Source organism: Paraburkholderia phosphatilytica (genome assembly GCF_003443895.1).
Taxonomy (GTDB): domain Bacteria; phylum Pseudomonadota; class Gammaproteobacteria; order Burkholderiales; family Burkholderiaceae; genus Paraburkholderia; species Paraburkholderia phosphatilytica.
The window spans coordinates 230,687-285,178 of record NZ_QQOA01000002.1 but is presented as its reverse complement, the minus strand read 5'-3'; the positions used below and the strand labels follow the sequence as shown (position 1 = coordinate 285,178).

Here is a 54,492-nt window from a genome sequence, read left to right as displayed (position 1 = left end):
ACGCGAACCGCGCATGGCAGCTCGGCGCGTGGCTGCATGAAATCGCGACCGCGCGCAATCTCGCGCTCGCGATCGACATCCGCACGTTCGGGCAGCCGCTCTTCTTCGCGCTGCTCGATGGCGCGACGCCCGACAACGTCGACTGGGTGCGCCGCAAGAGCAACACCGTCGCGCACTTTCGCCGCAGCTCGTATTCGATCGGCCTGCGGATGCAGCAGGCCGGCACGACGCTCGCTGACAAGAACGGCCTCGCGGTGGCCGAGTACGCTTCGCATGGCGGTGGTTTTCCGCTGACGGTGGAAGGTGCGGGTGTGATCGGCTCGATCACTGTGTCCGGTCTGCCGCAGCGCGCGGATCATGAACTCGTGGTCGAGGCGCTGTGCGCGCAGCTCGATCTCGACTACGGCAAGCTCGCGCTTGCAAAGGCCTGAGCCTATGCGTGTACCTGCCTATGTGTGGCTCGCGGTCGCGATCGTCGCGGAAGTCATTGCGACATCGGCGCTGAAAGCCTCGGAGGGTTTTTCCCGCGTGGTGCCCGCGGTCGTGGTGGTGGCGGGCTACGGGATCGCGTTCTACTGCCTGTCGCTCACGCTGAAGAGCATCCCGGTCGGCATTGTGTACGCGATCTGGTCCGGCGCGGGCATCGTGCTGATCACGCTCGTCGCGATCGCGCTGTACCGGCAGGTGCCGGATCTGCCCGCGCTCTGCGGGCTCGGGCTGATCGTGTCCGGTGTCGTGGTGCTCAACCTGTTCTCGAAGATGCAGGCGCACTGAGGCGCGGCGCGTTGCGACGCGCTTGTAGCGCGCAGCGCACGCCACGCCGTTACTTGCAGCGCACGATCATCGAGCGGTTCTTCACGTTCGCCGAGACAACGTTCGTCACGCTGCCGCCTGCGGCGCCGCCTTCGTCGTTGTCTTTCGACACGATGTCGTAACCGCTCGGGCCGCATGCCTTGCCAGCCTGCACGTAGCACGACGCCCAGCTCGAGCTCGCGTCGGCGCCGCTGCAGTTGAGCGCGAAGCCGGTCTGGCCATTCGGCAGATTGATCAGTTGCGTGGTGTTCGACGACGCGCATGCGCCGAGCGTGAGACTGAGCGCGACGGCGCCGGGCACCGCGAGCACACGCGCCGATGCGGCGAGCACACGCAGCGCGGTCTGGCTGACGGGAAAACCGGATGCGCGAAAGCGCGAGGCGGGGTACTTCATCGAAACTCCTGTCGAAGGTGGCCGGGCCATGCGGCGCGCGAGCCCGCACAAGGCTCATGTCGCGCCGTTACCCGAGATGATGCCGGTAAATATGAGGCAAAGCCGGCCGCGATAATGATGATGCGCACTGCGGATGACACACACCGTGCGCACGATCGCTGTGCAATGCGCGATGAAACTAGCGCGCGGCGGGATCGATATGGATGCCCGCATCGCCGACCGTGCGGCGGCTCGTATCGCCTTCCGCGGTTGCAGCGTCTTCCCAGATGCTGATGGCTTTCGAGATATCGATCTCGTGCTTTTCGGCGTAGCTGAACCAGCACTCCGCTGCACGCGGCTCCGGCACTTCAGTGCCGCGCATGAAATATTTTCCCATATTGCCGTCCCGCCTCCCGCAAAAGTCCGCAGACGCCCGTAGCAAGCCACATACCGGCGGCCAGCCGTTGGCGAGCCCGTTCGACATGCGGCCTGCATGAAAGTGCCGCTCATCGTTGCATGTCAGTGAAATGCAAGGACGGTGGCACATGCAGAACGGCGACTCTTTCGCCATGCTGCACGGAACTTCATGCGCTCGACGGTGCCAGAGTACGGGCTCACGCATTCGAGCCCATTGCCGATGAAGGCGAGTAGCATAGGCGGTCTGCAATGAACGGCCGCTGTCGGTGCGTCGCGTGGGCTTGACGCATGCTCGATGAACGACAGTGCATGGGCCGCTCACCGGTGCCCCATGCTTTCCGCTTTTCCGATGAGGCGATCATGCAAATTCGTTTTCCCGCGGATACGCCCCTGTACCGCGATTCCAATCTGACCGTGGTGTTCGCCGCGCTCGTGGATGGCGAGCCGGTGCCCTGCGCGATTTCCGTCGAAGCGCTCGAGGATCACTTCGGTGCGAGCCCCGAAGGCCGCGAAGCATGGATGCGCGCGTTCAACGCAGGACGCGACCGCATCGAAGCCGTGGCGCGCGAACATCTGCGCATCAGCAACGGCACGCCCGTGCTGCTGAAAAGCGGCCACTTCCCGCCGGGAAGCATGGTGAGCTGAGTGTTCAAAGCAATGCTTAGTGCAGTGCATAGAGCAGTGAACGGCTGAATGCGCAACTGAACGCGCCGCGTTCAATCTGCCCGCCAGCGTTCACGCATGCGCCTCGTGCAGCACCGCCTGCCGCGCTGCGTCCAGCGACCGGCGAATCCCTTCTTCGTATGACGTCTTCCTGATCGGCCCGATCAACGCCTGAAGCGCCGAATCGTCCAGCACGACGGGCTCGGTCTGCAGGTAGTGCATCTCCACCAGTTCCCGCAGCATCGGATCGAAGAGACCCGTCACGCGTAGCGCGGTCTTGCCGAGCACCATCATTTTTGGCGTGCGGCCGGCGAGTTCGTACGCCTGCCGCGCGACCTCGCGTTGCGTGATCGTGCCCGTTCCCGCGATGTGCAGCACACGCCCGAATGCCTCCGGCGTGCGCGTGAGCGTCTCGATCACCGGGCCGACGTCGGGGATGAACAGATATTCATGCGGTACGTCGATGGGGCCGATCATCATCGCGCGCTTGCCGCGCGCCGCGCTTTCGAAAATGCCATTGAGAAAGCTGCGCTCGATGCCGGGACCGTAGAAGTCGGGCAGGCGCAGCACGAGCGTCGACAGGCCGCTCTTGCCGTGCGCTTCGAGCACGAGATTTTCCTGTTCGAGCCGCATGCGCCCCTTGAACGTGTGCGGTTCGCGCGGATGCGCTTCGGTGACAGGCTGCATGCGCGGCCGTCCGTACGGATACACGGTGCCGACGAGAATCAGCTGTTTGACGCCGGCCGCCTTCAAACCCTCCAGCGTCTTGCGCATCAACTGCGGATGCAGCTCGAACTGGTGATAGGGCACGCCGACCAGGTAGATGGCGGTACAAAGCCCCCGCGCGGCCGCGGCGATCGACGCCGGATCGTCCGGGTTCCATGTTTCGATTGCCGCGCGCGGGTCGTGGCCGAACGCCGCTTCGAGCGGCGCCCGTGAGCGGCCGATCACCCGATAGTCGCGGTCCGCCGCACGCAGCGCGGCGGCAATGCTTTGTCCCACGGCGCCCGCGGCGCCGAACAGTCCGATCGTTCCAGTCTGGTTCATACGAATTCCTTGGCTAGTGAAAGGGTTCTGCAGGGCTTTGAACACCATGTTCAAACCACTGAACATTTACTGAACGATGTTCAGTGAACGGTGTTCAGTTTAATTTGACTTTTCAGTTTGTCAACCCGAAAATGCAAGCCATGGGAATCGCTGAGAGAAAGAACCGGGAAAAGCAGGCGTTGCGCGAACGCATCCTCGATGCCGCGCGGCGCATCGTCGTGCGCGAGGGCTTCGGCGCGCTGTCGATGCGCAAGATCGCCGATGCCATCGAGTATTCGCCGGCCACGCTATACCTGCACTTCGAGAGTCGCGACGAGATCGCCCGCACGCTGTGCGTCGAGGGCTATTCGCAACTGCTCGCCACCTTGATGCCGGTCGCATCGATCGCCGATCCAGCCGAGCGGCTGAGGGCGCTTGGGCGCGGATACGTCGCGTTTGGCGTCGCGCATCCGGAAACCTACCGGCTGATGTTCATGGAAGATCCGAGCTACACCGAATCGGCACTGACCGATGCGGCGGCATCGGACGAGTCCGGCGAAGCGGCGATGCGGCTGATGACCGATGCACTCGATGCACTGAAAGCGCAGCAGCGTCTGCCCGCCACGCTGGATAGTGCAGTTGGCGCGGAGGCGTTCTGGGCGACGATTCATGGCATCGTCGCGCTGAAGCTCACGTGCCCCGTGTTTCCGCGCGCGCCGCTCGAAACGCTCGTCGAAGCGGCGCTCGACGCATGGCTACCGCGCGTCGCGATGCCGGCCGCGCTGGCGGCGCAGGGCGCGGCGGAAGCGGTGGCCGCGGCGGCGGCCGGGACTGCTTCGCAGAAGCGCTCGCGGAGCCCGCGCGGCGCAGGCACTTGAGTGCAGTGGAGTGCACACGCGTGGTACCGTCTGGTTCCGACCAAACTTCCCACCAACGCTTCCCGCCATGTCCACGCCTGAAACCCCCGCCGTCAGCGACGACATCAACGCCTACGTCGCGAACCGGATCGGCTTCATCGAACTGGAGCGCCCGAAGGCGCTGAACGCGCTATCGACGTCGATGATCCGCGCGATGCATGCCGCGCTCGAGCGCTGGCGCGAGGACCCGGACGTGCTCGCCGTGGTCGTGCGCAGCCCGCATGCGCGGGCGTTCTGCGCGGGCGGCGACGTGCGCTTCCTGTACGAGTCCTGGCAGAGTGGCGACAAGGCGGCGATCGATACCTTCTTCATCGACGAGTACCGCCTCGATCACGCGATCTTCACGTATCCGAAGCCGTATATCGCGCTCACGCATGGCGTTGTGATGGGCGGCGGCATGGGCATTTCGCAGGGCGCGCATCGCACGGGCGGCGTGCGGATCGTCACTGGTTCGACGCGCATGGCGATGCCGGAAACACGCATCGGGCTCTTTCCGGACGTGGGCGTGAGCTGGTTTCTCGCCCGCACGCCGGGCGCGATCGGCCGCTATCTCGCCGTCACAGGCACCACGCTGCATGCCGCCGACGCGCTCTACGCGGGCCTCGCGGATGCGTATCTCGACGACGATGCCGTACCGTCGCTGCTCGCCACGCTGCGCTCGGAAGTGTTCGAGCTGGGCGCCGACGTCGTGAACTGTGTGCTGCGCGAATGCGACGCGCACAGCGAAAGCCCGGCGCCGGAAAAGTCGACGCTCGCTGCATCGCGCGAACGCATCGACCGGCATTTTGCGAAGCGGGATGTCGGGCAGATCCTGGCGTCGCTCGAAGCGGAGACGGACGGCGAAGACCGCGAGTGGGCCGAGCAGGCGATCGGGCTCCTGCGCGAGCGTTCGCCGCTTTCGATGGCGGTCTCGCTCGAAGTGGTGACGCGCGCGGAAGGGACGATGTCGGATTGCCTGCGGCGCGACCTGGATCTCACGCGTTCATCGTTCGGTCAGGGCGACGTGTTGGAAGGCGTGCGCGCGGCGCTCGTCGACAAGGACAACCGGCCGCGCTGGCGGACCGCACGGATCGAAGACGTGACGCCGGAGATGGTGGCGCGGATGTTCGAGAGCCCGTGGTCCGCGGTCGAGCATCCGCTCAGCGATCTGATCGGCTGAGGCTCAACTCGGCACGAAACGGCGTCGGCGCGCCAATACCCGCGAGCGCTAGCCCGAGCGTGAGCGAGCCAACTCAGCGCTCGTCCTCGTAACGCATGAACGCGCGCATGAACACCAGCGCGCCCCATCCCCACACCGCATTCGCCGCGAAGCCGACCGCGAGCCGCGGCGCCATGTTGCCGGTCGGCCAGATGCCGCGCAGCGGATCGACGACGAAGGTGCTCGCCGCCGTCAGCACGATGCCGCCGAACACGAACGCCTGCACCCACGGCGCCGGACGCTCCGGCGACACTCTCAACAGCCACGCCATCGCGATCGCCCACACGGCGCTCCAGATCGCGTTCGCGATGAACTCCGGCATGCCGAGCGGCATGAACGGCGCGGTGGAGAAACCGGTGGGATCGATGAGACCCGCGGCGTGCATCAGCGCGAGCGTCGATTCGTGGAAGAACAGCGAAGCGAGAAAACCAGATACGAACGGCAGGATGATCTTTTGCATGCATGGACCGCCAGAAGCACGGGCAGTGCTGCGGATGCGCCCGGGCCGGGTTATCGGAATCGCGCCATTATATCGGGCTCGCCGGCCGGGAGGCCGTACTGGTGCGGGTTCCGGCGGCCGTCCACCTTCACGAGCGCGAACGTATGCTGCAGCGTCGGGTAAAGCACGAAAGTGGAAAACCTAAGCTGAATTAAATCGTTCGCATCCGCAGAGCCCATCCCTAGACTGTTTTCCTCTCAATCGCCCTCGAAGAGGCAAGCAGGAGCAGCCTATGAATGTGTTCTGGTTCATCCCGACCCACGGCGACAGCCGCTATCTGGGCACCTCGGAAGGTGCGCGTGCAGCGGATCTCGCGTACTTCCAGCAGATCGCCGTCGCCGCCGATACGCTCGGCTACGAGGGCGTGCTGCTGCCGACGGGCCGGTCGTGCGAGGACGCGTGGGTGGTCGCATCGAGCCTGATCCCAGTCACGCAGCGGCTGAAGTTTCTCGTCGCGATCCGGCCGGGGCTGTCGTCGCCGGGACTGGCTGCGCGCATGGCGTCGACCTTCGACCGTCTGTCGGGCGGACGCCTGCTGATCAACGTGGTGACGGGCGGCGATTCCGCGGAGCTGGAAGGCGACGGCGTGTTCGTCGATCACGACACGCGCTACGAAATCACCGACGAGTTCCTGCACATCTGGCGCGAACTGCTGAGCGCCGCGCATTCGAACGACGCGGTCAATTTCGAGGGCAAGCATCTGCAGTCGAAGGGCGGCAAGCTGCTGTATCCGCCGGTGCAGGAGCCACATCCGCCGCTGTGGTTCGGCGGCTCGTCGCCGGCGGCGCACAACATCGCCGCGACGCATATCGATACGTATCTGACGTGGGGCGAGCCGCCCGAAGCGGTCGCGAAGAAGCTCGGCGACATCCGCAAACGCGCGGAAGACGCGGGCCGCAAGATCCGTTTCGGCATTCGCCTGCATGTAATCGTACGCGAGACCGAAGACGAAGCGTGGGCCGCCGCGGACAGGCTGATCAGCCGCCTCGACGACGAAACCGTGGCGCGCGCGCAGGCGTCGTTCGCGAAGATGGATTCGGAAGGGCAACGCCGGATGGCCGCGTTACACGGCGGCAAGCGCGGCGGACGCGAAACGCTCGAGATCTATCCGAACCTGTGGGCCGGCGTCGGCCTCGTGCGCGGCGGGGCAGGGACCGCACTCGTCGGGAATCCTGAACAAGTGGCCGCGCGCATGAAGGAGTATGCGGAGCTCGGCATCGAGACGTTCATTCTGTCGGGCTATCCGCACCTCGAGGAATCGTACCGCTTTGCCGAACTGGTGTTTCCGCTGCTGCCGAAGACGCACGGCGCGCGCACGCCGCGTGGCGCGAGCGGGCCGCTGTCGGGTCCGTTCGGCGAGATCGTCGGCAACAACTATCTGCCGAAGGTGAGCGCGAGCTGAGGCGCGCGCAGGTTTCTGCGAAGAAAGGAGTCACGGAATATGGCCGACATCATTGCCCATCCCGCCGCCGGGCCCGCGGCGAAGTCCGACGCAGCGGAGGCGCTGCGCCGCGTAGGCGTCGCGATCGCGCCGTGGCTTGCGCCGCTCGCGATCCTGCTCGCGTGGGAGTTCGCGGCGCGCAGCGGCGTGCTATCCACGCGCGTGCTGCCCGAACCGCTCGCGGTCGTGAAAGCCGCACGGTCGCTCGTGCAGTCCGGCGAAATGTGGGCCGACGTGAAGATCAGCGCGTGGCGCGCGCTGGCCGGCCTCGCGATAGGCGGAAGCGTGGGGCTCGTGCTCGGTCTCGCGACGGGGCTGTTCAGGCCGTTCGAAATCGCGCTGGATTCGACGGTGCAGATGATCCGCAACATCCCCGCGCTCGCGATGATTCCGCTCGTGATCCTGTGGTTCGGCATCGAGGAGCAGGCAAAGATTTTCCTCGTCGCGCTCGGTGTGTTTTTCCCGATCTACGTGAACACGTTTCACGGCATCCGGTCGGTGGATGCCAACCTGATCGAGATGGCGCGCAGCTATGGTGTGAAGGGCTTTCCGTTATATCGCGACGTGATCCTTCCGGGTGCGTTGCCGTCGATCCTCGTTGGCCTGCGTTTCGCGCTGGGGCTGATGTGGGTGATGCTGATCGTCGCGGAAACGATCTCCGCGCAATCGGGCATCGGCTACATGACGATGAACGCGCGGGAGTTCCTGCAGACCGACGTCGTGGTGGTCGGCATCCTGCTGTACGCGGCGCTCGGCAAGATCGCCGACGTGCTCGCGAAGTCCATCGAGCGCGTAACGCTGCGCTGGCATCCGGCCTATCAACGAGGAGCGAAGTGATGAGTGCGACCAGCCTGACGGCATCGTTCGGCAGTATTGCGGGCCGCGATCTCGATGTGGAACTCGCACAGCCGCGCACGCTCGATCACGACGCGCGCGAGGCCGCGCTGAGCGACGAAAGCGACGTTATGCACGCACGTCGCGAAGGCGTGGCCGTGGCGCCTGCGACTTTGCGCGAGCTTAGCGAAACCGATCACGCGGTGGAACTGCGTGGCGTCGTGAAGCAGTACGGCGAGCGGACCGTGCTGTCGAACTTCGATCTGTCCATCGAGCGTGGCAGCTTTGTCGCGATCGTTGGGCGCAGCGGCTGCGGGAAGTCGACGTTGCTGCGGCTCGTCGCGGGACTCGAAGCGCCGAGCGGCGGCGAACTCGTGAAGCGCGCGAAAGACGGCAGCGCACTCGATACGCGAATCATGTTTCAGGACTCGCGCCTGCTGCCGTGGAAGACGGTACAGCAGAACGTGATGCTTGGCCTCGGACGCGGCGCGCGCGACGAGGCGAGGGCGGTGCTTGCCGAAGTCGGGCTGCTCGAACGCGCGAACGACTGGCCTTCGCAGCTTTCCGGCGGCCAGCGGCAACGCGTGGCGTTGGCGCGTGCGCTCGTGCACCGTCCGCAACTGCTACTGCTCGACGAGCCGCTCGGTGCGCTCGACGCGCTCACGCGCATCGAGATGCATGCGCTGATCGAGCGGCTCTGGCGCGAGCATCGCTTCACCGCGCTGCTGGTCACGCACGACGTGCATGAAGCCGTCGCGCTGGGCGACCGGATCCTGCTCGTCGAAGACGGCCGCATCGCGCTCGACCAGCCGGTGCCGCTTGCGCGGCCGCGTGCGCGCGCTTCGGCGGGATTTGCCGCGCTCGAGGACGAGGTGCTGCAACGGGTGCTGAAAAGCACGCCCGACGACACGCATCGCGGCGCGGCGCGCGACGAGCGCTATGAGCGCGACGTGCGGCCGAGCGAAGTGCGCTGGGCCGTTTGATTTCCTTTTCTTTTGTTCAGTTCACACATCAGGTCGACTCCACGGAGCACAACGCTATGGCCATTACCGCAATCAACGTACGCAACCAGTTCAAAGGCAAGGTCAAGGAAATCATCCGCGGACCGGTGGTGTCCGAAGTCGACGTGGAGACTTCGTTCGGCATCGTCGTCACGTCCGTGATCACGACGCGTTCGATCGACGAGCTTGAGCTGAAGGTGGGCGCCGAGGTGGTGGCGCTGGTGAAGTCGACGGAGGTTTCGATTGCGAGGCTTTGAGACTGAGTGAGTCGCATCTCAAGCATGCGCAAACCGCGCCGATAACCTGAAAGACGAATATCACGCGTTCGCACAAGCAAGCGCGTGAACACGAAAATTCAGGGGTTCGGCATGATCGCGAAGTGGCTGTTCGGGGCGGTGCTCGCAGTGGCATCGAGCGTGGCGTTGGCCGGCAACTGGGTGTTCGTCGGCAATGCCGGGACGCAAGACTTTTACGTCGACACGACCTCAGTTCTACGGGATGGCAACAACGCCCGGATCTGGGCCGACTCGACCTACAACAACGCAACCGTGCTTCACGGCGACACGAAAGCCACCGCCTACATACTCGCCCACTTCTCTTTCGATTGCGCGATGCGTGTCGGGCATCTCATTGCGCTGACAACCTACGACATGGATCGGCACGTCATTCACGCGACGACGTTCGATGAAGGGCACACGGTGGATTTCGCGCCGGATACGATCGGCGATGCGATTATGCGCAGGGCTTGTTATCGGTGACGCGAGGAAAGGGTAGAACGGGTAGTACTGACAACTACGCTGAGAACTGCAGAGGGATTTGCTACAGCGAGAAGTAAGTTGGGGTGGCTGATGGGACTCGAACCCACGACGACAGGAATCACAATCCTGGACTCTACCAACTGAGCTACAGCCACCACTGACCAACTTGTTTGGCTCACCGAGAAATGGCTCACCGATCAAGAAGCGAGATTATACAAACGACTTTTGCGTTTGCCTAGCCCCTTATTCAAACATTTCGCTCGGCTCGCGCAGATGACGACGCGCTTCATCGAAGATCGCGAGATCGGCGCGCGCGAGCGCCTTGTTGTCCGAAAGCACACGGCGCCAGCCACGCGCGCCTGACACACCGCGATACAGCCCCAGCGCATGTCGCACGATCGCGCCCAGATACGTGCCGCGCGCGAGTTCGGCCGCGCAGTACGCGATCAGCTTTTCCTCGACCTGTTCGCGCGTAAGCGGCGTTTCGGTGGAGCCGTAGAAACGCGCATCGATGTCCGCGAGCAGATACGGGTTGTGATACGCCTCGCGACCGAGCATCACACCATCGACATGTTTCAGGTGCGCGTCGATTTCATCGAGCGTCTTGATGCCGCCGTTGATGATGATCTCGAGCGCCGGGAAGTCGCGCTTCAGCTGATACGCGTACTCGTACTTGAGCGGCGGAATCTCGCGATTCTCCTTCGGGCTCAGGCCCTTCAGGATCGCGTTGCGCGCGTGCACGATGAACACCTCGCAGCCCGCCTCGGACACCGTGCCGACGAAGTCGCGCACGAAGCCGTATTCCTCGACCGCATCGACGCCGATCCGGTGCTTCACCGTCACCGGCACCGAGACAACGTCACGCATCGCCTTCACGCAGTCCGCCACCAGTTGCGGCTCGTTCATCAGGCACGCGCCGAACGCGCCGCGCTGCACCCGTTCCGACGGGCAGCCGCAGTTCAGGTTGATTTCGTCGTAGCCCCACTGCTCGCCGAGCTTCGCCGAACGCGCGAGGTCGTCCGGCTCGCTGCCGCCGAGCTGCAGCGCGACGGGCGCTTCGTCCGCCGTGAAGGCGAGGTGCCGCGCCACGTCGCCGTGGATCAGCGCACCCGTCGTCACCATCTCCGTGTAGAGCCAGGCGTGGCGGGACAGCATCCGGTGCAGCGAGCGGCAATGGCGGTCGGTCCAATCCATCATCGGCGCCACGGTGACGCGACGCGGGCTGGAAACTTGATCAAAAGGCATAAAAAGCGGGTTCGGAAAGGCTAAAAGCGCGGTAAAGCGGGCTGAAAAGCGACCTTGCATTTTACCGCAACCGGCGTCGTGAGCCTCGACGGACCCATTGCGCCCTATTGAAATCCCCGTCCCACAAGGCTTCTTGCCATTGTTCCCAGCGAAGGAATAGTAAATTCAAATTATCGAGACAAAGAATCGATAGTAGGGGTATACACTGCATCTCATCGATGTTGCAACGCGACGTAACCGACCTCGCTTCCGCAGCGTCTTTCGTAACCCGAAAACTCTATTGGAGGTAACACCATGAACACCAAGCTTATCGCTGCTGCCCTGATCGTTGCTTCGACCGCCTTTGCTGCTCCTGCTTTCGCAAGCGGCTACGGCCCGGCTCCCCACTACAACCCGACCATCGGCGCCCCGGCTTCGCAACAAGGCCAAAGCGCACAGACGGTTGCCGCCGAGCAGAACGCTGCTCGCGACAACTCGGCTTACGGCGGCGTGAACAACGTGTCGTCGCAATCGGGTGTCCGTACGCCGGCCAACCAGGCTGTATTCTTCGGTCACTGATCGCCGGCCGTATCCACTCGATGGGTACCGGACGGGAGACGTTCCCGTCCAACGCTGGATAGAGAAGTTGAAAGCGCCACCTTCGGGTGGCGTTTTTGTTTTGATCGACTGTTGATCGACGCTTCGCCGGACCGAGGTCCGGGCATTGCTTGACCAGCGGTGATGTCGTACCGGATTCGCGCGAGACCTGCGAACTTGCTGCGAGGCGCGGAGTCCACTCGGCGAGAGACTAGTCACTTGGCGGCGAGGGCGCCGCCTGGGAGCGATCGAATGAACCGCATTCATTTCACGCAGCATGCATCGACTGTCGCGGCGATCGCGGCTCGCGTGGCTGTATTCGCGGCTTGCGCGTGCACGAGCGTGATGGCGTTCGCGCAGAAGGAGCCAGCGGCCAGCGGCAGCGACGGCGCCGACGCATCGATGGTGAAGCCGCCGCAATCCGCCGCGAGCGGCGCAAGCGCGCACAACCCCGACAACATGCCGATCAAGCGTCCCGACCAGACCACCAACGACCGGATGTTGCATGCGCCGCCGCCGGCTAGTGCGGCGATTGCGAAGTAGCGAGCGTACAAGTGAAAATGGCGGCGCATCCGCGCCGCCATCTGTCACAAGCCGACCCATACCGTCGGCCGCTATTGCTTCCCCTTCACTCCCCCTCACTCCACCTTCACCGAATACGCCTCCCACTCCCGCTGCGCGCCAAAATCCACCAACATATTCCTCAGCGTCTCCGCCGCAGCCGGATCAGTCGCATAAAGACTCACGACAGAATCGTCCGCCGTAACCCGCTTCTGATTCAAAACCAGCTCACCCACCTTGATCCACGAAGCCGGCCGGTCCGGAAACCACGCGCTATACACGAACGCATAGCGCACGTGATGCGCGGCCATCAGCGCCGGCATCCAGTTCGATGCAGGATCGTGCGCCACCCGGTGCCGCAGCGCGTCGGCGGAACCGAGCCCCCACAGGTCGAGCGTGTACTGCCCCGAACGCAGCGCGACGAGCCCAAGGTCGTTCACTGCCACCGGCGCGTTCAGCATCCGCGCGAGCCGCGCCGTTTGCGCCTGTTGCGACGCGACGTTGGCTGCCGCGAACGGCGTCTGCAACGTCGGCTTCACGAGCATCGAAAGCGCGAGCGGCAGCAGCAGCATCGCCGGCAACAGCTTGCCGCCCACGCGCAGCGCGAGCCGCGCGCTCATCGCGACGACGAACAGCAGATAGAACACCTCGTAGCGCCCGAACCAGCCATTGCGGCCGAACAGGAAGTACAGCACGCTCGCCGCGAGCACCACGCCGAAGCGCGCGCGATCCGTTCTCCACAACACGCGCAGCACCCACGCGAGCGGAATCGCGAGGAAGCCATAGATCACCAGATTCGAGCGCAGGTTCGCGAGCAGCGCGGCCGTCTGGCCGAGCCCCGTCTTCGCCATCACCGAAGAAGGCAGCAGCCCGAGCCCGTTCGCGTACAGGAACAGCGAGAAGCCGACCATCACCACGCCGATGATCGACATCGACACGATCGCCTCGCGCCGGTATCCGCGCACGAAGAGGAACGCCAGCACCGGCACCGAGATCGCGAGCCCCTCGTAGCGCACGAGCGGCAGCAGCGTGATCGCCGCGATCACGTGAAACGGCAGCGTCGCAGTCGCTTCGAAGCGCTTTCTGAGCACCGGCAGCACCGGCAGGATCGCGACGGCGGTCAGCAGCACCTGCAGGCTGTGCTCCATCCCCGTGAACACCAGCCCGACCAGATTCAGCGAGAGCGTCAGCAGCGCCGTGATCGTGTAGCGCGGCGTTGCCGGCATTCCCGCGAACATCCGGTGAATCACCGCGACGGTCGCGAACAGGCACACGGCGTTGATCGCGAGCGGCACGTATTCGAACGCCGCGCCAAGCGTCGCGAACGGCGCCAGCAGGAACGGCCACAAAATGCTCGAACTCGGCGCCGACAGCTCGCTCGCATTGATCCCGTAATGGCCATGCCACAGGTTTCGCGCGAGTGCGAGATGGATGTACGGATCGTCGAGCGTGTACGTGAAATTGCCGTGTGTCGTGCCGAGCACGAGCAGCAGCATCGCGACGAACGGCAGGAGACCGAACAGCCCGACCGCGATCGCCGTTTCGCGCGCGTGCGCGGGACGGTAGGCAAGGTGAGCGGCAGTCGGCGGCGCCTGACGGGCGCGTTCTATCTGAATGACATTGCGAAAGATCATGAGTGTGTTCCCCGGGGGCGACGCAGATGGACGCTGCGCGGCGACGAGGCGATGTTTTTCTTCTGACAGCATCGCGTTGGCCGACCCTGTGGACTCTAGCCGCGCGGCCCGGGTGCGACTGTGCGATGGCGCACGCCTTCGGACGGTTGCTCGCGGGTTGGGCATCGCTGCGGTATGTGTCGGCGGCCGTCCCGGCGAGCCTGCAACTGTCGCGCTGCCGTGGTAACTTCGCGGGTTCAGTAGTTTCGCTGCGGACCGCACTCAACGGCGCACCCAACCGTTCACCAGACAGGACTTTCGATGGAATACCGCAGACTCGGCAATTCAGACGTGCAGGTGAGCCTGATCGGCCTCGGCACAATGACGTGGGGCGAACAGAACACGGAAAGCGACGCGCACGCGCAGATCGACTACGCGCTCGAGCGTGGCGTGACGCTGATCGACGCGGCCGAAATGTACCCGGTGCCGCCGCGTCCGGAGACGCAAGGGCTGACCGAGCGCTACATCGGCACGTGGCTCGCAAAGAACCAGGCGCGCCGCGATTCGATCGTGCTGGCCACGAAGATCGCGGGTCCCGCGCGTCAGCCGCATAACCCGCGTCATATTCGTGGCGAGGGCAACCAGTTCGACCGCAAGAACCTGACCGAAGCGCTTGAAGGCAGCCTCGCGCGTCTGCAGACGGACTACGTCGACCTGTACCAGCTGCACTGGCCCGATCGCAGCACGACGACCTTCGGCCGCGGCGCGTATCCGTGGGTGGACGACGCGTACACGGTGCCGATCGAGGAAACGCTGTCGGTGCTCGCGGACTTCGTGAAGGCGGGCAAGGTGCGCCATATCGGCGTGTCGAACGAAACGCCGTGGGGCGTCGCGCAGTTTCTCCGCGCCGCGGAAAAGCTCGGTCTGCCGCGCATCGTCAGCATCCAGAATCCGTACAGCCTCGTGAACCGCACGTTCGAAACGGGCCTGTCGGAGTTCACGCATCGCGAAGGCGTGGGCCTGCTCGCGTATTCGCCGATGGCGTTCGGCTGGCTGTCGGGCAAGTACGAGGGCGGGGCGCGGCCCGAGGGCGCGCGCATCACGCTGTTCGAACGCTTCGCGCGCTATAGCAAGCCGCAGTCCATCGAGGCGATCTCGCGCTACGTCGCGCTCGCGAAGCGCCATGAGCTGTCGCCCGCGCAGCTCGCGCTCGTGTTCGTCAACAGCCGGCCGTTCACCACCAGCAACCTGATCGGCGCGACGTCGATCGCGCAGCTGAAGGAGAACATCGCGAGCGTCGACGTGAAGCTGTCGCCGGAGATCCTCGCCGAGATCGACGCGCTCCACGACCGGCAGCCGAACCCGGCGCCTTGATGGACCAAAGCGGCCCCTGGCCGCCCTCGGGCGGCAAACGGCAAAGAAAACGCGCATCGCCGCCGTGACCCGTCGCAAGTTGACTATCCTGTGATCATGCGATGCCCGGCGGCGCGCCCGCCAGTGGTACGATTCGACGGACAGGTCCGGTCGGGGCGCGATGGGGTCGCGGTGGAGTCGCAATTGGGCCGGTTCCGGCGGCCGGACAGTCTTTTGAATCCAGGAAAACGAATGGCGCAGCAAAAAACCAATCCGAAGCTTGAGCAGGCGCTCACCCGCGGCGACCTCGCGATCCGTCAGGCGAATTCCGCCCGCGCCACCGCGCTGCTTCGCGCGCTCGGCAAGATGATCGTCGAGGCATCCGGCACGATCGGCGTCGAAGCCTCCACGTCCGTTCCCGACGGCGACCGCATCTATGACCCGGCCGATGGCCTGTGGCCGCAGACGCTCCTCGTGTCGCTCGACGGTCCGGTCGAAGAGGCCGATCCCGACGAAGTCCGCACGGTCCGTCTGCTGTCCGACACGCCGGCCACGGTGTTTCGCGTCGAATGGCATCGCGCCGACGGCAAGCTCGGCCGGCAGGACGGCGGCCCGTTCGCCACCGTCGCGTTCATCTCGGACGTCGATATCCCCTGGTCCGACGACGAAGACTGAGTTTCTACGTCGTCGTGCTACAGGGGGCAGCGGCTCGCGTGAGCGCCGAAAGCGGTCAGGTCAGCGCATCATGCGCCGCCGGAACAGCACGGCCGCGATCAGGAACGCCACCACCGTATAGGCGGCCAGCACGCCCAGATGCAGCCATGGGTCGTCGAGCGGGCGGCCCAGCATCGCCGGGCGGATCAGTTCCACCGCGTTCGCAAGCGGCAGCACCTGCGCGACGGCGCGTGCGGCTGCCGGCAATTGCGCGAGCGGGAAGAACACGCCGGAGAGCAGCAGCATCGGCGTGAGCGCGAGCGTCTGGTAGAACATGAAGAAGTCGTACGACGGCGCGAGCGCCGTCACGATCATCGCGACGCTCGCGAACGCGAGGCCCGCAAGCGCGATCACGGGCAACGCGATCAGCATCGACGGGAACGTCGCGTAGCCGAGCACGCCTGCCACCAGCATGATCGCCGCACCGGACAGCAGCGCCTTGCTGCCGGCCCACATCACTTCACCGAGCACCACGTCGCCGAGCGACAGCGGCGTGTGCATGATCGCCTCCCACGTGCGCTGCACGTGCATGCGCGAGAAGCCCGAATACATCGCCTCGAAGCTCGCGGACATCATCACGCTCGACGCTACCGTGCCGGCCGCGAGAAACGCGATGTACGACACGCCGTCCACGTGCCCCACCATCAAACCGAGCCCGAAGCCGAGGCCGAACAGATAGATCATCGGGTCCGCGAGATTGCCGAACATCGACGCGAGCGCGAGCTTGCGCCACACGAGGTAGTTGCGGCGCCACACCGACACCCAGTTGAACGGCGTGGCGGGCAGGGCGACGAGTCGTTCGCGCGATGGCGCCGCGCGGTCGGGTTGGTCGTAGGTACGGGCGTCCATGGAAGTGTGTGTCGTGTCGGGTTGACGCTATCGGGTGACGTTGCTTCGGCGCATGCCTCAGTCCTGCATCTCGCGGCCGGTGAGGCGCAGGAACACGTCCTCGAGATTCGCCGGACGGTGGATATAGCGCAGGTCCGGCCGTTTCGCGAGCCGCTCGTGGATCGGCTGCGCATCGGTGACGTAGCAGAACAGCGTCTCGCCGCTGATGTCCGTGCGCACCGACAGCGGCGCGAGTTCGTCGCGCAGCGCAACCGGGTCGGGTCCAAAAATCTCGACGACGTCGCAGCCGATCTCGGACGCGATCAATTCTTTCGGCGCACCTTCCGCAATCTTGCGCCCTTCCTCGATCACGCACAGCCGGTCGCACAGGCGTTCGGCTTCCTCCATGAAATGCGTGGTCAGCAGGATCGTCTTGCCGCGCGCGAGCAGCGAGCGCAGACGTTCCCAGATCAGGTGGCGCGCCTGCGGATCGAGACCGGTGGTCGGCTCGTCCATGATCAGCACGTCGGGATCGTTGACGAGCGCGCGGGCGAGCGTCAGGCGCCGCTTCATGCCGCCCGACAGTTCGTTGACCCGCGCATCCGCCTTGTTCTCCAGCCGCGCGAATTCGAGCAGCGACGGCACCATTGCGCGCGTTTCGGCCGCGGTGAGACCGAAGTAACGGCCGAATACGAGCAGGTTCTCGCGGACGGTGAAGTCGGGGTCGAGATTGTCGAACTGCGGCACGACGCCGACGCGCGCTCGTGCATGCCGCGCGCGCGACGGAATCGGCTCGCCGCACAGGCGGATCGCGCCGGCATCGGGCGCGGCGATACCGAGCAGCATGCGCAGCGTGGTTGTTTTGCCGGCGCCGTTCGGCCCCAGCAGGCCGAAGCACTCGCCGCTCTGGACATGGAACGACAGACCGTCGACGACCGTTTTGTCTCCGTAGTGCTTCCTGACGTCGTGAAACTCGATGGCGGGTGCTGACATGGATGAATGCGTGCTCCCGGCCGCGTGCTGAGCGTGCGACCTGTCGTTATCTCGATGCGCCGGCGCGACGACGTGATGGCGGACAAAACCACGTGTGCGCGGAGGCGGCTGCCTATTCTAGGGCATCGAACGTATCGGTGTTGTGCCGCGCCGCAGCGCAGGCGGCGGGGCGGCGCGACGATGATGACGTCGATGGACCGGTTGATCTTCGCGGCTGGCGGCTTCGATCGAGATAATCCGGATGCCGAATCAATCGACTTGCGACTGTCGTTTATGTCGCTTGAGGGATGCGTGGTATCCGGGACCATCGGCGTGGAGACTCCGCTCCATGTCACCCGGCCATGCTGGCGTGGCCGCACCCGACACGGGCCCACACCTGGTTCGGACTTTGCTACTCCATTCATGCGTGCGGCGGGTTGACCCGCTTCTGTGCGTGCTTTCTGTGCATGAACCTGTGGAATCACATCGCTTGAAGCGCTTGCAGAATGCATGCGCACAGCGGGTGTGCAGCAGATGTGCAATGAACGTGCGGATCCAGCGACGATTGCCAGGTCAATCATTGACCCGTGCGACGTATTCAGGGTGAACCACTAGACGGGATCACTAAGCGTTTTCCATCTCTTGTCACGTCGGGTGCGCCGCACCATGATTCAATCGATTACCGCGAATGCCGCGGGGAGGGAGACCAATATGGCCAGTTATCAGAAAATCCTGCTTTGTTACGACGGCTCCCGCGAGGGCCGAAAAGCACTGCGTTGCGGTGCCGATCTCGCGCTGGATCTGAAGGCGGAGACGCATCTGCTATCCGTCGTCGATATGCGTTCGAGCATTGCGCAAAGCGCCGGTCTGTTGACCGACGTCGCGTGCGGCAGCTTCGAGAAAACCGCGCGCGACATTCTTCAGGAAGGCGTCGACTGGTTGACGGAGCGGGGCGTGCGCGCGCAGGGACACTTCGCGTTCGGTCATCCGATCGACGAAATCGCCAACCTTGCGAACGAGTTGCACGTCGACCTGGTGGTGGTTGGACACCGCTGCCGCACCGGCCTGTCGCGCTGGTGGATGGGCGCGGGCAACACGCCGCTGCTCGACCGCGTGTCGTGCAGCATTCTCGTGGCCTGCTCGTCCGCTCAGGAAGTGCAGCAAGCCGCGGCTTGAAGCCGCGCTGCGGTGCTCGGCGCCGCTACGCGGCGTCGAAGTCTTGCCCACGGCGCTCGTCACGTTGACGTGGCGACCGCCGCGGCGTCAGCCGTTCAGATCCACCGCCGACAATTTCCACGACCACACCCCATCGCGACGGAAGATCGCCGAATAGCGCGTATCGCCGACGCCATGCTGGTAGGTCACCACGAACTCATTGAGCCCGCGATAGCCGGTCGTGGTTTGAGGCGGCTGTGGCGGTGCGCCCTGCGGTTGGGCTGGCGCGCCGGGCGCGTTGCCCGTCGCGGGCGGCTGTGACGGTGCAGGCACGTTCGAGCCGGCCGGACCTTCGCTACCGGAAAGCGGTGCTGCCGGCGGCGCGGGTGGGCGCTCACCCGGATTGCCACGCGGCGGCATGCCATTCAGGATCGCGGCGACACCGTCGGGCGTTGCATACGAATCGACGAGCGGACCGATCAGCGCCGCGCCGATCATCGCGCCGATCACCGCGAACGGACTGCCTCGCCCGCTTGCTTCGAGCCGCCGCGTGAGCAGACCGGTGACCTGCTGCTTCAGGCTGTCGCGTAGCGACGGGAAATCGACGTATTGATTGACCGTTGCCGCGTCGCGCGCATCCGCGGCGCGTTTCAGTCTATCCAGCGCGATATACGGCGTGGCGTACAGCCATGCGAGCAACGCGACGATCAGGATCGCGACGACGGTACCCGTCAGCCAGCGCACTGCGCGCGGCCGGCCGGGCGGATTGCCGCCGGGACTATTGCTACTGGGAAATTTGCCTGCTGGAACACCCATCGGTTCGACACTCCATAAAGGACGATGTGAGATGGACTGTTCGCAGCGGGGAATGATTCCTTGAATGGTGTGTGACTGCCTTCATGCGTGCCTTCATGCTCCCTTGATGGCGACCACACGCACTTCACACACGGATCACACGTGAGTCACGCGCCGAGCGCGGCGCGCTCTTCATCGATGCAGCGATCGATCATCTGGCAGACCGCGTCCATCGTGCCGACCATAATGGTGCGCGACGGGCCGTGATACACGCGTACCGGCGCGCGGCGTGCGGGCTCCGAATTAAGGCCTGCGTTCAGCGACACGCGGGCGAAAGCCGGCTGCGCGGACGGCAGCGCCGGTGCGGGCTCGGCATCGCGATCGAACAATGACAGCGTGCGTTGCGCCGCGGCGCGCGACGTGGCCCCGGCAACCGAGGCGACCGACGCAAGCGAGGCGCACGAAGCCACCTGGCGCAGATGACGCAGACGGCCGAACTGGCGGAAAGGCAACAGGCGGGCGAGTCGTTCCATGGGATTCTCCGGTCGGCGTTCAGAATTCGGTGGGGCGGATCAGGCCGACCGCAATGCCTTCGAGCGCAAATTCGGCGCTGCCGGCCTGAACGAAGATGTTTTCATAATCGGGGTTTTCGGCGATCAGCTCGATGCCGTTCGGCCGGCGCTTCAGGCGCTTGACCGTGACGTCGTCGCCCAGCCGTGCGACGATGATCTGGCCGTCTTTCGCTTCACTGCGCTTCTGCACCGCGAGCAGGTCGCCGTCCAGAATGCCCGCGTCGCGCATGGACAGGCCGCGCACCTTCAACAGGTAATCGGGCTTGCTCGAGAACAGCGCCGGGTCGCACGCGTAGTGCTGCGACACGTGTTCCGTAGCGAGGATCGGGCTACCGGCCGCCACCCGGCCAACGAGCGGCAGCGACAACTGCATCAACCCCGCCGACGGCAGCGTGAACTGGTGCGGCGCGTCTTCCGAGCCCATCAGCAGACGGATGCCGCGCGAAGCGCCCGCGGCGAGTTCGATCACGCCCTTGCGCGCCAGCGCCCGCAGATGTTCTTCCGCCGAGTTCGCCGAGCTGAAGCCGAGCTCGGCCGCGATCTCCGCGCGCGTGGGCGGAAAGCCGGTGCGCTCGATCGCGCGGCGGATCAGATCGAAAACCTGCTGCTGACGTGCGGTGAGTTTGGTCATGAGCGCCACTGTATGGATGAACAGGTGTCTGTATTTTTATACAGTATCGGGCGCATTTCAAGCTTTACTTTAAGTTTGGCGCTTACGGTGTTGCGCGCCGCCCATCGTCCCGCCGCGATAACGTCGGAAACCGGCGTGTCAGCAGCGGAAAACGGGCCGCAACGCCGCTTCCAGCCGTCATTACCACTTTTACGTATAAAAAAGTGAAAAACAATTATTTTTGATGATGAAAGCCCGTCGATAGACTGGCCCGACATCGAGCCAACGCCTGCCGCATCGGCCTTCCAGCCAGGCGGGCAGAGGCGGACAACGAACGAGTCGGAGAACCAGATGGTCGATCGGAACACGGGGAATCGCGCGAGCGACGCGGTGGGCAACGCAGGAATTGAACGGCGCACGAACCGCGTGCCGAGTCGCGTACGCCACGCAGCCGCCGCGCTGCGTCTGCGCGCGCAGCGCTGGGCACTCGCGCTCGCGGTGGGGGTCACGGCGTCGGCGGGATTCGTCGCCCATGCGCACGCGGACACGACGCTGCTGAACGTGTCGTACGACCCGACGCGCGAGCTGTATCAGGACATCGACCAGGCATTCGGCAAGGAATGGAAGGCGAAGACCGGCGAGACGATCGACTTCAAACAGTCGCACGGCGGCTCCGGCGCGCAGGCGCGTTCGGTGCTCGACGGCCTGCAGGCCGACGTCGTGACGCTCGCGCTCGCGTACGACATCGACGCGCTGGCCAGCAAAGGACTCGTCGACAAGAACTGGCAGAAGCGTCTGCCGGACAACGCATCGCCGTACACGTCGACGATCGTGTTTCTCGTGCGCAAGGGCAATCCGAAGCACATCAAGGACTGGGACGATCTCGTGAAGCCGGGCGTGTCGATCGTCACGCCGAACCCGAAGACGTCGGGCGGCGCGCGCTGGAACTATCTGGCCGCGTGGGCGTACGCGCTGCATCAGCCGGGCGGCAACGACGCGAAGGCGAAGGAATTCGTGACGAAGCTGTACAAGAACGCCGGCGTGCTCGATTCGGGCGCGCGCGGCGCGACCACGAGCTTCGTGCAGCGCGGTATCGGCGATGTGCTGATTGCCTGGGAAAACGAAGCATTTCTGTCGCAGAAGGAATTCGGTGCCGACAAGTTCGAGATCGTCGTGCCGTCGATCAGCATTCTCGCCGAGCCGCCCGTCGCGGTGGTCGACAAGGTCGTCGACAAACACGGCACGCGCAAGGTGGCCGAAGCGTATCTGAACTTCCTGTATAGCGAGGAGGGCCAGGAGATCGCCGCGAAGAACTTCTACCGGCCGCGCTCGGACAAGGTGCCGGCCGCGCTCACCGCGAAGTTTCCGAAGCTGAAGCTGTACACGGTCGACGACACGTTCGGCGGCTGGACCAACGCGCAGAAGACGCATTTCGCGGACGGCGGCGTGTTCGATTCGATCTACCAGCCGCAGTAATCATGACGACGCTGACCTTGCGCAAGCCCAGCGCGTTACCCGGTTTCGGCGTGACGCTCGGCATCACGGTGGCGTATCTGAGCCTCGTGGTGCTGATTCCGCTGGCCGCCACGTTCCTGAAGACCGCGACGCTCGACTGGCATCAGTTCGTACGCGCCGTCGCGTCGCCGCGTGTGCTCGCGTCGTACCGGCTCACGTTTCTCGCCGCGCTCGGCGGTGCGTGCATCAATGCTGTGTTCGGCTTTCTCGTGGCGTGGGTGCTGGTGCGCTACCGCTTCCCGCTGAAGCGCATCGTCGATGCGGTCGTCGATCTGCCGTTCGCGCTGCCCACGTCGGTTGCCGGCATTTCGCTCGCAGCGGTCTATGCGGGCAACGGCTGGATCGGCCAGTGGCTGCAGCCGCTCGGCATCAAGATCGCGTTCACGCCGCTCGGCGTGCTGGTCGCGCTGACCTTCATCGGCCTGCCGTTCGTGGTGCGCACGGTGCAGCCGGTGCTCGAAGAGTTCGAGCGCGAGCAGGAAGAAGCCGCGGCGTGCCTCGGCGCATCGCGCTGGCTCACGTTCCGGCGCGTCGTGCTGCCGGCCGTGCTGCCCGCGCTGTTGACCGGCTTCGCGCTGGCTTTCGCGCGCGCGCTTGGCGAATACGGCTCGGTGATCTTCATCGCGGGCAACGTGCCGATGAAGTCGGAGATCACGTCACTGCTGATCATCACGAAGCTCGAGCAGTACGACTACGCCGGCGCGACCGCGCTCGCGGTGGTGATGCTGGTCGTGTCGTTCCTGATGCTGCTGTTCGTGAACAGCCTGCAGTGGTATCTGCAGCGTCGTACCAGCCGTTCGGGCGCGGCGCCGGTTGCTTTGTCAGCTCATCCGGCTGCCACGGGAGGCGCGCAATGAGTTCACCTGCTGTAGGCAATGACCGACGCGCGCGCCGCGCCGATCCCGTCACCGAACCGCGCGCGGTGCGCTGGCTGCTGACCGGCCTCGCGCTGCTGTTTCTCGCGTTCTTTCTCGTGGTGCCGCTGGCTGCGGTGTTCGCGCAGGCGTTCAGCAAGGGCGTCGGCGTGTACTTCGCGGCGCTCGCCGATCCGGACGCGCTCTCGGCGATCGAACTGACGCTGCTGACTGCTGCGATCGCGGTGCCGCTCAATCTCGTGTTCGGTCTCGCGGCTTCGTGGGCGATCGCGAAGTTCGAGTTCAAGGGCCGTGCACTGCTGACGACGCTGATCGACCTGCCGTTCTCCGTATCGCCGGTGATCTCGGGGCTCGTCTACGTGCTGCTGTTCGGCGCGCAGGGCTGGTTCGGTCCGTGGCTCGAAGATCACAACGTGCAGATCATTTTCGCGGTGCCGGGCATCGTGCTCGCGACGATCTTCGTCACGTTCCCGTTCGTCGCGCGCGAACTGATTCCGCTGATGCAGGCGCAGGGCACCGACGAGGAAGAAGCCGCGCACGTGCTCGGCGCTTCGGGCTGGCAGATTTTCCGCCGCGTGACGCTGCCGAACATCCGCTGGGGCCTGCTGTACGGCGTGATTCTCTGCAACGCGCGCGCGATGGGCGAGTTCGGCGCGGTGTCGGTGGTGTCGGGCCACATTCGCGGCCAGACCGACACGATGCCGCTACACGTCGAGATCCTCTACAACGAATACAACTTCGCGGCGGCATTCGCGGTGGCGTCGCTGCTGGCGCTGCTCGCGCTCGTCACGCTCGGTCTCAAGCTGCTCGCGGAGCGGCACATGGCGCAGGATGCGCGCGGCGCCGATGTGCCCGCGCATGCAGGACCACTGCACACGCAGAACGCACGCGGCGCATCTGCAACAACCGTAGTCAGCACCCCGCTTCAGCACGCCGTCCAGCAAGGAGAGCTGTCATCATGAGCATCATCGTTCGCAACCTGCGGAAGCGCTTCGGCGACTTCACCGCGCTCGACGACGTGTCGCTCGACTTTCCGCCGGGCGAACTTGTTGCGCTGCTCGGGCCCTCAGGCTGCGGCAAGACCACGCTGCTGCGGGTGATCGCGGGCCTCGAATTCGCGGATGCGGGCCAGGTCGTGCTGCAAGGTCAGGACGTGGCCGAAGTGGGCGCGCGCGAGCGTCAGGTCGGCTTCGTGTTCCAGCATTACGCGCTGTTCCGCCATATGACGGTGTTCGAGAACGTCGCGTTCGGGCTGCGCGTGAAGCCGCGCAACGAGCGTCCGTCCGAAGCCGTGATTCGCGAGAAGGTGCATGAACTGCTGAAGCTCGTGCAGCTCGACTGGCTCGCGCAGCGCTATCCGTCCGAATTGTCCGGCGGTCAGCGGCAGCGGATCGCGCTGGCGCGCGCGCTTGCCGTGGAGCCGAAGGTGCTGCTGCTCGACGAGCCGTTCGGCGCGCTCGACGCGAAGGTGCGCAAGGAACTGCGTGGCTGGCTGCGCCGCCTGCACGACGATCTGCATATCTCGACGATCTTCGTCACGCACGATCAGGAAGAGGCGCTCGAAGTGGCCGACCGCATCGTCGTGCTGAATCACGGTCACGTCGAGCAGGTGGGCAGCCCGCAGGACGTCTACGATCATCCGCAGACGTCGTTCGTGTACGAGTTTCTCGGCGCGGCGAACCGGCTGCAGGGTCATGCATCGACGCGCGGCTTCACCGTCGATGGCGCCGCGCAACCGATCGCCGCATCCGCCGGCTTCGAAGGTCCCGCGTATGCGTACGTGCGCCCGCACGACCTGCAGCTGATCCCGCACGCGGTGGTGCCGGCGGCGGGCGTCAGCGACGGCATCGCGGTCGGCGTGCGGCGGGTCGTGCCGCTGGGCGGCGCGGTACGCGTCGAGCTGGTGGGCGACAGCGGCGGCGTGCTCGAAGCGCAGCTCGATCGCGAAACGTGGCGCGAGCTGAAGCTCGAAGTCGGCGACGGCGTAACGGCCGTGCCGCGCGCGCTGCGCGTGTTCCCGGCGCCGGCGCAGTGACGCAGTGACGCAGTGAACCAGTACCGCAGCGCGCGTCGAAGTACGCATCCCCATGTCATGCATTGCATAATCCAATCAACTTCGGCTGAACCGGAGACATCATGAATTTCCAGCAGTTGCGCTTCGTGCGCGAGGCCGTGCGCCAGAACATGAACCTGACCGAGGTCGCGAACGTGCTGTACACGTCGCAGTCGGGCGTGTCGAAGCAGATCAAGGACCTCGAGGACGAGCTCGGCGTCGACATCTTCATCCGCCGCGGCAAGCGGCTCACCGGCCTCACTGAGCCGGGCAAGGCGGTGCATCAGCTGATCGAGCGGATGCTGCTCGATGCCGAGAACCTGCGCCGCGTCGCGCGCCAGTTCGCGGATCAGGACAGCGGCCACCTAGTCGTCGCGACGACTCACACGCAGGCGCGCTATGCGCTGCCGAAGGTGATCCGCGAGTTCACGTCGGTGTTTCCGAAGGTGCACCTGGCGCTGCGTCAGGGCAATCCGCAGCAGATCGCGCAGATGATCATCAACGGCGAAGCGGACCTCGGCATCTCGACTGAAGCGCTGGACCGTTATCCGGACATCGTCACGTTCCCGTGCTATTCGTGGCATCACATCGTCGTGGTGCCGAAGGACCATCCGCTCGTCGGCCGCGAGAACCTGACGCTCGATGAGATCGCCGAATACCCGATCGTCACCTACGACCAGGACTTCACGGGCCGCTCGCACATCGACCAGGCGTTCGCGAAGGCGGGCGCGCTGCCCGACGTCGTGCTGACCGCGATCGATGCGGACGTGATCAAGACCTACGTCGAACTCGGGATGGGCATCGGCGTGGTCGCGGCAATGGCCTACGATCCGAAGCGCGATACGGAGCTCGTCGCGCTCGATACGCAGCATCTGTTCGAAGCCAGCACCACGCGCGTCGGCCTGCGCAAGGGCGCGTTCCTGCGCGCGTACGCGTACAAGCTGATCGAGATGTTCGCGCCCCATCTGAGCGAAGCGGAGATCGCGGCGCAACTGCGTGAGGCTGTGTGATTTCGCGGCGCGCGTAGCAGTGCGACGGGCCGCATCGCTTACAATCGCGGCCATGAATACCTCTACTCACACTCCCTCCGCCGGCGGCGCGTCCGCGCTGCCGTGCATCGCCGTGCTCGCCACTGGCGGCACGATCGCCGGCTCCGCGCCGGATGCGGCCAACACGTCCGGCTACCAGGCCGGCGTCGTCGGCGTCGCGCAACTGCTCGATGCGGTGCCGGCGCTGTCTTCCGTTGCGCGCATTCAGGCCGAGCAGGTCGCGAGCATCGACAGCAAGGACATGGCGCTGTCGCTGTGGACCACGCTCGCCGAACGCGTCGACACGCTGCTCGCCGACGATGCGATCGACGGCATCGTGATCACGCACGGCACCGATACGCTCGAAGAAACCGCGTATTTCCTGCAGCTGACGGTCAAGCACACGAAGCCCGTCGTACTGACCGCGGCGATGCGGCCGTCGTCCGCGCTTTCCGCCGACGGTCCGCTCAATCTGCTCAACGCGGTGACGGTGGCCGCGAGCCGCGCGGCGCACGGGCAGGGCGTGCTGGTCGCGTTCAACAACCGGATCCACTGCGCGCGCGACATCGCGAAGACCAGCACCTATGCGGTCGATGCATTCCAGTCCGCCGAGATCGGCGCGCTCGGCTGGGTGCAGGACGGCCGCGTCGAATTCCAGCGCCGCGCGCTGCGCGCGCATACCGTCGCGACGCCATTCAAGGCCGGCGCGGCATGGCCGATGGTCGAGGTGGTGGCGAGCTATGCAGGCACGTCGCGGGTTGCCGTCGATGCGCTCGTCGCGGCGGGCGTGCAGGGCATCGTCGTCGCGGGTACGGGCAATGGCTCGATCCACGCGTCGCTGCAGCAGGCGCTCACGGAGGCGGTGGCGAAGGGCGTCGCGGTGGTGCGTTCGTCGCGCGTCGGCTCGGGCCACGTGATGCGCAACGGCGCCGCCGCGGACGATGCGCTCGGCTTCGTGTCCGCCGACACGCTCAATCCGTACAAGGCGCGCGTGCTGCTGCTGCTCGCGCTCGCGGCGGGGCAGAGCGGTGCGGCGGCGTTGCAGCATACGTTCGATACGTATTGATCACGTACTAACGGTACTGAATGGCGGAGCTTCGCCCGGTCAATGCCCTGCCGTCAGCTCGAGAAAAAAATCGAGAAACGCCCGTGTTTTCGCGGGCAGATGATGCCGCGATGGATAGTACGCGTAAAGCGGAAACCGCTCGTCGGGCCAATCCGGAAACAGGTTGATCAGATGCCCTTCGGCGATCAGATGCTCGACGCCGAACTGCAGCATCTGCGCGATCCCGAATCCGGCCAGGCACGCATTCAGCAGCGCGCTCGGATCGTTCACGGTCAGCCGTCCTCGCGGCACCACGTCGACACGTTTGCGCTTGCGATGGAATTCCCACGGGAACGGCTTGCCCGTTTGCGGGTTGCGAAATTCCAGGCAGCGATGGTCCCGGCTTTCCAGATCCCGCGGTTCGAGCGGACGTCCCCAGCGCGCGATATAAGACGGCGCGGCCACCGTCAGCACTGCCGTATCCAGCACCTTGCGTGCAACCAGCGTGGACGTTTTCGGCTCGCCGAAGCGCAGCGCGAGATCGAAGCCTTCCACGACGAGATCGCCGAGACTGTCCCGCGCGATGAACTCGATTTCGATTTCGGGGTGCGCGCTCATGAAGCGGTCGAGCGGCGGGCCTAGAATCGCGCGGTAGCAGACCGGGTCCAGGTTCACCCGCAGCTTGCCGCGCACCGCCGCCGCACCGCCTGCCGCCGCGGCGGCCGCTTCCTCCAGTCCCGTGAGATGCGGCATCACCTGCTCGTAGAAGCGGCGGCCTTCGTCGGTCAGTGAGACCGAGCGCGTGGTCCGGTTCAGCAGGCGGATCTTCAGCCGCTTTTCCAGCCGCGCGATCGCGCGACTGACGCCCGGCGGCGACATGCCGATCACATCCGCGGCCGCCGCAAATGTTCCCGCATCGACGACGGCGGCGAACACGCCAATCCCACTGGAAAAGTTTTCGATTCTCGATGTCATGGCTGTGCGCTGCGGGTCAAAAGCGATGGCCCAATCATCGCGTATTAGTGACTTGATGTCATCGATTTAATGTCATTCATGTCATTTTGTTTCGACCGGCGTTTCTCCAGAATGCGTTCTGTCGACGCGAACGCATGCCGTTCGCGGCCACGAAGACCGTCGTGCAGCGGACATCGCGCTGCGCATTCACGCAAGAACACGCAAGGAGATTGGCCATGTATGCAGTGACAGGAATCACCGGAAAAGTTGGCGGCGCGGTGGCGCGCGAGCTATTGGCGGCGGGTCGGCAGGTGCGCGCCGTGGTACGCGACGCCGCGCGGGCGGACGCGTGGAAGTCGCGCGGCTGCGAACTCGCGATCGCTCGCATGGAAGACGCCGCGACGCTGGCCGCCGCGTTCGAAGGCGTGGAGGGCGTGTTCATCCTGCCGCCGCCGGAGTTCGATCCGGCGCCGGGCTTTCCCGAGGCGCGTCGGGTGATCGATGCGGTATCCGCCGCGCTGCGGATCGCGCAGCCGCCAAAAGTCGTCCTGCTGTCGACGATCGGCGCGCAGGCCACGGAGACCAATCTGCTCACGCAGCGCACGTTGATGGAACAGGCATTGAACGACCTGCCGATGCCCGTCACGTTCCTGCGGCCCGGCTGGTTCATGGAAAACGCCGCATGGGATGTCGCGTCGGCGCGCGACGACGGCGTGATCGCGAGCTATCTGCAGCCGCTCGACCGGGCCGTGCCGATGATCGCCACCGCCGATGTGGGTCGCGTGTCCGCCGAGTTGCTGCAACAGACGTGGAGCGGACTTCGTATCGTCGAACTGGAAGGGCCGCGCCGCGTGAGCCCGAACGAACTCGCGGCGGCGTTTGCCCGCGTGCTCGGTCGAGCGGTGCGTGCGGAGGTAGTCGAGCGAACAACCTGGGAAGCGCTATTCCGCGCGCAAGGAATGCAGCAACCGCTGCCGCGGATGCGGATGCTCGACGGCTTCAACGAAGGCTGGATCGATTTCGAAGGCTCGCCTGAAGCCATCATGCGCGGTCGCATCGATGTGGATGCAGTGGTGCGCGAACTCGTCGCGCAGGCGGTGTAAAAAAAGCGGCTCGCCGTCGTTCCGACGCGAGCCGCTCGCGATGATTCTCACCAGATACTGCTGCTGCGCACTTCGTGTGTAGCAATCCGACAGGCGGACACCCGGCCATGACGTCTGACCGACCAAGGCTTCCCCGGCATTGCCGGGTGCCGCTGCGGACCCCACTAGCCGCTCTCAGCCCAGAGCGGCCCGATTTGTCCTGACCGGAGTACGTGCCGCACGCCGTTCAGGACGCCCCACCTGCCGGCGCGCTGCGCAACTCACGCTGCGTGCCGAATGTCCTGCTGTGTCCTCCTCCCTTTCGGGAAGAGGGCCGCGTCATCTCACGCGGCCTTGGCTTCAGCCGGCGCCTGCGCGATCTCGAAGTTCGCCATGATTTCGAGCGCACGCACCATCGCCGAGTGATCCCACGCCTTGCCGCCGTTCGCGGCGCAGACGCTGAACAGTTGCTGCGCGCTCGCGGTGTGCGGCAGCGCGATGCCCAGCTTGCGCGCGCCTTCGATCGCGAGGTTCAGGTCCTTCTGATGCAGCTCGATGCGGAAGCCAGGGTTGAACGTGCGCTTCGTCATGCGTTCGCCGTGCACTTCAAGAATCCGCGACGACGCGAAGCCGCCCATCAGCGCACGACGCACGCGCTCTGGATCCGCGCCCGAACGCGCGGCGAACAGCAGCGCTTCCGCAACGGCCTCGATGTTCAGCGCGACGATGATCTGGTTCGCGACCTTGCAGGTCTGACCCGCGCCGTTGTCGCCGATCAGCGAGATGTTCTTGCCCATCAGGTCGAACAGCGGCTTCGCCTGGTCGAACGCCTTTTGCGGGCCGCCCACCATGATCGTCAGCGTCGCTTCGCGCGCGCCGACTTCGCCGCCCGAAACCGGCGCGTCGAGGTAGTCGCAGCCGAGCGCGTTGATCTTCTTCGCGAACTCCTGCGTGTCGAGCGGCGAGATCGAGCTCATGTCGATCACGAGCTTGCCCTTCGTGAGGCCCTTCGCGACGCCGTCATCGGCAAACAGCACGTTCGCGACGTCCGGCGTGTCCGGGACCATCGAGATGATGATGTCGGCGGCCTGTGCGACAGCCGTCGAGTTCGCGACCGACGTGGTCGTCGAGCGCAGGTCTTCGGGGACCGGGTACGCGCCGTTCACGACGAGCGTATGGCCGCCCTTCAGAAGGTTGCGCGCCATGTGCGCGCCCATGATGCCGAGGCCGATGAATCCGATCGTTGCCATGAGTGTGTCTCCAGGAAGTAAGTTCGTGTCGATCCGTACGTGACGCGGTGACGCCTGCGCGTCAGGCCGCGGCGCGCGATTTGCCGGCCACCGTTTCGAGCCAGCCGAGGCCCTCGTTGGTGGTCTTGAGCGGCTTGTACTCGCAGCCGATATAGCCGCTGTAGCCGAGTGAATCGAGCAGACCGAACAGGAACGGGTAGTTGATCTCGCCAGTGCCCGGCTCGTTGCGGCCCGGGTTGTCGGCGAGCTGGATGTGCGCGATCTTCGGCAGGTTCTTCCTGATCGTCGCGGCGAGTTCGCCTTCCATCCGCTGCATGTGATAGATGTCGTACTGCAGGAACAGGTTGTCCGAGCCCACGGCTTCGATCACGTCGAGACCTTCCGCCGAACGGTTCAGCGCGAAGCCGGGAATGTCGTACGAATTGCACGGCTCCACCAGCAGGCGGATGCCTTCCTTCTTCAGCGCGGCAGCGGCAAAGCGCAGGTTCTCGACGATGGTCACGCGCGCCTTGTCGGCATCCACATCCTTCGGAATGCCAACGAGGCAGTTGAGCTGCGGCACCTTCAGTGCTTTCGCGTAGTCGATCGCGCGGCCCACGCCTTCCTGGAACTCGGCAACCCGATGCGGCAGGCACGCGATACCGCGCTCGCCCGCTTCCCAGTTGCCGGCCGGCAGGTTGTGCAGCACCAGCTTCAGCTTGTTGGCTTCCAGGCGTTCGGCGAGATCCTGCTTGTCGAACGGGTAGGGGAACAGAAACTCGACGGCGTCGAAGCCCGCGTTCGCCGCGGCCACGAAGCGGTCGAGGAACGGCACTTCGTTGAACAGCATCGTCAGGTTGGCTGCGAATTTCGGCATTGCAATGTCTCTCTGGTCGGTCAATGGAACAGCAGGCCGGGCGCGCCGTACCTCTGCGCGCGCCCGGGTGAAGCAGGAGAATCAGTCGAGCATGCTGATCGCGCTGGGTGCGTCGGCCTTCGTTTGCGCGAGCTCTTCGAACTCGTTGATCGCGTCGATCTCGGTGCCCATCGCGATGTTGGTCACGCGCTCCAGGATCACTTCGACGACCACCGGCACGTTGAACTGCGCCGTCATCGCCTGAGCCTGCTTCAGCGCCGGCTGGATGTCTTCCGGCTTGAACACGCGCAGCGCCTTGCAGCCGAGGCCTTCGGCCACGGCGACGTGATCGACGCCGTAGCCTTCCAGCTCAGGTGCGTTGATGTTGTCGAACGCGAGCTGCACGCAGTAGTCCATGTCGAACGCGCGCTGCGCCTGGCGGATCAGCCCGAGGTACGAGTTGTTCACCACGACGTGCACGTACGGCAGCTTGAACTGCGCGCCCACGGCCAGTTCTTCGATCATGAACTGGAAGTCGTAGTCGCCGGAGAGCGCGACGATCGGACGCGTCGGGTCCGCGGCGCGCACGCCGAGCGCCGCCGGAATCGTCCAGCCGAGCGGGCCCGCCTGGCCGCAGTTGATCCAGTTGCGTGCCTTGTACACGTGCAGGAACTGCGCGCCGGCGATCTGCGACAGACCGATCGTGCTGACGTAGCAGGTGTCCTTGCCGAACGCGAGGTTCATCTCTTCGTACACGCGTTGCGGCTTGATCGGCGTGTTCTCGAAGTGCGTCTTGCGATGCATCGTGCGCTTGCGTTCCTGGCAGTCCGCGACCCACGCGGAGCGGTCCTGCAGCTTGCCCGCGGCCTTCCATTCCTTCGCCACTTCGACGAACAGCTCGAGCGCAGCCTTGGCGTCCGACACGATGCCGAGATCCGGGCCGAACACGCGGCCGATCTGCGTCGGTTCGATATCGACGTGCACGAACTTGCGGCCCTTCGTGTACACCTCAACGCTGCCGGTGTGACGGTTTGCCCAGCGGTTGCCGATGCCGAGCACGAAGTCGGACGCGAGCATCGTCGCGTTGCCGTAGCGGTGCGAGGTCTGCAGGCCGACCATGCCGGCCATCAGCGGATGGTCGTCGGGAATCGCACCCCACGACATCAGCGTCGGGATCACCGGCACGCCGATCGTTTCCGCGAATTCGACCAGCAAGTCTTCCGCCGCGGCGTTGAGCACGCCGCCGCCGGACACGATCAGCGGCTTCTCGGCGCTGTTGAGCATCGTCAGCGCGGCTTCGATCTGCTTGCGCGTCGCCTTCGGCTTGTACACCGGCAGCGGCTCGTACGTGTCGATGTCGAATTCGATCTCGGCGAGCTGCACGTCGATCGGCAGGTCGATCAGCACCGGACCCGGGCGGCCCGAGCGCATCAGGTGGAACGCCTGCTGGAATGCGCGCGGCACGAGCGCGGGTTCGCGCACGGTGGTCGCCCACTTGGTGACCGGCTTAGCGATCGATTCGATGTCGACGGCCTGGAAGTCTTCCTTGTAGAGGCGGGCGCGCGGCGCCTGGCCCGTGATCGCGAGGATCGGAATCGAGTCCGCCTGCGCCGAGTACAGGCCGGTGATCATGTCGGTGCCGGCAGGGCCCGAGGTGCCGATGCACACGCCGATGTTGCCCGGCGCGGCACGCGTATAGCCCTCGGCCATGTGCGATGCGCCTTCGACGTGACGCGCGAGCACGTGGCTGATGTTGCCGGCTTTGCGCATGGCCGAGTAAAACGGGTTGATCGCGGCGCCCGGAACGCCGAACGCGGTGTCGATGCCTTCTTTTTCGAGCACGAGCACTGCTGCGTCGACGGCTCTCATCTTGGCCATGAATGTCTCCTGAAGTCTCTGAAGCGTCTTGATGCGGGATTGCCGGTAAAGGCCGTTGGATGGACTTTAGGCTTGACCTAAAGGTTTGATAAGATCAGCTCAGGTCGCTTGTTTCGAAACTAAAAGTATGGAATTTGGCGAGCAGCGGCCTGAAGCGACACGAAAGCAATCCGAAAGCAGAGACAGGCAGCGGCGGAGACGAAGATGGACCGGTTCAAGCAGATCGAAACGTTCGTGCGGGTAGCGGACGCGGGCAGCCTCGCCGCGGCGGCGCTGGAAGAAGGGGTGTCGCCGGTGATCCTGGGCCGGCGCATCGACGCGCTCGAAAAGCGCCTGGGCGTGAAGCTGATCTACCGCTCGACGCGGCGGCTGGTGGTGAGCGAGGAGGGCGCGGCGTTTCTCGAGCGCTGCCGGGGCCTGCTCACCGAATGGGACCAGGCGGAAAACGAGCTGACGGCGGGGCGCCGGGCGGTCAACGGCCATCTGATCGTGTCGGCGCCGGCGGCGTACGGGCGCAAGCACGTCGCGCCGCACGCGCCGGATTTTCTCGCCGACAAGCCTGATCTGCAGGTGTCATTCAACCTGACCGACCGGGTGGTCGATCTGGTGCGCGAGGGCTACGACCTGTCGATCCGCATCGGCGGCGCGGTCGATCCGAACTTCGTCGCGGTGAAGCTCGCGACCAACCGGCGCGTGGTGTGCGGCACGCCCGAATACTTCCGCAAGTTCGGCAAGCCGAAGTCGCTCGACGACCTGCCCCAGCACAACTGCCTCGCGTTCAACCTGCAGGGCGGCCAGAACCGCGGCTGGTATTTCCGCCGCAACGGCAAGCTCGTGACGGTGCGCGTCGGCGGCACGCTCGACTGCAACGACGGCGAGCTGCTGCATCGTTGGGTATCCGAAGGATTGGGCCTCGGCTGGCGCTCCACGTGGGAGATCGACCAGCAGCTCGCGCGCGGCGAGCTGGAGACCGTGCTCGACGAATACGCGCTGCCCGATTACGACATCCTTGCCGTGTATCCGCAGCAGCGCTATGTGCCCGCCAAGGTGCGCTATTTCATCGACTATCTGAAAGCGCTGTACGCGCGGCCGGATTACTGGAGCAGCAACGAATAGCGCTTGCCGTGTCTACGACGGGGGCTCGCCAGTCTCAACCCACCACCAGCACCCCGTTCATCGTCTCGTGACCCGAGCCGCAGAAAATGTCGCACAGGAACTGCACATTGCCCGCGGCGCCGGCCTGCGCTTCGACGTGCACCGGCTGGCCGGGCGGCACGTCGGCGCGCACGCCGAGCTGCGGAATCGAAAAGCCCATCACCACGTCCTCCGACGTAACTTCGAACACGACCCGCTCGTTCGGCGCGAGCGCGATCTTGTCCGGCGTGAAGGTGAAACGGCGCGCGTGGACCTTGATCACGCGCGGCGCGGCCTGTGCAAGCGCGAGCGGAATGCCGGCGCGCGCGAGCAGCGCGGCGGCGCTCGACGCGCCGGCGAGGGCCAGCCAGCGGCGGCGGTTCATCAGGCGTGCGGTGGTCATCGATGTCGTCATGGCCGGCTCCGGGTTCAGGTGAGATTGCGGATCGGCATTTCATCGAGCGCATAGGCGGGCGGCGCACCGTCCGCTTCGACCTTGCGCCAGCCGAGGCCCTTGTACGGCGCCGACGCATCCCACGGGATCGGCAGCCGCTTTTCCTGCGAGCCCGCGACGGGCAGCGGGAACATCAGCGAGCGCGCCGCGTGATGCGCGATGTGGCCGGTGGTGGTGTGCAGCTCCTGATGGATGTGGCCGTAGAACACCGTCACGTTCTGATACGGCTGCAGTTGCGCGATCACGTCGGCGCCGTCGCGCGTCGCCCAGTCCCATTGCGGCGCGAGATCGAACAGCGGCCGGTGCGTGAACACGACGATGCGCTGCTCCTTCGGCTGCTTCGCGAGATCGTCGGCGAGCCACGCGAGCTGCGTCTGGCCGACGCGGCCGGCCGGGTCCGACACATTGTCGATCACGATGAAGTGGATGCCCTTGTGATCGAACGTGTAGTGCGTCGGGCCGAAAATCTCCTGGAACGCGGCGCCGTTGTCGAGACTCGCGTCGTGCTCGCCGGGCATCAGATGCAGCGGCGCCACCTCCAGCTTCGCGACGATCGACTGGAACTCGTGCATGCGCGCGCGGCGCACCGTGGGGTCGTCGGTGGTGTGGGTCAGGTCGCCGGTGAAGATCACGAAGTCGGGCTTCTGCGGCAGCGCGTTGACCGCGGCGACGGCCTTCGGCAGCGTGCCTTTCGCGTCCGGATTGATCGCCGGGCCTTCGAAGCCCCAGTGCGCGTCCGACAGCTGCACGAAGAAGAAGTCGTCGGCATGGTTGGTGGCAGCCGTGGCCCAGCCGGGCAGCGCCGACGCGAACGCGGCGCCGCCGCCGGCCGCGGCGAGGCGCAGGAAGTCGCGCCGGGTGAGGGTGGTCGACATGCAAGTCTCCTTTCGGGTGGATGTTGCGTGTCGTACCGCGGGCCTTCGCGCGTTATTCCCCTTTTATTTTTTGCCGTAAGCCGTCCGCGCGGGAATAAAAGCGCGTCGCATACGGTAAGTGCATCGGGCGCGGCGGATTTTTCATCCGGCGCGGAATAAACTCAGTGCGTAGCCGGTCATGCATGCCGTAACGCGGGCGCCGCCGAAGGGGGAGCCGCGAGCACACGGGGAGCGAGGGGAATCGGAGTGGACGATGCCGTGCTGAAGGCCGGAGACGATCGGGCGGGGCCGCGCAGCGACGCGGCACTTGCCGCCGCGCGCAGCCAGCGTTTCCAGACGCTTGCGTTGCCGCATCTCGATGCGGCGTACAACCTCGCGCGCTGGCTGTCGCGCAACCCGAGCGACGCCGACGACATCGTGCAGGAAGCCTTCCTGCGCGCGTTCCGCTTCTTCGATACGTTCCGCGGCGACAGCGCGCGCCCGTGGCTGCTCGCGATCGTGCGGCGCACCTGGTACACGGAGTGGCGGCGGCGGGCGTCGGCGGAGGAAGTGGCCGAGTTCGACGAGAACCAGGACGACACGCCGCTCGACGGCTGGGCCAGTGGCGGCGTCGATCCCGAAACGCTCGCGATCGAGGCGCAGGATGCGGAGCGCGTGCATGCGGCGCTCGAACAGCTGCCGGTCGAATATCGCGAGGTGCTGGTGTTGCGCGAACTGGAGGAACTGAGTTATCGCGAGATCGCGACGATCGCGAGCGTGCCGGTGGGCACCGTGATGTCGCGGCTCGCGCGGGGCCGCCGCAGGCTCGCCACCGTGCTGATGGCGATGGAGCGCAAGGGCGTGTCGCCGGCAGTGAGGGCAACCAAAGGGGCGGCCGAGCGCGGCAAGCCGGATACCGGGGCTGCCCGCGACGTCGCTGCACCGTTGCCGCCGCAGCTGCTTGCGGGCGGCGCCACCTTCAACCAGTCCGTAGGGGAGACGCCTGATGAACTGTGACGACGTGCGTCCGCTCCTCGATGCGAGCATGGATCGCGAGCTTTCCGCCGCCGACGACTGGCGCGTGCGGCAGCATCTGTCGGGCTGCGCGGACTGCCAGCGCGACGGCGCCGTGCTGCGCGCGGTGTCCGGCGCGATGCGCTCGGTCGCCTATCAGCGGGCGCCGGAGAGCCTGCGCGCGGCGATCGTTGCCGGGTTGCCGGCGGTTGAGGTTGCGGTGGAGGCGGCGGGCGTTGCCGATGCGGGCGACGAGGCCGCGCCGGTGTCGGCCGCCGATGATGCCGGCGAAGCGCGGCGCGGGCCGTCGCGGGCCGGACATGGCAAGGGGCGCGGATGGCGTGGATGGCTGCCCAACGGTCTCCTGTTTCCCGGCGTCGCGTCGAAGGACTCGCGCGACGGCTCCGCGAACGGCGGAACGGCGGCCGGTGCACGCGCGTTCAGCACCCGCTGGCTGGCCGCGTTCGGCTTCGCGCTGTGCGCGGCGGTGCTGGCGGTGACGCTGCTGGTGCGTCACGCGGCGAGTGGCGACGATGGCGGTCCGTTCGTCGACGAACTGGTCGCGAGTCACGTGCGGGCGGAACTGTCAGGCCGCGACATCGACGTCGTATCGACCGACCGGCACACCGTGAAGCCGTGGTTCAACGGCCGGATCGACTATGCGCCGCCGGTGTTCGACATGGCGCCCGAGGGCTTCGCGCTGGTGGGCGGGCGGCTCGACTACGTGGGGCACGAGCGGGTCGCGGTGCTGGTGTACCGCTACAAGAAGCACGTGATCGACGTGTACGTGTTCCCGCCGGGCGCACCCGCGGCCGACGGCCCGGCGCCCGCCGCGCCGCGCGACGGCTACGCGGTGGCGCGCTGGCAGGCGGCCGGCATGGCGTGGTGGGCAGTCAGCGACGCCGAGCCGGACGCGCTCGCGGCACTCCACAAGGCGCTCGACGCGCGTCTTGCGGGCGCGCAGACGGAGAAAGACGCGGCGGGAAGCTGAGCGCTGCGTGCTTTCTAGGGGTTACCGCGGGAATGCAGCGGCTTCGCGGTTTCCCCCAAGTGCCTGAAAACACACCGGAAACCGCGCGCGTTTCGTCAATAAACCTTGCGCACTGTCGCCACTCGCGCTACAATCTCCGGCTTCTCACTTGCCGCACCGGTTCAGACGCCCGGGCGGCTTATATCCACAAGGAGTGTGTATGCGTCATTACGAAATCGTCTTCATCGTGCACCCGGACCAGAGCGAACAGGTGCCCGCGATGATCGAGCGTTACAAGTCGACGATCACGTCGCACGGTGGCCAGATCCACCGTATCGAAGACTGGGGCCGTCGCCAGCTGGCCTACATGATCGAGAAACTCGCGAAGGCTCACTACGTCTGCATGAACATCGAATGCGACCAGGCCACGCTCGAAGAGCTCGAACACGCGTTCAAGTTCAACGACGCGGTGCTGCGTCACCTCATCGTCAAGATGAAGAAGGCCGAAACCGGCCCGTCGCCGATGATGAAGGAAGTGCAGCGCGAAGAAGCCAAGAAGGCGGCTGCCCAGCCGTCCGAAGCGCAGGCTTAAAGACACAAGCCATCAGGGAATCACGTCGCACTTGCGCCCCTTCGTTCAACTGACCCACTGATCGTCAAGTGAACAGGCTGCAGCTCTCGGCAAGCATCGTCGAACGCGAACCGGTACGTTACACACCGGCCGGTGTTCCGATCGCAAGCTGCACGTTGCAGCACCGCACGGAAGTCGTCGAAGCCGGCATCGCCCGGCAGGTCGAACTGACGATGCCGGCGGTGGCGGCAGGCGAGGCGAGCGGCAAGCTCGAAAACTGCGGAATGGGCGTCGAAACGCTCTTCACCGGTTTTCTGGCGAAAAAGAGCCGTAACGCGCGAACCCTGGTGTTTCACATCACCGAAATGCAGGACACAGGAAAGGACTAATCATGCCCCGCCCGACTGGTAAGAAATTCGACAAGCGTCGTCAGCAACAGAACCCGCTCTTCAAGCGCAAGAAGTTCTGCCGTTTCACGGCTGCTGGCGTCGAACAGATCGACTACAAGGACATCGACACGCTGAAGGACTTCATCGGCGAGAACGGCAAGATCACGCCGGCGCGTCTGACGGGTACCAAGGCCCACTATCAACGCCAGCTGGACACGGCCATCAAGCGCGCGCGTTTCCTCGCGCTGATGCCGTACACCGACCAGCACAAGGCCTAACCCGGCGCCGCGACAAGGAGCAACCGAATGCAGATCATTCTTCTCGAAAAAGTGTTGAACGTCGGCAACCTGGGCGACATCGTCAAGGTCAAGGACGGCTACGCCCGTAACTTTCTGATCCCGAACAAGCAGGCTCGCCGCGCCACGAAGGAAGCGATCGCCGAATTCGAAGTTCGCCGCGCCGAACTCGAAAAGGCCGCTGGCGAAAAGCTGGCAACGGCGCAAGGCCAGGGCGAAAAGCTCGCCGGTTCGACGATCCAGATCGCACAGAAGGCTGGCGTCGACGGCCGTCTGTTCGGCTCGGTGACGAACGCCGATATCGCCGAAGCAGTGAACAAGCAAGGCTTCTCGATCGAGAAGTCGCAAGTGCGTCTGCCGGAAGGCCCGCTGAAGATCGTGGGCGATCATCCGGTCCAGATTTCGCTGCACACGGACGTCCTCGTGGACGTCACTGTGTCGGTGCTGGGCGAGCACGTCTAAGCGCTTGTTGCGCCGCTCGTCGCGCCAGCATCGCTGGCGTGTCGGGCAAGCCGGGACCCGCGCTCTTGCGTCGGTCACTGGCAGCCAGAAAGGCAGGAACCGGATTTCCGGGCCTGCCTTTTTTCTTTGCCGGATCGCGTGCTGGATTGCCTCCTGAATGGCTTGCCGGATTGCTTGCCTGAGCATTTTTCCGTCGTGCTTTCCGGCGAGCCGGCATTGCCGGATAATTCCCACCCATGAACGCACCGAACGACCCCCAGATCGAGCAGCTGAAAGTCCCGCCGCATTCCATCGAGGCCGAGCAATCGGTGCTCGGCGGCCTGCTGCTCGATAACGCCGCATGGGACCGCATCGCGGACTTCCTCGCGCAGAGCGACTTCTACCGCTACGACCACCGGATCATCTTCGAGCACATCGGCAGGCTGATCGCCGCGACGCGTCCAGCGGACGTGATCACCGTGTACGAAGCGCTCGGCACCGCCGGCAAGGCGGACGAAGTGGGCGGTCTCGCCTACCTGAACGCGCTCGCGCAGAACACGCCGAGCGCGGCGAACATCCGCCGCTATGCGGAGATCGTGCGCGACCGCGCGGTGCTGCGCCGGCTGGTTTCGGTCGCCGACGAGATCTCCGCCGACGCGTTCAATCCGCAAGGCAAGGAAGTGCGCCAGCTGCTGGACGAGGCGGAATCGAAGGTGTTCTCGATCGCCGAAGACGGCGCGCGTGGCACCCAGGGCTTCCTCGAGATCGGGCCCCTGCTGACTCAGGTGGTCGAGCGGATCGACACGCTGTATCACACCGCGAACCCCAGCGATGTGACCGGCACACCGACCGGCTTCGTGGACCTCGACCGGATGACGTCCGGCATGCACGGCGGCGAACTGATCATCGTGGCGGGAAGACCGTCGATGGGTAAGGCACAGCCGCTCGACGCGCGCGTGAAGACCTTGTCGGGCTGGAAACGGATGGGCGACCTGGAGCGCGGCGATGCGCTGGCATCGGTCGACGGCGCGCCTTCGATGGTGACCGGCCTCTACCCGCAGGGCGAACGGCAGGTCTACCGGGTGCGGTTTTCCGATGGCCGTTCTGCCGAGTGCTGCGACGAGCACCTGTGGCGCGTCCACTATCGCGGCTGGACCCAGCCTCGGGTCGTCAATACGGCGGGGTTGCGCGAGCTGCTGACGAAGAAGCGTTACCAGAACCGCCTGTGGATAGATCTGCCCAGCGGCGATTTCGGTCACGAGGAAACCTTGCCGGTTGACCCGTGGGTGCTCGGCGCGCTGCTCGGCGATGGCGCGATCGGCGGTACGTCCGTGCGCTTCAGCGTGAAGGCCGAGGAGACGCTCGAGCGCATGCGTGCGCGCGTCGGCGAAGCGATGGAACTCACGTACGGCGGCCAGTACGACTGGCGGATCAAGCATCGACCTGCGAGCGAGAATGCGGCGCGGCCCGCCGCCAATCCGGTCAAGCAGGCGCTCGAACGTCTGAGCCTCTGGGGCTGCACGAGCCACGACAAGTTCATTCCGCGCGCCTATCTGGACGCCGCCAGGTCAGTGCGTCTCGACGTTCTGCGCGGCCTGCTTGACACCGACGGCTGGGTGGAGTCGTGGGGCACGGTGCGCTATTCGACGGCGAGCCCGCGGCTTGCGCAGGACGTCTGCGAGCTGGTGCGCTCGCTCGGCGGCTGGTGCTCGGTGTCGGAGAAGCGGACCTCGTTCGTGCGCGACGGCGTACGCAAGGAAGGCGCGACGGCATACCAATGCACGATCAGCCATCCGGATCCGCAGAGCCTGTTCCTGTTCGAAGGCAAGCGCGAGCGTCTCGAACGTGGGCGCGTCAGACGCAAGATGCCGGTGATCGTGTCGATCGAACCCACGCGGATCACGCAGACGCGGTGCATCTCCGTGTCGCATCCGTCGCGCCTTTACGTCACCGACGACTACGTCGTGACGCACAACACGGCGTTCTCGATGAACATCGGCGAATACGTGGCCGTCGAGTACGGGTTGCCGGTGGCGGTGTTCTCGATGGAAATGCCGGGCACGCAGCTCACCATGCGTATGCTCGGCTCGGTCGGCCGGCTCGATCAGCACCGGATGCGTACCGGGCGCCTCACCGACGAAGACTGGCCGAAGCTCACGCATGCGGTGCAGAAAATGAGCGAGGCGCAGATCTTCATCGACGAAACCGGCGGCCTGAACCCGATGGAACTGCGCTCGCGCGCGCGGCGTCTGTCGCGTCAGTGCGGCAAGCTCGGCCTCATCATCGTCGACTACCTGCAGCTGATGAGCGGCTCCTCGCAGGGCGAAAACCGCGCGACCGAAATCTCGGAAATCTCGCGCTCGCTGAAGAGCCTCGCGAAAGAACTCGACGTGCCGGTGATCGCGCTGTCGCAGCTGAACCGCGGTCTGGAACAGCGCCCGAACAAGCGGCCGGTGATGTCCGACCTGCGCGAATCCGGCGCTATCGAACAGGACGCGGACGTGATCCTGTTCATTTATCGCGACGAGGTCTACAACCCGGACAGTCAGGACAAGGGCACCGCGGAAATCATCATCGGCAAGCAGCGTAACGGTCCGATCGGCCCGGTGCGGCTCACGTTCCACGGGCAGTTCACGAAGTTCGACAACTTCGCCGGCGCGCAGAATTTCTACAGCGATTAAAGGCGAGGGCGGGCGAAGGCGGACGCGAACGGCACCGGATGTGTCGCTCGCGCGACGCGCCGATGCATGCAGTGGGTGCGTCGGAGTGCCCCGAAACGGTACAATGTGGCAGTTTTATGTCAGTCACAACATGACCATTTCCCGGGATTCCAATGTTCGGCCGCTTCATGCCAACCGAAGGCAAGTTCTTCGAGATTTTCAACGCCCACGCCAGGTTCATCGTCTCAGCGAGCCACGAACTCGAACTGCTGATCGATAATCTCCACGACGCCGAAGTTCACAAGCAGAACGTGCAGCAAGCCGAGAAGGCCGCCGACAAGCTGACGCACGAAACGATCGACCTGCTGCACAAGACCTTCATCACGCCGCTCGACCGCGACGAAATCCACAAGCTGATCACGACGATGGACGACATCCTCGACCTGATGGAGGACGTCGCAACGGCCATTTCGCTGTACGACGTGCAGTCGGTGACGTCGGAGGCGAGCCAGCTCGCGCACATCTCGACGAAAACCTGCGAGCGCGTGCAGGCGGCGGTCGCGATGCTGTCCGACCTGAAGCAGGCGAGCCAGATCCTGAAAGCGTGCGAGGACATCGACCGGCTCGAGTCCGAAGCGGACCGCGTGCTGCGCGCGGCGATGTCGAAGCTCTTCCGCGAGGAAGACGACGTCAAGACGCTGATCAAGCTGAAAGCGATCTACGAGCTGCTCGAGACGATCACCGACAAGTGCGAGGATGTCGCGAACATCATCGAAGGCATCGTGCTGGAAAACGCCTGAGCGGACGCCCTGATGCATTCGATCCAACTGGCCATCTGGGCGGTCGCGCTGCTCGTCGCGATCTCGCTCGTGTTCGACTTCATGAACGGCTTTCACGACGCCGCGAATTCCATCGCCACCGTCGTCTCCACCGGCGTGCTGAAGCCGCAGCAGGCGGTGGCGTTCGCCGCGCTCTTCAACGTCATCGCGTATTTCATCTTTCACCTGAGGGTCGCGCAGACCGTCGGCAAGGGCACGATCGATCCCGGCATCGTCGATCACTACGTCGTGTTCGGCGCGCTCGTCGGCGCGATCGGCTGGAACATCATCACGTGGCTCTACGGCATTCCGTCGAGCTCGTCGCACGCGCTGATCGGCGGGCTCGTCGGCGCGGCGCTGGCGAAGTCGGGCTGGGGCGCGCTCAATTTCGACGGGCTGATGAAGACGGTCGCGTTCATCATCATCTCGCCGCTGCTGGGCTTCGTGCTCGGCTCGTTCTTCATGCTGGTCGTGTCGTGGATGTATTTCCGCACGCCGCCGAGCAAGGTCGACCGGCGCTTCCGGCGCCTACAGCTGTTGTCCGCCGCACTCTACAGCCTGGGCCACGGCGGCAACGACGCACAGAAGACCATCGGCATCATCTGGATGCTGCTGATCGCGACCGGCTACGCGTCGATGTCGGCTGCCGCGCCGCCGCTGTGGGTGATCGGCGGCTGCTACGTGTCGATGGGCCTCGGCACGCTGTTCGGCGGCTGGCGGATCGTCCGCACGATGGGCCAGAAGATCACGAAGCTGAAGCCCGTCGGCGGTTTCTGCGCGGAGTCCGGCGGCGCGCTGACGCTGTTCCTGGCCTCGTTCCTCGGTATCCCGGTATCCACGACGCATACGATCACCGGTGCGATCGTCGGCGTCGGCGCGACGCAGAAGCTGTCCGCGGTGCGCTGGGGCGTGGCGGGCAACATCGTGTGGGCGTGGATACTCACCATTCCCGCGTCCGCCGTGATGGCCGCGGCAGGGTGGTGGCTCGGCCACCGGTTCCTGTAGACGCCAGCCGCCCACCGCCGGCCGCCAGATCGCGCTAGATCAGCGGCACGTTGCCGCCGTCCATCGGCACGATCGCGCCGGTCACGTAGCTGGCCCGCTCGCTCGCGAGAAAGAGTGCGACGTCGGCGATTTCCTCCGGCTTCGCGTAGCGTCCGAGCGGCACTTTCGACTGGCCGCGGGCCAGCACCTCTTCCGGCGCGATGCCCTGCTGGCCGGCTTCGAGGTTCAGCGCTTCCTGCAGGCGCTCGGTGAGCGTCGCCCCCGGATTGATCGCGTTGATGCGGATGCCGTAGCGCGCGTAATAGTGCGCGAGGCCGACCGTCGACAGCATCAGCGCGGCGTTCGCGGCGCCGCCCGCGATGTGGATGTCGGTCGCGACCTTGCCGCCCATGCCGATCACGTTGACGATCGCGCCGGGCGCGCCGGGCGCGCTGCCCGGGTTGCCCGGGTTGGCCGGGTTGGCGTTTTTCGCACGTTCGACCATCCTGCGCAGCACCTCCTGCTGCGTGTAGATATACGGAAAGTACTTCGCTTCCATCGTCGACCGGAACGCGTCGGCATCGAGCGTTTCCGGGTCGAAGCGGCGCGCGGCGCCCGCACTGTTGATCAGCACGTCGATCGGTCCGACTGCCTGGGTCGTCTCCTCCACAACTTCCGCCGCGCTGTGCGCCTCGTGCAGATCGGCGCGCGCGAGATGAACCTGCAGGCCTTCTTTCGCGAGCTGTTCGCGGGCGCGCGCGAGATTCGCGGGGTCGCGCGACACGATCGAGACCTTCGCGCCCTCGCGCGCAAACGCCCGCGCACACGCGAGCCCGATGCCTTTGCTGCCGCCCGTGATCAGCACCACCTTGTTCTTCAGTCCGAGATCCATGTCGTCACCTGCCGTTCGAGGAATTACGAAAACGATAGCAGAGCGACGTCGGGCATGGGGCGACGAGGCCGTACGTTGGCTGAACGGACAAGGTGACTTAAGGCCGGTCGCCGTCGCGCGCGAACGTTGGCCGTTCGGCTAATGGCGCGCCGCGGCGGAAAATCAGAAACTGCCGTTGGCGAAGCGGGCGATCGGATCGTCGCCGGCGGGCGTGCGGATCGGCTGTCCGTGCGATGCCGTCGACGCGCGCATGATCTGCGTGCCTTCCGTGCCGGCGGCGGGTGGGGACGGTTGGGGTTGAAGCTGCTGCGCGCTGCGTGCCTGCTGCTGGGCGGTTGTCGCGGACGGCGGAGGCGGTTCGTAGGCGTCCGCGGCCTGGTCGATCGCATCTGGGTGCGTATTGGAGGGTGTCGCAGGAGCTGAACCGTAGGACGGCGCAAGCGCTGCGGTGCGGGCAGGGGCAACCGGCTGCTGCTGCTGTTGCTGCATTTCGCGCGCGTCGATGGTTGGCGAGGGCGGTGAGGCCGGCGTGGCCGGGATGGTCGGCGCGGTGGTACCGCTGGACGCCGCAGGCGAAACCGCGCCTGCGTCGCGAGCCTGCAGCTGCGCGGCGCTCATTGCGCTGGGCGGCGGCTCGAACGCGTCGGCGGTGGCGGGCGGCGGGTTCGTCGGCGCGATGCCGCCAGTCACGCCATTGGGCGTGGCTGTCGCACCGCTCAAGCCTGACGCGACGGGCGCAACCGATGTTTGCGCGGCCATCGCGGCGCGTGCGTCAGCCGGGCGCGCGCCGGCCGGTGTTGATATCGGCGTCTGCGCCTGAATCGGCGCCTGAGCCGGTGTCGCCGCATAAGACGACGCATTACCAGCCGCATAGCCCGCCTTCGCACCCGCCGGGCCTGCAGCCGAACCAGCCGCACCCGCAGCACCATTAGCCCCCTCAGGCGTGCGCGAAGCCTGATACGTCGGCACATCGAACGGCGCGGGTGTCGTCTTCGGCGGCGCGACGCGGCGGATGCCGTCGAAGTGCTTTGCCCAGTACGGGTTGTTCAGGTAGTCGAGGCGCACGGTGCCGCCGGTGGACGGCGCGTTGACGAAGCGCAGCTTGCCTACGTAGATGCCGACGTGCGAGTGCGGCCGCCCGGTCGTGTTGAAGAACACGAGGTCGCCGGTCGCGATCTCGTCGGGGTCGATGGATTCGCCGCGCGTGCTCATCTCCGCGGTGGTGCGCGGCAGGTTGACCGACGCGGAACGCGCGAACACGTAGCGCACGAGGCCGCTGCAGTCGAAGCCGCTATCCGGCGTGTTGCCGCCCCAGCGGTACGGAATGCCGACGAGGCTCATCGCCTGAATCGGGATTTCCTCCCGGCCAATGCTGTGGTCGACGAAGTTCGGGAAGCCCGGTGGCCTGGTGCGGAAGGCGCCGGAAGAGGAGGATTCGCCGGTGCGGGCGGAACGCTGCGGCGCGCTCGAGCACGCCGCGAGCAGCAGGGCCATCAGCAACGGGAACCAGAGTCGGCGCATGTGGATACGACGAAGCGCGCCCGGCGGTGGGCCGATCTCAGCGCGCGCATAAATAGTACAGATGCCGCGATAGTAGACCGTCCCGCAGGGCCCCCGCAAGAAAACTTGATAAATTACATGAACTTCGCGCGCTAAGTGTTGCTTTGCGGTGCGGTATCCGGGTCAAAGCGCGGACTCAAAGCGCCGCGTCAACGCCCACCATCAACGCCCCTCAACGAAACACGAACTTCTTGTCGAGCCGGTATTTGACGAAGTAGCCGATCACCAGCCCGACGAAGCCACCCGCGAGGCGCCCGGTGTCGGTGCCGAACAGGCGGTCCGCGCCGAACTCGAAGCCCCAGAAGATGACCGTCGTCGCGACGCCCATGCAGCTGTAGAGAATGAAGCTCACCAGGCCGTGCGCGATGTCGCGGTGCTCGTACTGGAAGATCCACAGCTTGTCGAGCACGAACTTGACGACGAGGCCGACGCCGGTGCCGAAAAACACCGACAGCGGCACCGCCATCCAGCCGCTGTAGACGAGCAGCGCGATTTTCTGGCTGCCCAGGTTGGACAGGATCGAAATGGCCGCGAACAGCGTATAAGCCGCGACCAGCCGCGAGCGTCCCAGCTCCGCTGGAATGCCGCTCATCACGTCGACTGTCTGCGCGCCGCCGAGCGCGGCGCTTCTTGCTTCACTCATGGCTTCACCTGCTTCAGATTGCTGCCCAGAACACCAACCCGCACAACGCTACGACGGCGAGACTCACGCGGTCCCGCGCCGCGAACACGATCGGATCGTCATGCATGCCGCCGCGATGCGCGATGACCCACGCCCGGCTGATCCAGTACAGCACCAGCGGACACGCGAGCCAGATCACCTGCGGTTCGCGGTACAGGCTCATCGTGCGTGCGTCCTGGATGTACAGCGCGAGCACCAGCACCGCCAGATAGCCGGACGCGGTGCCGAGCGACGAGATCATCGGCAGGTCGGCGACGGTGTAGTCGCGGCCGCGCGTTTTCGTGACGCCGCGCGCCTGCATCGCATGGACTTCCGCGTAGCGCTTGATCAGCGCGAGGCTCAGGAACATGAACATCGAGAATGCGAGCAGCCAGAACGTCAGATGCGCGCCGACCGCCGCGGTGCCCGCGACGATGCGCGTCGTGTAGAGGCCGGCGAGGGTCACGACGTCGACCACGACCTGGCGCTTGATGAAGGTCGAGTACGCGAGCGTCAGCACGTAGTATCCGAGCAGCACGAGCGCGAAGCGCGCCGGCAGCCACGCAAGCGCGATCGCGAACGATCCGGCGAGCAGCACGGGTATCAGCGCCATCCCCCACGCGAGCGGCATCGCGCCCGAAGCCAGCGGCCGTTTGCATTTCACCGGATGGTTGCGGTCGTCTTCGAGATCGAGCAGGTCGTTCAGCAGATAGACGCTCGATGCGCACAGTCCGAACGAGAAAAACGCGAGCAGCGCCGACGCGACCGCGAACGGCGAGTTCAGCATGTGCGCGGCGAGGAGCGGCAGGAAGATCAGCAGGTTCTTCAGCCACTGATGCAGGCGCAACGCTTTCGCGAACGTGCGCAGCAGGGACGGGCGCGAATCGATCACGCGCTCCACGTTGCCGATCCGCCGTGCCGCGCGCTCCACGCCGGTGTCCGGGTTCACCACGTACGCGCGTTCGGCCGAGCGCCACACGGGCACGTCGTCGCGCGAGTTGCCGACGTAGTCGAAGCCTTTTTCGCCGTACTCGGCCACCAGCTGGTCGCGCTTGCGCGCGGCCGCGAGGTTGGTCTCGGCATCGGTCGCGAAGGTGCGGTCGAACAGGCCCAGATGCGCGGAGATGGCCTGCGCGTAACGTTCGCTGCACGCGGTCGCGAGCACCAGCGAACGGCCGGCGGCGCGTTCGGCGGACAGCCAGTCGAGCACGGTGCGGTCGTAGGGCAGCGCGGCGACGTCGATGTCGGTTGCGTCGGCCAGCTGGGTCTTGAGCGCGGGCTTGCCGCCGCGCAGCAGCCACAGCAGCGGCTTGTAGAAGCGGTACGGCGCGGATTTGAGGTACGCGAAGCCGGATTCGATCAGCACGTCCGAACGGAGCAGCGTGCCGTCCAGGTCGACGACGAGTGGTTTGCTTAGCATTGGTCAACCCCGGGGCAGACGCCGCCCGGTCACGCGCGAAGTCTGCGATTTGTTTCCTGCATCCAGCGGACGTACTGCCACCACGTGGTCTCGACGTGGGAAATCGCGTCCCGGACACGGCGAGGCCAATGTACTCCGGCCCTGCGCGCGCCAACGTTGAGGAGCGCACAAAACTCGCGAGATAGCGCGCGGAACTTGCGGTGCGTGCAGCCGGAAGGGGCGAAAATTACATTGCCCTTATCGAGGATATCGGCACCGTCTGGCTCGAAGTTGAGCCGGAGATCGAAGCGACGCAATCGCGGAGCGGCCCGGCTGGCGGGGCTGAAAGGCGAAAAAAAACCGCCTCCGGGAAAATCCGGAGGCGGTCTGGGTGACTGCGCGGTGGGTGTCGAGCCGCCTACAGGATGTCCGACGCGTAGTCGGCCAGCCGCGAGCGCTCGCCGCGGGCAAGCGTTACGTGGCCGCTATGCGCCCAGCCCTTGAAGCGGTCGACGACATAGGTGAGGCCCGAGCTGCCTTCCGTCAGGTACGGCGTGTCGATCTGCGCGATGTTGCCGAGGCAGATGATCTTGGTGCCCGGACCCGCGCGCGTGACGAGCGTCTTCATCTGTTTCGGCGTCAGGTTCTGCGCTTCGTCGATGATCAGATACTTGTCGACGAAGGTCCGGCCGCGCATGAAGTTCATGCTCTTCACCTTCAGGCGCGAGCGGATCAGCTCCTGGGTCGCGGCGCGGCCCCATTCGCCGGCTGCGTCGTCGGTTTTCTGCAGAACCTCGAGGTTGTCGTCGAATGCGCCCATCCACGGCTGCATCTTCTCTTCCTCGGTACCCGGCAGAAAGCCGATGTCCTCGCCGACCGGAACGGTTGCGCGCGTCACGATGATCTCGTTGTAGCGCTTGTCGTCGAGCACCTGCGCGAGGCCCGCCGCGAGCGCGACGAGCGTCTTGCCGGTGCCGGCCTGGCCGAGCAGCGTGACGAAGTCGATCTCCGGGTTCATCAGCAGGTTCAGCGCGAAGTTCTGCTCGCGGTTACGCGCCGTGATGCCCCACACGTTGTTCTTGTGGTGGCCGTAGTCGCGCAGCGTCTGCAGCAGCGCCGTCTTGCCGTTCAGCTCGCGCACGATCGCATGGAACGCGGGCTCGCCGTTCTGCGGCTCGAGGTAGACGAACTCGTTGACGAGCATCGAGCCGCACAGCGGTCCCGTCACGCGGTAGTACGTGGTGCCGGTCTTGGTGTCCTGCCAGCTCTCCATGCCCTTCGCGTGCTTCGTCCAGAAGTCCTGCGGCAGCGCGCGGATGCCCGTATACAGCAGGTCCTTGTCTTCGAGAACCTGGTCGTTGAAGTAGTCTTCCGCGGGCAGGCCGAGCGCGTGCGCCTTGATCCGCATGTTGATGTCTTTCGACACCAGCACGACCTGGCGGTCTTCGCGGTCGCGTTGCAGTGCGCGCACGACACCGAGGATCTGGTTGTCGGCCTTGCCTTCCGGCAGGCCTTCCACCGGCTCGATCGCGGTGAGCTTGGTCTGGAAGTACAGGCGTCCCGAGGCCTCCCGGCTGCCGAGGCGCGACAGCGAGATGCCTTCGGAGATCGGACCGGCGTTCGCGACGAGCGCATCGAGCGTGCGGCTCACCTGGCGGGCGTTACGCGCGACTTCCGACATCCCCTTCTTGTGGTTGTCGAGCTCCTCGAGCGTCATCATCGGCAGATAGACGTCGTGTTCCTCGAAGCGGAAGAGACAGGTCGGGTCGTGCATCAGCACGTTGGTGTCGAGCACGAACAGCTTGCGCGTTTCGGTGTCGTCGACGGAACCGGCGCGCCTGCGGGCCGAGCCGCGGGTCGTGGGCGTAGCGGCCGCGGCGGGCGCCTTCGTGCCGGAGCGCGCGCCGCGCGCGACCGGCGTGGCGGGCGCAGCGTCGTCGGACTCGGATTCGGGCGCTGGCGTGACGGCAGGAACCGGTTGCAGGAGCGCCGCGGTCTGCTTCGTTTTTCGGCCGCGCGCGGAGGTGGATTCGGACGTGGCGCCAGTGGCGGCGGTCGGGACGGAGCGCAGCGTCGGCGCGGCATGACTGGTTGCCGCGATCGGCGTGACGACGCTCACGTCGTCATAGCCGGCCGATTCCGGATCGCCTGCGGGTTCAGGCTGTCGCACCGTCGTTTTCGCCGCCGGCCGGGCTTTGGCCTTGTATTCGTCAGGCGGCAGAAGATTACCGAGCTTGCTGGGTGCGGAAGGCAAAGGCATGGTGTCCCTCGAGGAAATCGGGTCGCATATCGTGCATCGCAAAGTGCCGCGAACATTCGCCGGGTAGGCGTGTGCCGACGGCAACGAGCGACGCGCTCAGATCTGAAGATGCCGGTTCGCCTGGTTTTTCGATGAGCTCCTTGGAGGAAAGACCGGACCGGCAGCGAGCCGGCGGGGGAGAAATAAAAAAGCCGCCGCCCCGGCTCCTGGGGCAAGCGGCTCGACTTCGGTCATCGCACTGTGCCTTGCGACTTCGACGCACTGGAAGGAGGAGTGGGCGTCGGTGGTGTCGGTACCGTGAAAGACGGCGCAGCGCGGAAAAAAATGGGGTGGACAGGCACTCATTGAAAATCAATATAACGCGCCTCAAAGCGCTTGTACAGCCTCCAGGACCTCGTCGACATGGCCCGGCACCTTGATGCCGCGCCATTCGCGCCGGAGTACCCCGGCACCGTCGATCAGGAACGTGGAGCGCTCGATGCCACGTACCTCTTTGCCATACATTTTCTTCATTTTGATGACGTCGAAGAGCGTGCACAGCGTCTCGTCCGGGTCCGATACCAGCGTAAACGGCAGTTCGAGCTTGGTCTTGAAGTTCTCGTGCGAACGCAGGCTGTCGCGCGACACGCCGACGATCACTGCGCCGGCCTTCTTGAACTTCGGATGCAGATCGCGGAACTGCAGACCTTCGGTCGTGCAGCCCGGCGTGTTGTCCTTCGGGTAGAAATACAGCACGAGCTTCTTGCCGCGTGCGCCCGACAGCGTAAAGTCTTCGCCAGTGGCGGGAGCGGTGAAGTCGGGGACGGTCTGGTCGACTGCGATGGGCACGAGGTTCTCCGTTTTCTTGTGAGGGCCGGTGGTCGCGACGCGCAGGAAGGGGATGCAGCGATACCGGGCGCGCGTGCCGGTTGCGGGCCGCGCGCCGGCAGGGAGATCAGTCGGGCTGGACGATCAGCTCGCCGGAGCGGCCGGGGATTTCACCCCAGGTCACAGGGTACGATGGCAGCGAGTCGCGGTCCAGCGTCGCGTGATAGTCGCCCATCGTCGCGAACGTGTGGCCTTGCGCGCGCCAGCCGTCGAGCAGTTGCTCGAAGATCGGCGCGAGCTTCTGGCCTTCGAGTTCCGCATGCAGCGTGAACACCTGGTCGCACGGATTGTTCTCGGTGCGCGCGAGCATCCATGCTGCGACGTTGGTCTCATCGATATTGTCGACGCCCAGCACTTCATCGAGCGTGGGCAGCGTGGTGGGCATCTGCACGTGGGCCAGGGTTCTGCCGTCTACGACCGGGAAGTACGGCGCATGGCCGCGTCCATCCGACGCGTAACGCATGCCCCACGCGTCGATCTGCTCGAACGCGTGGCCGTTCATCTGCCAGCCCGCCGCGCCGTGCGTGACCGGCGGCGCGCCGAACACCTCGACGAAACGTTCGTGGCTCTTCTGCATCTGCGCGGCGGTCCAGTCGCGCGGTTTCGAGCGCACGTTGTCCTGCCAGTACACGTGGTCCCACGTATGGATGCCGCACTCGAAGCCGGCTTCGTGGATCGCGCGCATGTCGGCAGCGGCGCGCGCGCCGATGTCGGGGCCGGGCAGCAGCACGCCGTACATCAACTGGCGGATGCCGTAGTGTTCGACCACCGACGTGCGCGACACCTTCTTCAGAAAACCCGGCCGCAGCACGCGGCGCATCGCCCAGCCGGTGTGATCCGGACCGAGGCTGAAGAGGAAGGTGGCGCGCGCCTTGAAGCGGTCGAAGATCCGCGCGAGATTCGGCACGCCTTCACGCGTGCCGCGCAGCGTGTCGACGTCGATCTTGAGGACGATACGGGCCAACGCGCTCGCTCCGCGTTACTGCTGCTCAACGAGTGCGCGCGCGTCCGCGACGTGGCCGCGATACGCTTCGAAGATCTTGCGCAGCGCGTCGTCGAACGTGGCTTGCGGTGCCCAGCCGAGCTCCTGCATCGTGTTGTCGATCTTCGGCACGCGGTTCTGCACGTCCTGGTAGCCTTCGCCGTAGTACGCGCCCGACGACGTTTCGACGAGCTGCACCTTCTTCGCGCTGTCGGCGTATTCCGGGAACTCGGCGGCGAGCGCCAGCATCTTGTGCGCGAGCTCGCGCACCGAGAAGTTGTTCTTCGGATTGCCGATGTTGTAGATCTTGCCCGTCGCGACGCCACCCTTGTTCTCGATGATCTTCATCAGCGCGTCGATGCCGTCGCCGATGTCGGTGAACGCGCGCTTCTGACCGCCGCCGTCGACGAGGCTGATGTTCTCGCCGCGCACGATGTGGCCGAGGAACTGCGTGACCACGCGCGAGCTGCCTTCCTTCGGCGTGTAGATCGAATCGAGGCCCGGGCCGATCCAGTTGAACGGACGGAACAGCGTGAAGTTGAGGCCTTCCATGCCGTAGCCCCAGATCACGCGGTCCATCAGCTGCTTCGAGCACGCGTAGATCCAGCGCGGCTTGTTGATCGGGCCGTAGATCAGCGGCGACGCGTCCGGGTCGAACTGCTCGTCGGTGCACATGCCGTACACCTCGGACGTGGACGGAAACACGAGGTGCTTGCCGTACTTCACGGCCGAACGCACGATCGGCAGGTTCGCCTCGAAGTCGAGTTCGAACACGCGCAGCGGCTGCTTCACGTAGGTGGCGGGCGTGGCGATCGCGACGAGCGGCAGGATCACGTCGCATTTGCGCACGTGATATTCGACCCACTCCTTGTTGATCGTGATGTCGCCTTCGAAGAAGTGCATGCGCTCGTGATTCACGAGGTCTCCGAGGCGCTCGGTCTGCATGTCCATCCCGAACACTTCCCAGTTGGTCGTTTCGAGGATGCGCTTGGACAGGTGGTGGCCGATGAAGCCGTTCACGCCCAGGATCAGGACTTTTTTGGCGAAGCCTTCGGTTTTCATTGCTTGCGGGAAGATTGAGTGAGCTGGGTGAACGCGGCGGGCGTGATGGCGTGCTCTTGCGACTGCGCGCCGGGGCCGCCGGACTGGTGATGGAGTTCGTGGATTGCGACTGCGCGGCCATCGCCGCAGATCGCCAAAAAGGCATTATCGCTCACGTGGACACCGGCGGGCAAATCCGCCCCGGCCGCGTCCGCAGCGGCAACGACGGCGCCCGGCGCCGCGAGCCGCGCACGCGCGATCACGAAGCGCTCGCCGTCGACATCGAAGAACGCGCCCGGATACGGCGGTGCGACTGCGCGGATCAGGTTGTAGACCTGCTCCGCGGGCTGCGTGAAATCGATGCGGCCGTCTTCCGGCTTGCGTCCGCCGAAATAGCTGCCGTGCGCGAGATCGTTCGGCAGATGCGGCGCTTCCCCAGCGAGCAGTGCGGGCAGCGCGCGCCACAGCGTCTGCTCGGCGGCCACCGTCACCTTGTCGAATACTTCGGCGGCCGTATCGTCGGGCAGGATCGGCACCGGCGTCTGCGCGACGATCGCGCCCGCGTCCGGCTTCGCGGCCATTTCATGCAGCGTCGCGCCGGTTTCGGTTTCGCCGTTGAGCACCGCCCAGTTGGTCGGCACGCGGCCGCGGTACTTCGGCAGCAGTGAGCCGTGCATGTTGTACGCGCCGCGCGCGGCGATCTTCAGCAGATCGACCGGCAGCATGTGGCGGTAGTAGAACGAGAAGATGAAGTCGGGCTTCGCGTGGCTGACGGCCGCGCGCAGATCGGCGCTCT

Annotated in this window: 57 protein-coding genes, 1 tRNA gene and 2 pseudogenes (2 of these 60 only partly in view); 33 read left to right on the top strand and 27 right to left on the bottom strand. The window is 65.5% G+C overall.

The features are described 5' to 3' along the window. Window positions 1-431: the 3' portion of a heme-degrading domain-containing protein gene (locus DVS29_RS03105; protein ID WP_118178972.1), read on the top strand. The gene continues 67 nt to the left of window position 1, outside the view; only the last 431 of its 498 coding nucleotides appear in the window; the start codon falls outside the window, past its left edge; it ends in the stop codon at window positions 429-431. Between the two features lie 4 nt (window positions 432-435). After that, window positions 436-774 carry a DMT family transporter gene (locus tag DVS29_RS03100; RefSeq protein WP_118178971.1) on the top strand — a complete coding sequence of 113 codons (339 nt, stop codon included), beginning with the start codon at window positions 436-438 and terminating at the stop codon, window positions 772-774. Between the two features lie 49 nt (window positions 775-823). Here DVS29_RS03100 and DVS29_RS03095 read toward each other — a convergent pair whose 3' ends face one another. Then, entirely contained in the window at window positions 824-1,207 is a 384-nt protein-coding gene (locus DVS29_RS03095; protein ID WP_118178970.1) for a hypothetical protein, read from the bottom strand. A gap of 178 nt (window positions 1,208-1,385) precedes the next feature. Further along, a complete protein-coding gene (locus DVS29_RS03090; protein ID WP_118178969.1) occupies window positions 1,386-1,583 on the bottom strand; it encodes a hypothetical protein in 198 nt (65 codons plus the stop codon). 380 nt (window positions 1,584-1,963) lie between these two features. On the opposite strand from DVS29_RS03090, the gene DVS29_RS03085 reads away from it, so the two are divergent. Beyond that, on the top strand, window positions 1,964-2,248 hold the full coding sequence (locus tag DVS29_RS03085) for a DUF1488 family protein (RefSeq protein WP_118179068.1): 285 nt from the start codon (window positions 1,964-1,966) through the stop codon (window positions 2,246-2,248). A gap of 90 nt (window positions 2,249-2,338) precedes the next feature. Here the strand turns inward: DVS29_RS03085 and DVS29_RS03080 are convergent, their stop codons facing one another. Further along, window positions 2,339-3,313, bottom strand: a complete 975-nt coding sequence (locus DVS29_RS03080) for an NAD-dependent epimerase/dehydratase family protein (RefSeq protein ID WP_118178968.1) — start codon at window positions 3,311-3,313, stop codon at window positions 2,339-2,341. 140 nt (window positions 3,314-3,453) lie between these two features. On the opposite strand from DVS29_RS03080, the gene DVS29_RS03075 reads away from it, so the two are divergent. Together DVS29_RS03075 and DVS29_RS03070 are read left to right on the top strand one after the other, a co-directional pair. After that, window positions 3,454-4,170, top strand: coding sequence for a TetR/AcrR family transcriptional regulator (locus DVS29_RS03075; RefSeq protein WP_118178967.1), 717 nt, complete (start codon window positions 3,454-3,456; stop codon window positions 4,168-4,170). Window positions 4,171-4,237: 67 nt separating this feature from the next. Then, window positions 4,238-5,368 carry an enoyl-CoA hydratase/isomerase family protein gene (locus DVS29_RS03070; RefSeq protein ID WP_118178966.1) on the top strand — a complete coding sequence of 377 codons (1,131 nt, stop codon included), beginning with the start codon at window positions 4,238-4,240 and terminating at the stop codon, window positions 5,366-5,368. A gap of 73 nt (window positions 5,369-5,441) precedes the next feature. Here the strand turns inward: DVS29_RS03070 and DVS29_RS03065 are convergent, their stop codons facing one another. After that, on the bottom strand, window positions 5,442-5,867 hold the full coding sequence (locus tag DVS29_RS03065) for a hypothetical protein (RefSeq protein WP_118178965.1): 426 nt from the start codon (window positions 5,865-5,867) through the stop codon (window positions 5,442-5,444). A gap of 271 nt (window positions 5,868-6,138) precedes the next feature. On the opposite strand from DVS29_RS03065, the gene ssuD reads away from it, so the two are divergent. The 5 genes from ssuD to DVS29_RS03040 all read left to right on the top strand — a co-directional run bounded on the left by ssuD (window position 6,139) and on the right by DVS29_RS03040 (window position 9,940). Then, complete coding sequence (gene ssuD, locus DVS29_RS03060) at window positions 6,139-7,308, top strand: FMNH2-dependent alkanesulfonate monooxygenase (RefSeq protein WP_118178964.1); 1,170 nt, start codon at window positions 6,139-6,141, stop codon at window positions 7,306-7,308. Window positions 7,309-7,347: 39 nt separating this feature from the next. Further along, on the top strand, window positions 7,348-8,184 hold the full coding sequence (gene ssuC, locus DVS29_RS03055; RefSeq protein ID WP_118178963.1) for an aliphatic sulfonate ABC transporter permease SsuC: 837 nt from the start codon (window positions 7,348-7,350) through the stop codon (window positions 8,182-8,184). Next, on the top strand, window positions 8,184-9,164 hold the full coding sequence (locus tag DVS29_RS03050; protein WP_118178962.1) for an ATP-binding cassette domain-containing protein: 981 nt from the start codon (window positions 8,184-8,186) through the stop codon (window positions 9,162-9,164). Before ssuC ends, DVS29_RS03050 begins: the two co-directional genes overlap by 1 nt. A 56-nt stretch (window positions 9,165-9,220) precedes the next feature. Continuing rightward, window positions 9,221-9,439: a TOBE domain-containing protein gene (locus DVS29_RS03045; protein WP_118178961.1), complete on the top strand. Its 219-nt coding sequence runs from the start codon at window positions 9,221-9,223 to the stop codon at window positions 9,437-9,439. A gap of 84 nt (window positions 9,440-9,523) precedes the next feature. After that, complete coding sequence (locus DVS29_RS03040; protein WP_118178960.1) at window positions 9,524-9,940, top strand: surface-adhesin E family protein; 417 nt, start codon at window positions 9,524-9,526, stop codon at window positions 9,938-9,940. Between the two features lie 79 nt (window positions 9,941-10,019). On the opposite strand, the gene DVS29_RS03035 is transcribed toward DVS29_RS03040, so the two are convergent. Both DVS29_RS03035 and dusA read right to left on the bottom strand, forming a co-directional pair. Then, window positions 10,020-10,095, bottom strand: a tRNA-His gene (locus DVS29_RS03035). Between the two features lie 88 nt (window positions 10,096-10,183). After that, window positions 10,184-11,185, bottom strand: a complete 1,002-nt coding sequence (gene dusA / locus DVS29_RS03030; RefSeq protein ID WP_118178959.1) for a tRNA dihydrouridine(20/20a) synthase DusA — start codon at window positions 11,183-11,185, stop codon at window positions 10,184-10,186. A gap of 294 nt (window positions 11,186-11,479) precedes the next feature. On the opposite strand from dusA, the gene DVS29_RS03025 reads away from it, so the two are divergent. Together DVS29_RS03025 and DVS29_RS03020 are read left to right on the top strand one after the other, a co-directional pair. Beyond that, a complete protein-coding gene (locus tag DVS29_RS03025; protein ID WP_118178958.1) occupies window positions 11,480-11,743 on the top strand; it encodes a hypothetical protein in 264 nt (87 codons plus the stop codon). 270 nt (window positions 11,744-12,013) lie between these two features. After that, a complete protein-coding gene (locus tag DVS29_RS03020) occupies window positions 12,014-12,304 on the top strand; it encodes a hypothetical protein (RefSeq protein ID WP_118178957.1) in 291 nt (96 codons plus the stop codon). 95 nt (window positions 12,305-12,399) lie between these two features. Here the strand turns inward: DVS29_RS03020 and DVS29_RS03015 are convergent, their stop codons facing one another. Then, window positions 12,400-13,956 carry a hypothetical protein gene (locus DVS29_RS03015; protein ID WP_118178956.1) on the bottom strand — a complete coding sequence of 519 codons (1,557 nt, stop codon included), beginning with the start codon at window positions 13,954-13,956 and terminating at the stop codon, window positions 12,400-12,402. 300 nt (window positions 13,957-14,256) lie between these two features. Between DVS29_RS03015 and DVS29_RS03010 the strand changes: the two genes are divergently transcribed. Next, window positions 14,257-15,309, top strand: a complete 1,053-nt coding sequence (locus DVS29_RS03010) for an NADP(H)-dependent aldo-keto reductase (protein WP_118178955.1) — start codon at window positions 14,257-14,259, stop codon at window positions 15,307-15,309. 231 nt (window positions 15,310-15,540) lie between these two features. Further along, the gene (locus tag DVS29_RS03005; protein ID WP_118178954.1) at window positions 15,541-15,963 is read left to right on the top strand and encodes a hypothetical protein; all 423 of its coding nucleotides are present in this window, start codon (window positions 15,541-15,543) and stop codon (window positions 15,961-15,963) included. 60 nt (window positions 15,964-16,023) lie between these two features. On the opposite strand, the gene DVS29_RS03000 is transcribed toward DVS29_RS03005, so the two are convergent. Further along, window positions 16,024-16,851, bottom strand: a complete 828-nt coding sequence (locus DVS29_RS03000) for an ABC transporter permease (RefSeq protein WP_118178953.1) — start codon at window positions 16,849-16,851, stop codon at window positions 16,024-16,026. Window positions 16,852-16,908: 57 nt separating this feature from the next. Next, window positions 16,909-17,826: pseudogene (gene nodI / locus DVS29_RS02995) on the bottom strand (nodulation factor ABC transporter ATP-binding protein NodI); the annotation flags it as partial. Between the two features lie 687 nt (window positions 17,827-18,513). Between nodI and DVS29_RS02990 the strand changes: the two are divergent. Beyond that, the gene (locus DVS29_RS02990; protein WP_118178951.1) at window positions 18,514-18,978 is read left to right on the top strand and encodes a universal stress protein; all 465 of its coding nucleotides are present in this window, start codon (window positions 18,514-18,516) and stop codon (window positions 18,976-18,978) included. A gap of 87 nt (window positions 18,979-19,065) precedes the next feature. On the opposite strand, the gene DVS29_RS02985 is transcribed toward DVS29_RS02990, so the two are convergent. The 3 genes from DVS29_RS02985 to lexA all read right to left on the bottom strand — a co-directional run bounded on the left by DVS29_RS02985 (window position 19,066) and on the right by lexA (window position 20,955). Beyond that, window positions 19,066-19,773: a DUF2939 domain-containing protein gene (locus tag DVS29_RS02985; protein WP_118178950.1), complete on the bottom strand. Its 708-nt coding sequence runs from the start codon at window positions 19,771-19,773 to the stop codon at window positions 19,066-19,068. 146 nt (window positions 19,774-19,919) lie between these two features. After that, window positions 19,920-20,285: a hypothetical protein gene (locus tag DVS29_RS02980; RefSeq protein ID WP_118178949.1), complete on the bottom strand. Its 366-nt coding sequence runs from the start codon at window positions 20,283-20,285 to the stop codon at window positions 19,920-19,922. Between the two features lie 19 nt (window positions 20,286-20,304). Continuing rightward, window positions 20,305-20,955, bottom strand: coding sequence for a transcriptional repressor LexA (gene lexA / locus DVS29_RS02975; protein WP_118178948.1), 651 nt, complete (start codon window positions 20,953-20,955; stop codon window positions 20,305-20,307). 12 nt (window positions 20,956-20,967) lie between these two features. On the opposite strand from lexA, the gene DVS29_RS37175 reads away from it, so the two are divergent. The 7 genes from DVS29_RS37175 (at window position 20,968) to DVS29_RS02940 (ending at window position 27,471) form a co-directional block, all read left to right on the top strand. Continuing rightward, complete coding sequence (locus tag DVS29_RS37175; protein WP_164707832.1) at window positions 20,968-21,162, top strand: hypothetical protein; 195 nt, start codon at window positions 20,968-20,970, stop codon at window positions 21,160-21,162. A gap of 123 nt (window positions 21,163-21,285) precedes the next feature. Then, complete coding sequence (locus tag DVS29_RS02965) at window positions 21,286-22,410, top strand: sulfate ABC transporter substrate-binding protein (RefSeq protein WP_240655433.1); 1,125 nt, start codon at window positions 21,286-21,288, stop codon at window positions 22,408-22,410. 2 nt (window positions 22,411-22,412) lie between these two features. Next, window positions 22,413-23,306, top strand: coding sequence for a sulfate ABC transporter permease subunit CysT (cysT, locus tag DVS29_RS02960; protein WP_118178946.1), 894 nt, complete (start codon window positions 22,413-22,415; stop codon window positions 23,304-23,306). Beyond that, entirely contained in the window at window positions 23,303-24,286 is a 984-nt protein-coding gene (gene cysW / locus DVS29_RS02955; RefSeq protein WP_118178945.1) for a sulfate ABC transporter permease subunit CysW, read from the top strand. The genes cysT and cysW overlap by 4 nt, the downstream gene beginning before the upstream one ends. Next, entirely contained in the window at window positions 24,283-25,359 is a 1,077-nt protein-coding gene (locus tag DVS29_RS02950; protein WP_118178944.1) for a sulfate/molybdate ABC transporter ATP-binding protein, read from the top strand. Before cysW ends, DVS29_RS02950 begins: the two co-directional genes overlap by 4 nt. A 101-nt stretch (window positions 25,360-25,460) precedes the next feature. Further along, complete coding sequence (locus DVS29_RS02945; protein ID WP_118178943.1) at window positions 25,461-26,387, top strand: CysB family HTH-type transcriptional regulator; 927 nt, start codon at window positions 25,461-25,463, stop codon at window positions 26,385-26,387. 52 nt (window positions 26,388-26,439) lie between these two features. After that, window positions 26,440-27,471 (top strand): asparaginase, encoded by a 1,032-nt coding sequence (locus DVS29_RS02940; RefSeq protein WP_118178942.1) that lies wholly within the window; start codon window positions 26,440-26,442, stop codon window positions 27,469-27,471. A 39-nt stretch (window positions 27,472-27,510) separates the two neighbouring features. Here DVS29_RS02940 and DVS29_RS02935 read toward each other — a convergent pair whose 3' ends face one another. Further along, window positions 27,511-28,425, bottom strand: a complete 915-nt coding sequence (locus DVS29_RS02935; RefSeq protein WP_118178941.1) for a LysR family transcriptional regulator — start codon at window positions 28,423-28,425, stop codon at window positions 27,511-27,513. 215 nt (window positions 28,426-28,640) lie between these two features. Between DVS29_RS02935 and DVS29_RS02930 the strand changes: the two genes are divergently transcribed. After that, the gene (locus DVS29_RS02930; protein ID WP_118178940.1) at window positions 28,641-29,507 is read left to right on the top strand and encodes an NmrA family NAD(P)-binding protein; all 867 of its coding nucleotides are present in this window, start codon (window positions 28,641-28,643) and stop codon (window positions 29,505-29,507) included. Between the two features lie 323 nt (window positions 29,508-29,830). Here DVS29_RS02930 and DVS29_RS02925 read toward each other — a convergent pair whose 3' ends face one another. The 3 genes from DVS29_RS02925 to gcl form a co-directional block, all read right to left on the bottom strand. Next, window positions 29,831-30,736 carry a 2-hydroxy-3-oxopropionate reductase gene (locus tag DVS29_RS02925; RefSeq protein WP_118178939.1) on the bottom strand — a complete coding sequence of 302 codons (906 nt, stop codon included), beginning with the start codon at window positions 30,734-30,736 and terminating at the stop codon, window positions 29,831-29,833. A gap of 61 nt (window positions 30,737-30,797) precedes the next feature. Beyond that, window positions 30,798-31,592 carry a hydroxypyruvate isomerase gene (gene hyi / locus DVS29_RS02920; protein WP_118178938.1) on the bottom strand — a complete coding sequence of 265 codons (795 nt, stop codon included), beginning with the start codon at window positions 31,590-31,592 and terminating at the stop codon, window positions 30,798-30,800. An 81-nt stretch (window positions 31,593-31,673) separates the two neighbouring features. Beyond that, window positions 31,674-33,449 (bottom strand): glyoxylate carboligase, encoded by a 1,776-nt coding sequence (gcl, locus tag DVS29_RS02915; RefSeq protein ID WP_118178937.1) that lies wholly within the window; start codon window positions 33,447-33,449, stop codon window positions 31,674-31,676. A 204-nt stretch (window positions 33,450-33,653) separates the two neighbouring features. On the opposite strand from gcl, the gene DVS29_RS02910 reads away from it, so the two are divergent. Further along, window positions 33,654-34,565, top strand: coding sequence for a LysR family transcriptional regulator (locus tag DVS29_RS02910; RefSeq protein WP_118178936.1), 912 nt, complete (start codon window positions 33,654-33,656; stop codon window positions 34,563-34,565). A gap of 34 nt (window positions 34,566-34,599) precedes the next feature. Here DVS29_RS02910 and DVS29_RS02905 read toward each other — a convergent pair whose 3' ends face one another. Together DVS29_RS02905 and DVS29_RS02900 are read right to left on the bottom strand one after the other, a co-directional pair. Then, entirely contained in the window at window positions 34,600-34,998 is a 399-nt protein-coding gene (locus DVS29_RS02905; RefSeq protein WP_240655432.1) for a cupredoxin domain-containing protein, read from the bottom strand. 4 nt (window positions 34,999-35,002) lie between these two features. Continuing rightward, window positions 35,003-35,912: pseudogene (locus DVS29_RS02900) on the bottom strand (metallophosphoesterase family protein); the annotation flags it as partial. A gap of 258 nt (window positions 35,913-36,170) precedes the next feature. Here DVS29_RS02900 and DVS29_RS02895 point away from each other — a divergent pair. The 9 genes from DVS29_RS02895 (at window position 36,171) to DVS29_RS02855 (ending at window position 44,055) form a co-directional block, all read left to right on the top strand. Beyond that, window positions 36,171-36,908, top strand: a complete 738-nt coding sequence (locus DVS29_RS02895) for an RNA polymerase sigma factor (protein ID WP_240655444.1) — start codon at window positions 36,171-36,173, stop codon at window positions 36,906-36,908. Beyond that, entirely contained in the window at window positions 36,898-37,896 is a 999-nt protein-coding gene (locus tag DVS29_RS02890) for a zf-HC2 domain-containing protein (RefSeq protein ID WP_118178933.1), read from the top strand. Before DVS29_RS02895 ends, DVS29_RS02890 begins: the two co-directional genes overlap by 11 nt. A 199-nt stretch (window positions 37,897-38,095) precedes the next feature. After that, on the top strand, window positions 38,096-38,467 hold the full coding sequence (gene rpsF / locus DVS29_RS02885) for a 30S ribosomal protein S6 (RefSeq protein ID WP_118178932.1): 372 nt from the start codon (window positions 38,096-38,098) through the stop codon (window positions 38,465-38,467). A gap of 68 nt (window positions 38,468-38,535) precedes the next feature. Next, window positions 38,536-38,835 carry a primosomal replication protein N gene (gene priB, locus DVS29_RS02880; protein WP_118178931.1) on the top strand — a complete coding sequence of 100 codons (300 nt, stop codon included), beginning with the start codon at window positions 38,536-38,538 and terminating at the stop codon, window positions 38,833-38,835. A 2-nt stretch (window positions 38,836-38,837) separates the two neighbouring features. Then, a complete protein-coding gene (gene rpsR / locus DVS29_RS02875; RefSeq protein ID WP_012400321.1) occupies window positions 38,838-39,113 on the top strand; it encodes a 30S ribosomal protein S18 in 276 nt (91 codons plus the stop codon). Window positions 39,114-39,140: 27 nt separating this feature from the next. Beyond that, a complete protein-coding gene (rplI, locus tag DVS29_RS02870) occupies window positions 39,141-39,593 on the top strand; it encodes a 50S ribosomal protein L9 (RefSeq protein WP_118178930.1) in 453 nt (150 codons plus the stop codon). Window positions 39,594-39,829: 236 nt separating this feature from the next. After that, window positions 39,830-42,253 carry a replicative DNA helicase gene (dnaB, locus tag DVS29_RS02865; protein ID WP_118178929.1) on the top strand — a complete coding sequence of 808 codons (2,424 nt, stop codon included), beginning with the start codon at window positions 39,830-39,832 and terminating at the stop codon, window positions 42,251-42,253. A gap of 152 nt (window positions 42,254-42,405) precedes the next feature. Then, window positions 42,406-43,032: a DUF47 domain-containing protein gene (locus DVS29_RS02860; RefSeq protein ID WP_118178928.1), complete on the top strand. Its 627-nt coding sequence runs from the start codon at window positions 42,406-42,408 to the stop codon at window positions 43,030-43,032. A gap of 12 nt (window positions 43,033-43,044) precedes the next feature. After that, complete coding sequence (locus tag DVS29_RS02855) at window positions 43,045-44,055, top strand: inorganic phosphate transporter (protein WP_118178927.1); 1,011 nt, start codon at window positions 43,045-43,047, stop codon at window positions 44,053-44,055. 34 nt (window positions 44,056-44,089) lie between these two features. Here DVS29_RS02855 and DVS29_RS02850 read toward each other — a convergent pair whose 3' ends face one another. The 9 genes from DVS29_RS02850 to DVS29_RS02810 all read right to left on the bottom strand — a co-directional run. Then, window positions 44,090-44,926 carry an SDR family NAD(P)-dependent oxidoreductase gene (locus DVS29_RS02850; protein WP_118178926.1) on the bottom strand — a complete coding sequence of 279 codons (837 nt, stop codon included), beginning with the start codon at window positions 44,924-44,926 and terminating at the stop codon, window positions 44,090-44,092. Between the two features lie 162 nt (window positions 44,927-45,088). Next, entirely contained in the window at window positions 45,089-46,447 is a 1,359-nt protein-coding gene (locus DVS29_RS02845; protein ID WP_118178925.1) for a C40 family peptidase, read from the bottom strand. A 211-nt stretch (window positions 46,448-46,658) separates the two neighbouring features. Beyond that, the gene (locus tag DVS29_RS02840; protein ID WP_205962395.1) at window positions 46,659-47,078 is read right to left on the bottom strand and encodes a GtrA family protein; all 420 of its coding nucleotides are present in this window, start codon (window positions 47,076-47,078) and stop codon (window positions 46,659-46,661) included. A 64-nt stretch (window positions 47,079-47,142) separates the two neighbouring features. Beyond that, the gene (locus tag DVS29_RS02835) at window positions 47,143-48,567 is read right to left on the bottom strand and encodes a UbiA family prenyltransferase (RefSeq protein ID WP_118178924.1); all 1,425 of its coding nucleotides are present in this window, start codon (window positions 48,565-48,567) and stop codon (window positions 47,143-47,145) included. 397 nt (window positions 48,568-48,964) lie between these two features. Then, on the bottom strand, window positions 48,965-50,806 hold the full coding sequence (locus tag DVS29_RS02830; protein ID WP_118178923.1) for a PhoH family protein: 1,842 nt from the start codon (window positions 50,804-50,806) through the stop codon (window positions 48,965-48,967). A gap of 366 nt (window positions 50,807-51,172) precedes the next feature. Beyond that, the gene (locus tag DVS29_RS02825; RefSeq protein ID WP_118178922.1) at window positions 51,173-51,634 is read right to left on the bottom strand and encodes a peroxiredoxin; all 462 of its coding nucleotides are present in this window, start codon (window positions 51,632-51,634) and stop codon (window positions 51,173-51,175) included. A 106-nt stretch (window positions 51,635-51,740) separates the two neighbouring features. Then, window positions 51,741-52,637: a polysaccharide deacetylase family protein gene (locus tag DVS29_RS02820; RefSeq protein ID WP_118178921.1), complete on the bottom strand. Its 897-nt coding sequence runs from the start codon at window positions 52,635-52,637 to the stop codon at window positions 51,741-51,743. A 15-nt stretch (window positions 52,638-52,652) separates the two neighbouring features. Continuing rightward, window positions 52,653-53,717: a bifunctional UDP-4-keto-pentose/UDP-xylose synthase gene (locus DVS29_RS02815; RefSeq protein WP_118178920.1), complete on the bottom strand. Its 1,065-nt coding sequence runs from the start codon at window positions 53,715-53,717 to the stop codon at window positions 52,653-52,655. Beyond that, a protein-coding gene (locus DVS29_RS02810) for a formyltransferase (protein ID WP_118178919.1) crosses the window boundary here: on the bottom strand, window positions 53,714-54,492 show its 3' portion. The gene runs 193 nt beyond the window's last position; 779 of the gene's 972 nt are visible here — the last part of the coding sequence; the start codon falls outside the window, past its right edge; its stop codon occupies window positions 53,714-53,716. The genes DVS29_RS02815 and DVS29_RS02810 overlap by 4 nt, the downstream gene beginning before the upstream one ends.

What these genes read in the sequence shown, in the direction of transcription:
- DVS29_RS03010 (WP_118178955.1), top strand. Translation starts at nt 14,257, where the DNA reads ATGGAATACCGCAGACTCGGCAATTCAGACGTGCAGGTGAGCCTGATC.
- DVS29_RS02845 (WP_118178925.1), bottom strand. Translation starts at nt 46,447, where the DNA reads ATGCGCCGACTCTGGTTCCCGTTGCTGATGGCCCTGCTGCTCGCGGCG.
- rplI (WP_118178930.1), top strand. Translation starts at nt 39,141, where the DNA reads ATGCAGATCATTCTTCTCGAAAAAGTGTTGAACGTCGGCAACCTGGGC.
- DVS29_RS03090 (WP_118178969.1), bottom strand. Translation starts at nt 1,583, where the DNA reads ATGGGAAAATATTTCATGCGCGGCACTGAAGTGCCGGAGCCGCGTGCA.
- hyi (WP_118178938.1), bottom strand. Translation starts at nt 31,592, where the DNA reads ATGCCGAAATTCGCAGCCAACCTGACGATGCTGTTCAACGAAGTGCCG.
- DVS29_RS02815 (WP_118178920.1), bottom strand. Translation starts at nt 53,717, where the DNA reads ATGAAAACCGAAGGCTTCGCCAAAAAAGTCCTGATCCTGGGCGTGAAC.
- DVS29_RS02950 (WP_118178944.1), top strand. Translation starts at nt 24,283, where the DNA reads ATGAGCATCATCGTTCGCAACCTGCGGAAGCGCTTCGGCGACTTCACC.
- DVS29_RS37175 (WP_164707832.1), top strand. Translation starts at nt 20,968, where the DNA reads ATGGATGAACAGGTGTCTGTATTTTTATACAGTATCGGGCGCATTTCA.
- DVS29_RS03080 (WP_118178968.1), bottom strand. Translation starts at nt 3,313, where the DNA reads ATGAACCAGACTGGAACGATCGGACTGTTCGGCGCCGCGGGCGCCGTG.
- DVS29_RS02935 (WP_118178941.1), bottom strand. Translation starts at nt 28,425, where the DNA reads ATGACATCGAGAATCGAAAACTTTTCCAGTGGGATTGGCGTGTTCGCC.
- DVS29_RS02990 (WP_118178951.1), top strand. Translation starts at nt 18,514, where the DNA reads ATGGCCAGTTATCAGAAAATCCTGCTTTGTTACGACGGCTCCCGCGAG.
- DVS29_RS02925 (WP_118178939.1), bottom strand. Translation starts at nt 30,736, where the DNA reads ATGGCAACGATCGGATTCATCGGCCTCGGCATCATGGGCGCGCACATG.
- DVS29_RS03100 (WP_118178971.1), top strand. Translation starts at nt 436, where the DNA reads ATGCGTGTACCTGCCTATGTGTGGCTCGCGGTCGCGATCGTCGCGGAA.
- DVS29_RS02835 (WP_118178924.1), bottom strand. Translation starts at nt 48,567, where the DNA reads ATGCTAAGCAAACCACTCGTCGTCGACCTGGACGGCACGCTGCTCCGT.
- dnaB (WP_118178929.1), top strand. Translation starts at nt 39,830, where the DNA reads ATGAACGCACCGAACGACCCCCAGATCGAGCAGCTGAAAGTCCCGCCG.
- lexA (WP_118178948.1), bottom strand. Translation starts at nt 20,955, where the DNA reads ATGACCAAACTCACCGCACGTCAGCAGCAGGTTTTCGATCTGATCCGC.
- DVS29_RS02860 (WP_118178928.1), top strand. Translation starts at nt 42,406, where the DNA reads ATGTTCGGCCGCTTCATGCCAACCGAAGGCAAGTTCTTCGAGATTTTC.
- DVS29_RS03020 (WP_118178957.1), top strand. Translation starts at nt 12,014, where the DNA reads ATGAACCGCATTCATTTCACGCAGCATGCATCGACTGTCGCGGCGATC.
- dusA (WP_118178959.1), bottom strand. Translation starts at nt 11,185, where the DNA reads ATGCCTTTTGATCAAGTTTCCAGCCCGCGTCGCGTCACCGTGGCGCCG.
- ssuC (WP_118178963.1), top strand. Translation starts at nt 7,348, where the DNA reads ATGGCCGACATCATTGCCCATCCCGCCGCCGGGCCCGCGGCGAAGTCC.
- DVS29_RS03015 (WP_118178956.1), bottom strand. Translation starts at nt 13,956, where the DNA reads ATGATCTTTCGCAATGTCATTCAGATAGAACGCGCCCGTCAGGCGCCG.
- DVS29_RS03070 (WP_118178966.1), top strand. Translation starts at nt 4,238, where the DNA reads ATGTCCACGCCTGAAACCCCCGCCGTCAGCGACGACATCAACGCCTAC.
- DVS29_RS03095 (WP_118178970.1), bottom strand. Translation starts at nt 1,207, where the DNA reads ATGAAGTACCCCGCCTCGCGCTTTCGCGCATCCGGTTTTCCCGTCAGC.
- DVS29_RS03005 (WP_118178954.1), top strand. Translation starts at nt 15,541, where the DNA reads ATGGCGCAGCAAAAAACCAATCCGAAGCTTGAGCAGGCGCTCACCCGC.
- ssuD (WP_118178964.1), top strand. Translation starts at nt 6,139, where the DNA reads ATGAATGTGTTCTGGTTCATCCCGACCCACGGCGACAGCCGCTATCTG.
- DVS29_RS03065 (WP_118178965.1), bottom strand. Translation starts at nt 5,867, where the DNA reads ATGCAAAAGATCATCCTGCCGTTCGTATCTGGTTTTCTCGCTTCGCTG.
- DVS29_RS02940 (WP_118178942.1), top strand. Translation starts at nt 26,440, where the DNA reads ATGAATACCTCTACTCACACTCCCTCCGCCGGCGGCGCGTCCGCGCTG.
- DVS29_RS02945 (WP_118178943.1), top strand. Translation starts at nt 25,461, where the DNA reads ATGAATTTCCAGCAGTTGCGCTTCGTGCGCGAGGCCGTGCGCCAGAAC.
- DVS29_RS03075 (WP_118178967.1), top strand. Translation starts at nt 3,454, where the DNA reads ATGGGAATCGCTGAGAGAAAGAACCGGGAAAAGCAGGCGTTGCGCGAA.
- DVS29_RS02830 (WP_118178923.1), bottom strand. Translation starts at nt 50,806, where the DNA reads ATGCCTTTGCCTTCCGCACCCAGCAAGCTCGGTAATCTTCTGCCGCCT.
- cysT (WP_118178946.1), top strand. Translation starts at nt 22,413, where the DNA reads ATGACGACGCTGACCTTGCGCAAGCCCAGCGCGTTACCCGGTTTCGGC.
- DVS29_RS02980 (WP_118178949.1), bottom strand. Translation starts at nt 20,285, where the DNA reads ATGGAACGACTCGCCCGCCTGTTGCCTTTCCGCCAGTTCGGCCGTCTG.
- DVS29_RS02840 (WP_205962395.1), bottom strand. Translation starts at nt 47,078, where the DNA reads ATGAGCGGCATTCCAGCGGAGCTGGGACGCTCGCGGCTGGTCGCGGCT.
- gcl (WP_118178937.1), bottom strand. Translation starts at nt 33,449, where the DNA reads ATGGCCAAGATGAGAGCCGTCGACGCAGCAGTGCTCGTGCTCGAAAAA.
- DVS29_RS02985 (WP_118178950.1), bottom strand. Translation starts at nt 19,773, where the DNA reads ATGGGTGTTCCAGCAGGCAAATTTCCCAGTAGCAATAGTCCCGGCGGC.
- cysW (WP_118178945.1), top strand. Translation starts at nt 23,303, where the DNA reads ATGAGTTCACCTGCTGTAGGCAATGACCGACGCGCGCGCCGCGCCGAT.
- DVS29_RS02905 (WP_240655432.1), bottom strand. Translation starts at nt 34,998, where the DNA reads ATGACGACATCGATGACCACCGCACGCCTGATGAACCGCCGCCGCTGG.
- DVS29_RS03050 (WP_118178962.1), top strand. Translation starts at nt 8,184, where the DNA reads ATGAGTGCGACCAGCCTGACGGCATCGTTCGGCAGTATTGCGGGCCGC.
- DVS29_RS03085 (WP_118179068.1), top strand. Translation starts at nt 1,964, where the DNA reads ATGCAAATTCGTTTTCCCGCGGATACGCCCCTGTACCGCGATTCCAAT.
- DVS29_RS02910 (WP_118178936.1), top strand. Translation starts at nt 33,654, where the DNA reads ATGGACCGGTTCAAGCAGATCGAAACGTTCGTGCGGGTAGCGGACGCG.
- DVS29_RS02890 (WP_118178933.1), top strand. Translation starts at nt 36,898, where the DNA reads ATGAACTGTGACGACGTGCGTCCGCTCCTCGATGCGAGCATGGATCGC.
- DVS29_RS03025 (WP_118178958.1), top strand. Translation starts at nt 11,480, where the DNA reads ATGAACACCAAGCTTATCGCTGCTGCCCTGATCGTTGCTTCGACCGCC.
- DVS29_RS03000 (WP_118178953.1), bottom strand. Translation starts at nt 16,851, where the DNA reads ATGGACGCCCGTACCTACGACCAACCCGACCGCGCGGCGCCATCGCGC.
- rpsR (WP_012400321.1), top strand. Translation starts at nt 38,838, where the DNA reads ATGCCCCGCCCGACTGGTAAGAAATTCGACAAGCGTCGTCAGCAACAG.
- rpsF (WP_118178932.1), top strand. Translation starts at nt 38,096, where the DNA reads ATGCGTCATTACGAAATCGTCTTCATCGTGCACCCGGACCAGAGCGAA.
- DVS29_RS02965 (WP_240655433.1), top strand. Translation starts at nt 21,286, where the DNA reads ATGGTCGATCGGAACACGGGGAATCGCGCGAGCGACGCGGTGGGCAAC.
- DVS29_RS03045 (WP_118178961.1), top strand. Translation starts at nt 9,221, where the DNA reads ATGGCCATTACCGCAATCAACGTACGCAACCAGTTCAAAGGCAAGGTC.
- DVS29_RS02930 (WP_118178940.1), top strand. Translation starts at nt 28,641, where the DNA reads ATGTATGCAGTGACAGGAATCACCGGAAAAGTTGGCGGCGCGGTGGCG.
- DVS29_RS02855 (WP_118178927.1), top strand. Translation starts at nt 43,045, where the DNA reads ATGCATTCGATCCAACTGGCCATCTGGGCGGTCGCGCTGCTCGTCGCG.
- DVS29_RS02850 (WP_118178926.1), bottom strand. Translation starts at nt 44,926, where the DNA reads ATGGATCTCGGACTGAAGAACAAGGTGGTGCTGATCACGGGCGGCAGC.